Genomic DNA, 51592 nt, shown 5'->3' with positions numbered 1-51592 from the left:
ATGGACGAAGGTCTACGTTTCGCGATCCGTGAAGGTGGCCGTACAGTAGGTGCTGGTGTTGTTGCTAAGATCTTCGATTAATTCATAACGAATTAAACGAAATCTTGCACTGTTCTTCTTTTTGAAGAAAGCGCACCGAAAAGGGAAGCTTAGGCTTCCCTTTTTCATTTCTAGATTACATTTAGTTATAAGTGTTGAAATAAAAGACGTCACTTTTTCGATTTAAAAACAGAGTTTTACCGGCTTTGTTTCTTAACGCTTTTACTCACCCCTCTTAACCCTTTGATCTTTTCCTGCAGCGGTAAAATCGTTATAACCAAATATTCTGAGCGGACACCATAATGCGACTGGTAACAAGAACTATTCTTGTTTATATTGTTTGTCACAGATTAGTTTTATAGGTTTTTTGAGTATGTACGTTTGTCTTTGCCATGGTGTCTCCGACAAAAAAATTAGGAAGTTGGCGATAGATGAAGGCGTAACAGATATTAAAGGAATCAAAAAGTGCACGGCATTGGGCAGCCAATGTGGTAAGTGCATCAGACAGGCCAAGGAAATTTTAGCGGAAACTAGTTACACGGAATTTAAACAAGCCAGCTAATTGCTGTAAGTATGCAGTAATTATTTGCCTTACATTTTGACACCTTCTCATTTGCTTCTACATTTAAATGAAGCCAAAGAGGAGGGTTTTGTCATGAAAGGCGATCCAATCATCATTCAACATCTCAATAAAGTGCTCGGTAACGAGCTCGTCGCTATTAATCAGTATTTTCTTCACGCCCGAATGTATAAAGACTGGGGCTTAAAGCACCTAGCAGACAAGGAATATCACGAATCTATCGATGAGATGAAGCATGCCGATCATCTAATTGAGCGTATTTTGTTCCTTGAAGGCCTACCGAACCTACAAGATTTAGGTAAGTTGATGATTGGTGAAGATACCAAGGAAATGCTCGAGTGTGACTTAAAGCTTGAAATGGCGGCTATTCCAGATTTAAAAGATGCGATTGCCTACGCTGAAGACATTCGAGATTATGTGTCTCGAGATCTCTTCCAAGATATTCTTGAAGATGAAGAAGAACATGTTGATTGGCTAGAGACGCAACTTGGCTTGATTGAAATGTCTGGTATTGAGAATTATCTCCAAGCGCAATACGTGGACGAAGAGTAACGATACTTTCTAAGTTTGCATACTCCAATAATAGTAATAAGAAAGAGCACCTGACTCGAAAATCGGGTGCTTAACCCCGTTATCTGGTCTAATCTCTTTTATTATCGGCTTTTTAAGGATATTGCTCGCAATCTTGCCTATGAAGTTTGATTTCTATCCGATAGAATTTATGCCCCCTTACCTAAAAATAAAAAAGAGAAACGTCCATGTCTGAAGACAACCACCAAGCAGCCACTCAAGAAGAAGAACATCGCCAAAAAGCATTGGATTACCATGCTTATCCAACTCCAGGAAAGATTGCTGTCGAACTGACAAAGCCTGCGGAAACGGCGGGTGATCTTGCCCTTGCTTACAGCCCTGGTGTTGCAGAGCCAGTGCGTGAAATCGCACAAAACCCGGATAACGTGTACAAGTACACTGCAAAAGGGAACATGGTTGCTGTTATTTCTAACGGTACCGCTATTCTAGGTCTAGGTAACCTAGGTCCACTTGCATCTAAGCCAGTGATGGAAGGTAAAGCGTTACTGTTTAAGCGTTTTGCAGGTCTTGACTCTATTGATATTGAAGTTAAGCACCGCACGATCGATGAATTTGTTGATACTGTTGCGAGCATTGCAGACACTTTTGGCGGTATCAACCTTGAAGATATTAAAGCACCAGACTGTTTTGAGATTGAAAAGCGTCTGATTGAACGTTGTGATGTACCAGTATTCCACGATGATCAACATGGTACTGCTATTGTAACGGCAGCGGGTATGCTGAATGCAATCGAACTTCAAGGTAAGAAACTTGAAGATTCAACAATTGTTTGTCTTGGCGCTGGCGCTGCCGCTGTAGCGTGTATGGAGCTTCTGATCAAATGCGGCGCAATGCGCGAAAAAATCTACATGCTAGATCGCAAAGGTGTGATTCACACTCGTCGTGATGATCTTAATGAATATAAGCAGCTATTTGCGAACAATACAGATAAGCGCACACTAGAAGACGTGATTGAAGGTGCAGATCTGTTCCTAGGTGTATCTGGTCCAAACCTATTGCCAGCGGAAGCGTTGAAGTTGATGGCAGATAAGCCAATCGTATTCGCATGTTCTAACCCGGATCCTGAAATCAAGCCGGAACTTGCTCACGCAGTTCGTGATGACTTGATCATGGGTACTGGCCGTAGTGATTATCCTAACCAAGTTAACAACGTATTGTGTTTCCCATTCATTTTCCGCGGTGCTCTTGATGTGCGTGCAAGTGAAATCAATGATGAAATGAAACTTGCAGCCGTTGAGGCGATTCGTGAGCTAGCAAAAGAGCCTGTACCTGAAGCCGTATTGAAGGCTGCAGGTGTTGATAAGCTAGAGTTTGGTGCGGACTATATTATTCCAAAACCAATGGATTCACGTTTGCTACCACGTGTTGCAAAAGCGGTTGCTCAGGCGGCGGTTAATTCAGGTGTAGCTCGTATCGAGATGCCTGAAAACTACATGGCAGAGTAATATATCTTTCAGATGTGATACACAAAAATGGGACGCTATTGCGTCCCATTTTTTATGTCATTCATTTGGCTCGAGGCAAGAGTTATTACCTGAAACCTCTTATCAGGCTTTTTTATTCTTCGTCGAATGACTCAAATTCGATGCCCATTTCCGTCATCAGCGCTTTTACTTCTGTTGGAATATCATCAGGACGGTCTTTACGAAGGTCTTCATCTGTCGGAAGTGGCTGACCTGTGTACGCGTGCAAAAATGCCTCGCATAGCAATTCGCTATTGGTTGCATGGCGTAAGTTATTGATCTGACGGCGAGTACGCTCATCAGTTAGCACCTTTAAAACTTTTAGCGGGATAGAGACGGTAATTTTTTTTACTTGTTCGCTTTTTTTGCCGTGCTCTGCATATGGGCTAATGTATTCGCCATTCCAGTCAGCCATTGCACACCTTCATTTATGTAATCGGTTAAAAATAATTTAGGTGCTGATTTTAGCTGCATTTACCGCCATAAGCAAAGACATATAGACGTCTAGAAGTGTTGACGTCTCATTTTTTGACGAGTAAAGTGAACATAACAGCAAAGGAAGCGTGTTGATCACTTTATGTTGCTCATTAGATATAGCGCATTCCTATTTAGAAGTCATTACCCGTGAAAGGATACACCCATGAGCACTCGCAAACCTGCGACCATTGCAGTACGCACTGGTATTGAATCAGACAGCCAATATCATGCTGTCGTTCCACCTATTTATCTTTCCACTAACTATGGTTTTCCTGCTTTTGGTGAAGTGCCCAAGTATGATTACACACGATCTGGTAATCCAAATCGCGGACTGTTGGAAAGTGCGCTATCTGAACTCGAGTCTGGAAAAGGAGCGGTTGTTACTAACTGCGGTACGTCGGCATTAAATTTATGGGTTTCCGCTTTTCTCGGCCCAGATGATCTCATTATTGCTCCTCACGATTGTTATGGTGGTACCTATCGTCTTTTTAATACCCGAGCTAACAAAGGCGATTTTAAGGTTCAGTTTGTCGATCAATCAGACGAACAGGCTTTAGATGCTGCATTGGCACAAAAACCAAAACTCATTTTGCTAGAAACTCCGTCAAATCCTCTGGTTCGCGTAGTGGATATTGCAGCTACTTGTGAAAAAGCGAAACAAGTCGGCGCGTTAGTTGCGGTGGACAATACCTTTTTGACACCCGTGTACCAAAAACCTTTAGAGCTAGGTGCGGATTTTGTTATCCACTCCACAACAAAGTACATCAACGGTCATTCGGACGTAATTGGTGGGGTAATCATCACCAACACAGAAGCGCATGCAGAAGAGCTTGCATGGTGGGGCAATTGTATTGGTGCAACGGGCACACCATTCGATAGTTACATGACACTGCGAGGTATTCGTACGCTTGGTGCTCGTATGAGAGTACATGAAGAGAGCTCACAGCAGGTACTGGCTTACCTACAGAAACAAGCGTTAGTTAAAACTATCTATCATCCAAGCCTGCCGGAACATCCAGGTCATGACATCGCTAAAAAGCAGCAAACGGGCTTTGGCTCTATGTTGAGTTTTGAGTTTTCTGGTTCGTTTGAACAGTTAAAGGTGTTTGTGAAAGAGCTCCAACTGTTTTCATTAGCAGAGTCATTAGGTGGTGTAGAAAGTTTGATTTGCCACCCAGCATCCATGACGCACCGTGCAATGGGTGAGGAGGCGCTGGCGGAGGCTGGGGTCTCTCATCAACTATTGCGTTTGTCTGTCGGTTTGGAAGATGCACAAGACCTCATCACAGATTTAGAACAAGCGTTCGCTAAAGCTACCCAGTAATAGGAGACGATAACAATGACTGTACAACGTCAGCTGCATAAGTTTGGTGGCAGTAGCTTAGCAAACCCAGAATGCTACTTACGCGTTGTGGGTATTCTCAAGGAGTATTCGACAGAAAATGATCTTGTGGTCGTCTCTGCTGCAGGAAAAACCACTAATCGCTTGATTGAGTTTTTGGAAGGGTTAAATAAAGATGGCCGAATTGCGCATGAAGCGCTTCAAAGCTTAAGACAGTTTCAAACTGAGCTAATAGAAAGCTTGTTGGAGAGTGAAGCAAAAGAAGAGCTGTTAGCTTTATTACATGATGAGTTCAGTACTCTCTCGGAGCTGACTGCACCACTCACTAATGCGCAAAAAGCTGCGGTACTGGGACACGGAGAAGTATGGTCTGCTCGCCTATTGGCCGCGTTATTATCTCAACGTTCTATCCCTGCGGTTGCACAAGATGCACGAGCGTTTTTACGTGCAGAAGCGGGAACTCAACCAGAGGTTGATCGCGCTCGTTCATACCCTTTAATTAAAGAGATCCTCGCGCAGCATAACCATAAACGTGTGGTAATTACTGGCTTTATGGCTCAGAACGAGGCAGGAGAAACCATTCTACTTGGTCGTAACGGCTCTGACTATTCTGCAACGGTCATAGGCGCGCTTGCTGAAGTCAGTACTGTCACGATTTGGAGTGATGTTGCTGGTGTCTATAGTGCCGATCCACGTTTGGTGTCTGACGCTTGTTTATTACCGTTACTTCGATTGGATGAAGCCAGTGAACTTGCTCGCTTAGCTGCCCCAGTGCTACACAGTCGTACGCTTCAGCCTGTGGCGCAAAGTACCATGGACCTTAATCTCAAGTGTAGCTATCTGCCAGAGTCGGGTTCTACTCGTATTGAGCGTGTATTGGCATCTGGTCGTGGCGCTAAAATTATTACTTCACTGGATGATGTTTTATTGGTGCAGTTGTCTTTCATGCATGGGCACGACTTCGAAAAAACACAGAGTGATGTATTACAAGCGTTGCAGCGCGCGCAATTAGAGCCACTGGCATTTGAAGCTCAATCCGATCAGCACACGCTACGCTTGGCTTACACCGCAGAAATCGCCGGTGGTGCATTGAAACACTTGCAAGAGCTTGCGGTAGAGGCAGAAATTAAGCTAAAAGAAGGTTACTCGCTCTTAGCTGCGGTAGGTGCAGGCGTTACGAAAAACGCCAATCATTGCTTTGGCTTTTATCAGAAGCTAAAGCACTCTCCGGTAGAATTTATCTCTGAAACAGACTCAGGACTGAGCCTAGTCGCTGTTTTGCGCCGTACTGATACCGAGGCGTTGGTTCAAACGATTCATAGCCAGTTGTTCCAAGCGCAAAAACGCGTGGCAGTGGCTTTATGTGGCAAGGGTAATATTGGTTCTAGTTGGTTAAATTTATTTGCGACGCAAAAAAGTGAGCTCGAAAAACGTCATGGTATGAGCTTTGATCTTGTCGCGGTTGTGGATAGCCAAACCTATTGGTTCGATGAGCAAGGTATTGAGGCGGCGAGTGTTGCTGAACGATTTGATGATGAAAGCATAGCAAACAATGGGGATTGGCTGGCACGTTTGGGAGCACTTAAAAGCTATGATGAAGCCGTCGTGCTAGATGTTACCGCGAGTAAAGAGTTAGCTCAGCGCTACGTAGAAATCGCACAGCAAGGCATTCATTTGATTTCCGCTAACAAAGTGGCCGGTTCCGCAGATAGTCAGTACTACCATCAGGTTCAAGATGCATTCGCTAAAGTTGGTCGTCATTGGCTATACAACGCAACGGTTGGTGCTGGGTTACCGATAAACCATACCGTGCGAGATCTTCGTGAAAGTGGGGATGAAATCGTCGCTCTATCGGGGATTTTCTCGGGGACGTTATCATGGCTGTTCCAACAGTTTGATGGTTCTGTACCATTTAATGATTTAGTCGATCTTGCTTGGCAGCAAGGGTTAACCGAACCTGACCCTCGTTCTGATTTAGATGGCTCCGATGTAATGCGTAAGTTAGTCATCTTGGCTCGAGAATCGGGCCTAGATATAGAACCAGACAGCGTTAAAGTTGAGTCTTTAGTGCCAGAAGAATTAAGAGAACTGAGCTTAGATGATTTCTTCGATAATGGAGCGTTGTTGAGTGAAATACTTCAAGAGCGTCTGACAAAAGCACAGAGAAACGATCAAGTGCTTCGCTATGTGGCGCGTTTAGAAAAAAATGGTAAAGCAACGGTGGGAGTCGAAGCGTTGTCTCGTGAGCACGCGCTCGCCAACTTATTGCCATGCGATAACATTTTTGCCATAGAGAGCAAGTGGTACAAAGATAACCCTCTGGTCATTCGAGGACCAGGCGCAGGCAGAGAAGTGACAGCCGGCGCTATTCAATCCGACCTCAACCGATTGGCTGGTTTATTTTAAAGTTGCGATTGACCTAAAAACCCTGGAATTAATCCAGGGTTTTTTATTCCCCTATCAGTGCCATACTGAAGTCATAACCCGTGCAAAATGGCGAGATGATGCTCAAGTAGAAACTTGAACTATCTTCATTATTAACTTGAGAAAAATTCATAATTACAAGGTTGACATTAAATCGTATTCAATACATTCTGTAGACATATAGACGTCTAAACGTCGATTTTAAGGATTTGTTTTCGTGGCGGAGTGCCGCAGGGAGAGTAAGATGGGATATACGCACGCAGGCCATATCGACGCCTTGAACCAGAATATTGCTGAGTTATCAGATAACATCAATGTATCGTTTGAGTTTTTTCCGCCAAGCAGCGCTAAGATGGAAGAAACACTTTGGAATTCAGTGCACCGTCTTAAAACGCTTCAACCTAAATTTGTTTCTGTGACTTACGGTGCGAACTCCGGCGAGCGTGACAGAACACACTCCATCATTAAAGAAATTAAAGCAACAACCGGATTGGTTGCCGCTCCCCATCTCACTTGTATTGATGCGACTCGTGAAGAGTTGATTAATATTGCCGATGATTATTGGAACAATGGTATTGAAAATATCGTCGCTCTGCGTGGTGATATTCCTCCAGGTGGCGGTGCGCCTGATATGTATGCCTCGGATTTGGTTGAGCTGCTGAAATCACGCCACGATTTCGATATCTCCGTTGCTGCATTCCCTGAGGTTCACCCTGAAGCTAAAAGCGCTCAGTCTGACTTATTGAACCTAAAACGTAAGGTAGATGCAGGTGCAAACCGTGCTATTACTCAGTTCTTTTTTGACGTTGAGTCTTACCTGCGATTCCGTGACCGTTGTGTCGCAGCAGGAATTGACGTAGAAATTGTGCCAGGAATTTTGCCTGTATCGAACTTTAAGCAAGCGTCTCGCTTTGCGGCACAGAACAATGTGAAAGTACCAGGATGGATGAGCAAACAATTCGATGGCTTGGATGATGATCCGGTGACTCGCCAGCTTGTAGGAGCTAGCCAAGCTATTGATATGGTGCGTGTACTGAGTCGTGAAGGGGTTAAGGACTTTCACTTCTACACACTAAACCGTGCAGAGATGACTTACGCGTTATGTCATACGTTGGGTGTTCGTCCTCGCGCAGTAGTCGGTGCGTAAATCTGGTTTCAAAAGGATAAAAGGCTTGCCAAGTGGCAAGCCTTTTTCGTTTTATCAAAGCAAAAGGAGTTTAACCAATCACTTCAAGTTCAGTTAGAACTTCTTCTGCCCAAGTGATCCAAGTTTCACGTAACAGAAGGTTACGGCGAAGCGTTAGACGTTCTAGGCGAGCTTGTTTATCTAAAGTTGACGGCGTTGCGTAGTAAGCAGCTTCAATTTCTTTGTAGTGAGAAACCAGTTTGCGAGACTCTTCAACTAGCTCGGCGAGTTGGTCACGGAATGGAGCTGCAGGTTGAACGGCACATGCCATCAATTTCGCTGAAAACTCATCACGAACTGTTGGGTGTGCAGTTGGTTGATCAAACCACTCTCCTAAAGCGCTGCGACCAGCGTCTGTAATGGAGTAAACCTTGCGGTCTGGTTTGCCTTCTTGGGGTTCTAATACGCAAGTAACCAGTTCTTTCTCAGCCATTTTGTTGAGTTCACGGTACACCTGTTGGTGGCTTGCTTTCCAGAAGTAACCGATGCTAGCAGAGAATTCTTTAGTGATGTCGTAACCGGTTGCGTCGCGAGTGCTAAGAACAGTTAAGATTACGTGTGGTAATGACATGTCTTCAATCCAAATGGTCAATAAACTTGTAAACAAGCTACTTATACTTTCAGCTGCGCTCTTACTGGCACTTGAGTTTTTTAATGTATAAGTAGCACCAACAATGTTGGTCCTGTCACCTTAAAGCCGTTTATCACCTAGAGAGATGGGGAGTCCCATCAAGGCTGGAGCAGGTATGATTGGATTTATGAGCTCTCAGCAGGCAAGTAGTATATAAATAATAAGCATGAAGTGGAATAGTAGGACAAAATTACCCTAAAAAACTAACATAATAATCAATAGTGTTAACTTGTGGTTTTTTGTTCTTTTATTTTGGTATTTTTTGGGTCTCTAGTAGTTTATTAAACTGCTTTTGTTTTGGTGCGATTATCCTGTGATAAAAAAAGCTGAGCATTTGCCCAGCTTTTTATTAAAAATGAAACGATTAGCCTGTGTTGCGCATACCAGCAGCAATACCAGCAATCGTCACCATCAACGCTTCTTCCAAGTTTGCAGAGGCTTCTTCGGTTTGACGCGTGCGGTATAGCAGCTCTGCTTGTAGCATATTCAATGGCTCAACGTAGATATTGCGTAAGCGAATCGACTCGAGTCCCCAAGGGTCATGCTGCATCAAGTTTTCATTGTTCTCTACATTCAGTACCGCTTTGATGTCTTCTTGAAGCTGAGCACGAAGTTTTTCACCGAGTGGACGGAGCGACTCATCCACCAATCGCTCATCGTAGTAGCGAGAGATATCAATATTACACTTCGAGTACACCATCTCTAGCATGCCGAGACGAGTAGAGAAAAACGGCCATTCGCGGCACATCTCTTCGAGCAATGCTTGGTGGCCTTTATCGATCGAGTATTGAATCGCTTCACCTGCGCCTAGCCATGCAGGAAGTACCAAACGGTTTTGACTCCATGAGAAGATCCACGGGATTGCACGTAAGCTTTCTACTCCGCCCTTAGGGTTGCGTTTTGCAGGACGAGAACCAAGTGGCAACTTGCCGAGTTCGAGTTCTGGTGTTGCTTGGCGGAAGTAAGGCACGAAATCTGGCTCGCCACGAACCACATTTCGGTAAGACTCACAGCTTACTTCTGATAGCACTTCCATCAAGTCGCGCCATTCTTGTTTTGGCTCTGGTGGCGGTAACAAGTTGGCTTCCAGAATCGCACTTGCGTATAGGTTAAAGCTGTTTACTGCGACATCTGGGAGTCCCAGTTTAAAGCGGATCATCTCGCCTTGCTCTGTTACACGTAAACCGCCTTTCAAGCTTTTTGGTGGTTGCGACAAAAGCGCAGCATGCGCAGGTGCGCCACCGCGACCGACTGTACCCCCACGACCATGGAATAAAGTTAGCTCAACGCCTTCTTCTTCAGCTACTTTAACTAACGATTCCATCGCATGATACTGAGCCCAACCTGCAGACATAACACCTGCATCTTTCGCTGAGTCAGAGTAACCAATCATGACCATCTGGTGGTTTTGGATAAAACCACGGTAAAGGTCAATCCCCATAAGCTGCTTGATGACCGATTCTGCGTTGTTCAAATCGTCTAGCGTTTCGAACAGAGGACACACATCCATGCGGTAAGGGCAACCAGCTTCTTGTAGCAGTAGATGAACGGCTAGTACGTCAGAGGCGGTACGTGCCATTGAAATAACGTAAGCGCCAAACGCTTCACGCGGTTGTGCTGCAACAATCTTACAGGTATCCAAAACCTCTTTGACGGGTTCAGACGGTTCCCAATCACGAGGGAGAAGCGGACGTTTAGATGCCAGCTCGTTAGTTAGAAAAGCAATCTTATCTTGCTCACTCCATTGTTCGTAATCACCAATACCTAAGTAGCGAGTTAGTTCAGACAAGACGTCTGAGTGACGCGTGCTCTCTTGGCGGATATCAAGACGTACAAGATGGATACCAAATGCTTTTACGCGGCGTAGTGTATCCAGTAGTGAGCCGTTGGCTATTACACCCATGCCACATTCGTTTAGTGACTGGTAGCAGGCATACAGCGGTTCCCAAAGTTGCTCGACTTTTTGCAGTGGTGCTTTAACGGCCAGTTTTTGACCGTGGATCTTAGCATCGAGAATATCTTTGGTTTCATTGAGCAGAGTGCGTAATTGCTTCAGGATCGCACGGTATGGTTCGTGCTGATCTTCGCCAGCAAGTTCACGGACTTGATCGTTTGAAACTGTCATAGACAGCTCGCTGATCAACTCGTTGATGTCATTGAGATAAAGATCGGCGGCTTTCCAACGAGACAATAGTAAGACTTCACGCGTAACGTTGTGAGTAACAAACGGGTTACCGTCACGGTCACCGCCCATCCAAGAGGAGAAGTGCACTGGGCGAGCATCAATGGGTAAACCTTCTCCAAGGTAAGATTTTAGACGGTCATTCATCTCACGTAGGAAGTCCGGTACTGCTTCCCATAGAGAGTTTTCAACGACCGCAAAGCCCCACTTTGCTTCATCCAACGGAGTAGGGCGTTGTTGTCGAATCACGTCTGAATGCCAGCCTTGGGCAATCAGTTGCTCTAGGCGGCGTTCGGTTTTTCTGCGCTCTTTAGAAGAAAGATCGCTTAGCTCCAACTTTGATAAGCACTCGTTTATCTTGACCAGTTTGTTGATCATCGTACGGCGCGTAATTTCTGTTGGGTGAGCCGTCAATACCAATTCAATATTCAGATCACGAACCGCTTGGGCAGTGTCCAGTTTGCTCACATCGTTTTGTACCAGTTTAGAAAACAGCGAGTTAATCGCGTCTGGTTCACAAATGTGCTCTTCACAATGGCGTGAAATCGTGTGGTATTGCTCAGCGATATTGGTGAGGTTTAGAAATTGGTTAAACGCGCGAGTAACGGGCGTTAGCTGCTCATCAGGTAGATGTTTGATTTCTTCGATCAAGCTGTCCCTGTCTGCTTGATTCCCTGCTTGAGCTGATTTGGATAATTTACGAATGGTTTCCACTTTCTCGAAGATTTCTTCGCCATGGGCATCGCGAATGGTGTTACCCAATAAGTGGCCTAACATGCGCACATTACTTTTGAGTGCGGCGTATTTCTCGTTCATTGTCGTCCTGCCTCGTAAAAAAACTACATCCATTGTCCTTGTTAAGACTCCAATCTAGCGAAAAGCACCAGTTATAGTCAAATAAAGCAGACTAAGTTTGCAATTATTCCGCTGTCTCCTGATTTAGAGCAAATTTACGGCAGCCATAGAGTAAGAAGTGAAAATTAATTACAAAATAACAAGTTAAATAAGTGTTAAGACTAGCGCTAAATTGTGAAGATAAAAAGATGCAGCTCAATCGAGCTGCACAGACTTTCGAGCTTAAACGCGTATTAACAGCAGTACTTGACCATCGCCTTTGAAAGCACATCAATTGTGGGGTCGATAAAGTCGAAGGATAGAAACTCATCCGGTTGATGGGCTTGGTCGATTGACCCAGGGCCGAGCACCAAGGTTGGACACAACTGCTGTAGAAATGGTGCTTCAGTACAGTAGTTCACGGTTTCTGAACTAGTTTGGCAAATCTCTTCAACACCACCAATAAATGGGTGGTCATGTTGGCATTCGTAACCCGGAATAGGCTCATGCAATGGAATAATATCCAGTCTCCCTGGCCATTTCGCTTCGACTTCTTTTAATGCTCCGCGCAACATGTTCTCTAAACCATCAAGGCTAATGCCAGGAAGAGGACGCACGTCGTAATGCAGCTCACAGCAACCACAAATACGGTTAGCGCTGTCACCACCGTGAATGTGTCCAAGGTTTAGGGTAGGGCTTGGAATGGCAAAACCCGGATGGTGATATTCTTTAATCAATTTGTCACGCAGTTGCATCATGGCGAACATGACTTCATGCATGATCTCAATAGCGTTAACGCCAAGCGCTGGGTCCGATGAATGACCGGACTTGCCTGTTACGCGAATGGCATTTGCCACATGCCCTTTATGACCTCGAATTGGCACAAGGCTGGTGGGTTCACCAATGATGCAGTAATCCGGCTTAAATGGGGCGTTTGCTGTGAAATGTCGCGCGCCCAACATGGTGGTCTCTTCGTCACAAGTGGCTAATACGTAAAGTGGTTTGCTCTGCTTGCTCCAATCGACTTTCTTCACTGCTTCATAAATAAAGGCGAAAAAGCCTTTCATGTCTGCTGTGCCTAAACCGTAGAAGCGGTTGTCTTTTTCCGTCAGTTTATGCGGATCAAAATTCCATCGCCCTTGATCGAATGGCACGGTATCACTATGGCCAGCAAGTAAAAGGCCACCTTCTCCCTCTCCCATACGTGCGATCATATTGTGCTTGCCTGGCTCGACTTCGATCACTTCAACGCTAAAACCCAGATCTTTAAACCAAGATGCGAGTTTTTCGATGACTTTTGCATTGCCCTGATCCCAGCTCGGATCCGTGGAGCTGATAGAAGAGGTGCTGATGAGTCCTTCATAGACCTCTAGAAAAGTTGGTAATTGCATGGATTCTTCAAATCTCCTGTTGACAGACAGACCACAAAAATGTAAAACACATATTAAATCATATTTAATGAATAAAAAATCAAAATAAAGCAAAAATTAAATATGAATAGTCATTTGAGCCTTTAAGTATATGGATGTTACACAATGCTAAAAACCACGATTATTGGAGCCAGCGGTTACACCGGCGCAGAGTTAGCGTTAATGGTTAATAAACACCCACAACTCACGCTATCAGGTTTATACGTTTCCGCCAACAGTGTTGATGCGGGAAAGAGCATCGCGCAGCTGCACGGTAAGCTAGCGGGCATCATTGATATGCCAGTTTTACCACTAACGGATCCACTGCAAATCGCTCAAGAATCGGACGTGGTGTTTTTGGCAACGGCTCACGAAGTCAGCCATGATTTAGCCCCAACTTTCTTGGAGGCAGGCTGTCAGGTATTCGATTTATCGGGTGCATTCCGTGTGAAAAGTGAAGGCTTTTACGACACTTTTTATGGCTTCGAACATCAACATAACAACTGGCTAGATAAAGCAGCATACGGCTTAGCAGAGTGGAACCAAGAATCAATAAAAACCACTCCTTTGATTGCAGTAGCAGGTTGCTACCCAACCGCTTCACAGCTTGCAATCAAACCTTTATTAGAACATGCGTTGCTCGATACCAACCAATGGCCAGTGATCAACGCAACCAGTGGTGTATCAGGTGCAGGGCGTAAAGCCTCCATGGTTAACAGCTTCTGTGAAGTGAGCTTGCAACCTTATGGTGTATTTAACCATCGTCACCAGCCAGAGATTGCTCAGCACTTGGGTTGCGATGTGATTTTTACTCCGCACCTCGGCAACTTTAAACGCGGCATTCTTGCCACTATCACCATGAAGCTTGCGCAAGGTGTGACAGAAGCACAAGTGGCACAGGCGTTTGAACAAGCTTATCAAGGCAAGCCTGCGGTGCGTCTTAAAGGCGACGGTATTCCACGTATTCAGGATGTCGAAAATACCCCTTTCTGTGATATCGGCTGGAAGGTACAAGGCGAACACATCATTGTGATTTCAGCTATCGACAACCTACTTAAAGGTGCATCGAGTCAAGCGATGCAATGTCTCAATATTCATTACGGTTACCCAGAACTGACAGCGTTGCTGTAGTCGTTGAAAGAGGGAAATGCGATGACGCAAACCAATCAAGCTCCTTTAGTCATTAAGCTAGGTGGTGCAGCTCTATCATGCACTCAAACCTTAAGCCAACTTTTTGGTGCCATTGCGGCTTACCAAAAATCGGCACAGCGACAAATCGCCATCGTTCATGGCGGTGGCTACCTAGTTGATGAGTTGATGGCAAAGCTTCAGCTTGAAACCGTTAAGAAAAACGGTTTACGCGTAACGCCTTACGATCAAATTCCTGTGATTGCAGGCGCGCTTGCAGGCACTGCGAATAAGTTACTTCAAGGTCAAGCGATTGCGGACGGTCTTAACGCTGTGGGCCTTAGCCTTGCGGATGGTGGTTTGTGTCTTGTTGAAGAACTTGACCCAGAACTCGGCGCGGTAGGCAAAGCATCACCGGGTGACTCAGCACTATTACAAGCGGTGCTAAACACAGGTGCACTGCCGATCATCAGTTCAATTGGTTTAACCAAAGATGGCCAGATGATGAATGTGAATGCTGATCAAGCAGCAGTCGCGGTTGCGGGCGCATTAGATGCGGAGTTAGTCCTGTTATCAGACGTGAGTGGTGTATTAGATGGAAAAGGCCATTTGATCAAAACCCTGTCAGAGCAGCAAGCTAACTCGTTGATCGATGGACATGTGATCACCGATGGCATGATCGTCAAAGTTAAAGCCGCTTTGGAGGCCGCCAATGATCTTGGCCGTCCAATTGAAGTCGCGACCTGGCGTTACCCAGAAAAATTAGCACAGTTATTCGCTGGTGAAAGTATTGGTACTCAATTCTTGCCTCAATAAGCATCAGCAAAAGAATTCAATATTAGGAAGTCGTAGTTGGCACTGACCGCCGAGCGCAGCGCCAGTTAAGTTTGGAGAAAAAACATGAGCAAAGTGAACGTAAATAAAGTGGTAGTCGCATACTCAGGCGGTCTAGATACTTCAGTAATTATCCCGTGGCTAAAAGAGAACTACGACTGTGAAGTAGTGGCTTTCGTTGCCGATGTTGGTCAAGGTGCCGAAGAGCTAGAAGGCATTGAAGCGAAAGCAAAAGCCTCTGGTGCTTCTGAGTGCTACATCGCTGACTTGAAAGAAGAAATGGTCGCAGACTACATTTACCCAACGCTAAAAACCGGCGCGTACTACGAAGGTAAGTACCTGCTAGGTACATCAATGGCGCGTCCAATCATTGCTAAAGCGCAGGTTGAAGTGGCACGTAAAGTGGGCGCGGACGCACTGTGTCACGGCTGTACAGGTAAAGGTAACGACCAAGTGCGTTTCGAAGGTGCATTCGCAGCATTAGCACCGGACTTACAAGTGATTGCACCTTGGCGTGAGTGGGACCTAGTGAGCCGTGAAGAGTGTTTGGATTACCTCGCTGAGCGTAATATTCCTTGCTCTGCGTCTCTTACTAAGATCTATTCACGTGATGCAAACGCATGGCACATTTCGACGGAAGGCGGCGTTTTAGAAGATACGTGGAACGCACCAAACGAAGACTGCTGGGTGTGGACTGTCGACCCAGAGCAAGCGCCAAATGAAGCGGAATACGTCACGCTGAAAGTAGAAAAAGGTGAAGTGGTCGAAGTTGATGGTGAAGCGATGACACCATACAACGCATTGGTTTACCTAAACGAGAAGGGCGCTAAGCACGGTGTTGGCCGTATCGATATCGTGGAAAACCGTCTTGTTGGAATGAAGTCTCGTGGTTGTTATGAAACACCGGGAGGCACCATCATGATGGAAGCGCTGCGTGCTGTAGAGCAGCTTGTGCTAGACAAATCATCATTCGAATTCCGTGAGGAGCTAGGTCTAAAAGCGTCTCACCTTGTATACGATGGCCGTTGGTTTACGCCACTATGTAAATCGATCCTTGCTGCTTCAGAAGAGCTAGCGCAAGACGTTAACGGTGAAGTGGTTGTTAAGCTCTACAAAGGTCAAGCGACAGTGACGCAAAAACGTTCTGACAACAGCTTGTATTCAGAAGAGTTCGCGACTTTTGGTGAAGATGAAGTATACGACCAAAGCCATGCAGGTGGGTTCATCCGTCTTTACTCGCTATCAAGCCGTATTCGTGCATTGAACAGCCAGAAGAAATAATCCCTTAACATCCATCTTGGATTGAATAAAGACCCGCCATTTATAGGCGGGTCTTTTGGTTTCTAAAAGCGGGTATCTAAAGTTTATTTGAATATATATGTAAAAATATTGAATTTATACTTTATTTTTTATCGAAATTGCCGTAACGTTGACCCATAAGAAAAAGTGAGCAAATGACCATCAAATTGGTTACTACTCATTCGAGAACGTTAGAGTAAGCAATAGTCATCAGGAGAGACGCAATGGCATTATGGGGCGGAAGATTTACCCAAGCGGCAGACACCAGATTTAAAGAGTTCAATGATTCGTTGCGTTTTGACTACCGATTGGCTGAGCAAGACATCGTAGGTTCAATCGCATGGTCTAAAGCTCTGTTTTCTGTTGATGTGCTATCGGCAGAAGAACAGCAAAAACTGGAACTTGCTTTAAATGAGCTGAAGTTAGAAGTGATGGAAGACCCTCACCAAATTCTTCGCTCTGATGCAGAAGATATCCACTCTTGGGTTGAACAGCAGCTAATCAGTAAAGTGGGAGATTTAGGTAAAAAACTCCACACTGGGCGTTCTCGTAATGACCAAGTCGCCACAGACTTGAAACTTTGGTGTCGTCAGCAGGGTCAGCAATTGTTGATTGCTTTAGATCGCCTACAAGCACAAATGGTCCATGTTGCTAAACAGCACCAAGGCACCGTATTGCCAGGCTATACTCATCTTCAGCGTGCTCAACCTGTAACCTTTGCTCACTGGTGCTTGGCTTATGTTGAAATGTTCGAGCGTGACTACTCTCGTCTGAATGATGCCTTACAGCGTCTCGACACTTGTCCACTTGGCTCGGGTGCTTTAGCGGGAACGGCTTATCCGATTGATCGCGAACAATTAGCACATAATCTCGGTTTCCACCGTGCTACGCGTAATTCACTCGATTCGGTTTCAGATCGTGATCATGTGATGGAACTGATGTCGGTGGCGTCGATTTCTATGCTTCACCTTTCTCGTCTTGCAGAAGATATGATCTTCTACAATTCAGGCGAGTCAAACTTCATTGAGTTAGCGGATACGGTGACATCTGGTTCGTCATTAATGCCACAGAAGAAAAACCCAGATGCACTTGAGTTGATCCGTGGTAAGACAGGGCGTGTCTATGGCGCATTATCGAGCATGATGATGACAGTTAAAGCTTTGCCATTGGCGTACAACAAAGACATGCAGGAAGATAAAGAAGGGTTGTTTGACGCTTTAGATACATGGAACGACTGCATGGAAATGGCAGCTCTGTGTTTTGACGGTATTAAAGTGAATGGCGAGCGCACACTAGAAGCGGCGAAACAAGGTTACGCAAACTCGACGGAGTTAGCTGATTACCTAGTGGCGAAAGGCATCCCATTCCGTGAAGCTCACCACATCGTCGGTGTCGCGGTCGTTGGTGCTATTGCTAAAGGTTGTGCGCTAGAAGAGCTGTCTATCGAAGAGTTAAAAGCCTTCTCAGAAGTCATTGAAGCGGATGTGTATGACATCCTGACTATCGATTCGTGTTTGGAAAAGCGTTGTGCTTTGGGTGGTGTTTCGCCTCATCAGGTCGCTTACGCGGTAGAACAAGCGGATAAGCGCCTGAGCCAGCGTGACAGCTCGGCGGTGAAAGTGCGTCCTGCACGTTTGACGGACATTGAAACGTTGGAAGGTATGGTTGCTTACTGGGCGAACCTTGGTGAGAATCTTCCGCGCTCTCGTAATGAGCTCGTGAGAGATATTGGCTCTTTCGCGGTGGCTGAGCATCATGGTGAAGTGACGGGTTGCGCTTCTCTATATGTGTATGACTCAGGGTTGGCAGAAATACGCTCTCTTGGTATCGAAGCGGGCTGGCAAGGCCAAGGGCAGGGCAGTGCGATTGTGAACTATTTGGTTGAGAAAGCGCGCCAGATGGCGATCAAGAAAGTCTTTGTTCTAACGCGAACGCCTGAGTTCTTTATGAAGCAAAGCTTTTTACCGACATCGAAGTCATTACTGCCGGAGAAAGTTCTGAAAGATTGCGATCAGTGCCCACGTCAACATGCATGTGATGAGGTAGCGCTTGAGATCAATTTAATGGAGCAAGTGATCCAAAAAACGCATGTGGCATGAACTGAAGTTGTGGAGTGATTTTATTAGCATTCAATGACATAGTCATTTTCCTGTTTACTTACATCAGTATTCGCTAAAAAAATCGAAAAAATTTGGAACCTTTGAGAGGAAGCCCGGTCTATTAAAGTACCACTGCTTTTTCTTAGAAGAATCTAAGAGAGCCCCAGAACTGACATTGGTTTTGGGGCTTTTTTCTATCTGTCACTTTTCTCTTTTTTATTGGCCTTTTTTTGTCCCTTTCGACGTTGCCAAGGCAAGATGACAAAACGCATCCATAAGTGTAGAAACAACAAAACGTTGAAAGCGAAGCCGGCAAAGATCAAAGCGATCGACTCGATGCTTTGTGGATCATCTTTGAGCGTAAACCACCACACAATCCAACACAGTACAGAAAGTACCGTCAATTGATCCAAGCATCGTTGGCAACGTCCAAGTTTTTTCCAAAACCAATGTTCCTCGCAGCGGCGACAAGTCATAGTGTTTTCCAAACCATTAGTGTTGCTTCAGATTATATATCTAACTAAATGGTGGAAAGCGTTTCTTACACGGGCTTAGAGCGCCATGACACAACCAAAAATGGAAAGTTAGCTTTGTAAAAGCTTTGTGGCACGTAATTGATGTATGGTGCGCTGTCAGTCTTTAACAGGAAATATAATGATGTCGACAGAGTTGAAACTTGCGCTGAGTATCGCTGGTGGGTTCTTTATGATCGGTGTTGTCGCGATTTGTATGGTCAGTCGCTATGCAATGATGGCAGCGTAAGAGAGATTTCATTGCGCCAAAGTAGTAAAGCAAAGCCTCGTTGATGACGAGGCTTTGCTTTATATTTAGATAGAAGCCTGAAAGCGTTAGCAGCCTGGGCCGCAGTCAAGACAATGTTTCACCATTTCTGGCCCTAAGTGTAGTTTTGCATTCAAATCACGTAGAGCGGTGCGGACGCCTTCTTCAATCACTGGGTGATAGAAGGGCATATCTAACATCTCAGAAATCGTCATCCTATTTTGGTGCGCCCACGCTAAAAGGTGCGCAAGATGCTCTGCATTCGGGCCCATCATTTCTGCACCTAAAAAACGTCCAGTGCCTTGCTCTCCGTAGACATGCAGAATACCTTTATTACGAAGCATGACGCGCGAACGTCCTTGATTTTCAAACGAGACTTCACCGGTTGCGAAACATCCACATGTGCCTAGACGTGTTTCTAGTTGTTTATATGTTTCGCCAACCATAGCAATTTGAGGGTCGGAGAACACGGCTGAAATTGGTGAGCGACGCAGACCCGCACGAATATCTGGGAAACGGCCTGCGTTGTCTCCAGCAATACGGCCTTGGTCAGCGGCTTCGTGCAGCAGTGGAATTTGGTTACTTGCATCACCTGCGATGAAGATGCTCTCTACCGAAGTTTGCAATGTATAGTGATCCGCCGTTGGTACGCCACGTTCATCGAGCGCCACATTGGTGTTCTCGATCGTCAGCTTATCGACGTTTGGACGACGACCCGTTGCGGCCAATACGTAATCGACAACGAAAGTTTCTAATTCGCCATCATGGTTGATGAATTGGATTTCGACCTTGTCTTCGCCGTCATTGTCTGACGAAGCAATGCGTTTCATGCTTTCGACTTTTACATCTGCATCAAGGTAGAACTCTTCCTTAAAGGCTTTATCTGCATACGCCATCACCTCTGGGTCTGTCAGTGGGCCCACTTGTCCTCCAAGGCCAAAGAGCTTCACGTTCACCCCTAGACGGTGTAAAGCCTGACCCAATTCAAGACCGATGACTCCTGGGCCAAATACTGCCACGGACTCTGGTAAGTCATCCCAGTCAAATACATCATCGTTAATCACTAGGCGATCACCCAGTTCATTCCAAGCTGCCGGATATGCTGGACGAGATCCTGTCGCAATAACAATGCGCTGTGCGGTGACCTGAGTATGATCATCTATGATGAGAGTGTGGTCATCGGCAAACTTCGCGTAGCCCGATAGTTTGTCTTCAGCGGGAATATCATCGACACTTTCAAGCACAAAGCCAACAAAACGATCGCGTTCGCGCTTTACACGATCCATAACTTCTCGTCCGTTAATTAGTACTTCACCTTGCGGGTGTATCCCAAATCCAGGTGCTTTTTCGATTTGATGAACACTTTCTGCTGCCGCAATTAACAGCTTAGACGGCATGCATCCGACACGAGCACAGGTTGTTCCGTAGGGACCGCCCTCAATCATTACCACGCTGTTGGTATGAGCTTTTGCTGCTCGATAAGCACCAAGACCAGCCGTCCCGCCACCAATAATCGCTACGTCGACATTAACTTGTTTCATCGTGAACTCTCGCTTTTGTTTTAAGCCAAGCTAGCTACATTGAGCTTGGAGAGTGAATTGGATAGTTGAATCTGGATAAGTAGTCACCTTATTGGCAGATGACTACTTATCTAGACTAGTAGAAGAAGTGGTTTAGGGTTGGCCTCCGAGCCAAAGGCACCGGAGACCGAGGGTGTAGGCTATGGACAGCTTAGCCTAGATACGCTTCTAGCTCTTCGCTACCACCGATGTGCTTGCCACCGATAAAGACTTGTGGAACAGTCGTGCGACCAGATATAGCTCGTAGACTAACTGTTGTTGCGTCTTTACCCAGAATCACTTCTTCATATTGAAGACCGTGGTCAATTAGATTTTGTTTCGCTTTCATACAGAAAGGGCAGCCTGGTTTAGTGAACACCGTGATGGATTCTTGCGTTTTGTAGTCAGGCGCTATGTAGTTCAGCATCGTATCTGCGTCTGACACCTTGAATGGGTCGCCTGGTTCGTTTGGCTCAATGAACATTTTTTCCACTACGCCATCTTTTACTAGCATGCTGTAACGCCATGAACGTTTGCCAAAGCCGATGTCATTTTTATCCACTAACATACCCATGCCATCGGTGAATTCACCATTACCATCCGGGATGAAGGTAATGTTTTCTGCTTCTTGGTCTTGTTTCCATGCATTCATCACGAACGTATCATTGACCGAGACACAAATAATCTCATCCACTCCGTGCTCTTTAAATACAGGGAACAATTCGTTGTAACGAGGTAGATGGCTTGATGAACAGGTTGGAGTAAATGCACCCGGTAAGCTAAATACGATGACGGTCTTACCTTTAAATAGCTCATCGGTCGTTACATTCACCCAAGCGTCACCTTGACGAACTGGAAAAGTAACTTGAGGGACTTGTTGACCTTCTTTAGATACAAACATAATGATTTCCTTTAACTATTTTAAATTATGCGTATAGAGCTTAGCGTTTTTCGTCGCTCTGTTTCGTTTTGTTGAGCCCATTATTGTAAAAATCCTTTGATAGCTCTAATCGTTTGGTGTTATGGTTTTGATAGGTATTAGCTATTGTTATAGAAGCGAAGCGTGAATTATGAATATTCGAGATTTTGAGTACTTAGTTGCACTTGCGGAACATAAGCACTTTCGCAAAGCGGCAGAGGCATGTTTTGTTAGTCAGCCAACACTGAGTGGGCAAATTCGTAAACTAGAGGATGAACTCGGGACCACGCTTTTAGAGCGAAGCAGCCGACGTGTTTTGTTTACCGATTCAGGGTTACAGCTGGTGGAGCAGGCTAAACGCATCTTAAGTGAAGTGAAAACCTTCAGAGATATGGCAAGCGGTCAAAGCGGAGCCATGACTGGACCGATGCATATTGGTTTCATCCCGACGGTTGGGCCTTATCTATTACCCAAAATTCTGCCGCAGATAAAAGAAGCATTTCCTGAGCTGGAGCTATTTCTGCACGAAGCTCAGACACATCAATTAGTGCGTCAATTGGAAGAAGGCAAACTAGATTGCTTAGTTTTAGCTTCGGTTGATGAAACTGCGCCATTTAAAGAGATCGAAGTGTATCAAGAGCCATTAAGTGTCGCAGTGCCATGTGACCACGAGTGGGCCTCTCTCGACCATGTTGATATGTTGGAGCTGAATGGTAAAACCGTTTTAGCGTTGGGAGACGGCCACTGTCTGCGAGATCAAGCGTTAGGTTTTTGTTTTGCCGCTGGTGCAAAAGACGATGAGCGTTTTAAAGCCACCAGCTTGGAGACGTTACGCAACATGGTTGCTGCCGGTGCGGGGATTACGTTATTGCCTCAGCTTTCTATCCCTAATGAGAAGCAAAAAGATGGCGTATGCTACGTACCAGCTGTTAACCCAACCCCCTCGCGTAATATCGTTCTCGTATACCGTCCGGGCTCACCATTACGAGCTAGGTTTGAAGCTTTAGCAGCGAAGATTAAAGAGGTGTTGGCTTCTTATCCATCATTGAATGCTGCAGCATAAGAAGCAGACATAAAAAAGGGAGAGCTTGATGCTCTCCCTTGTGCTTTTGTGATTTAGAACAGTTCTTCTGCGCCAGAGCCTGAAGAATAAATACTATCTTCTAAACGGTCGCCAGCGTATTCGGTAGGCTCCGTGCCTTTTTCAAAGTATTCGAACATTGATGTGCTATCTACCTTGTGCGTTAGCATACCGCTGTTGCGATCAATACGAACTCGAATAATATCCTCTGGAATATTTTTACCTTGCTCCGGCGTCCCTTCTAGCGCAACACGCATGAAGTCAATCCAAGCAGGCTCTGCGGTTTTCGCACCCGACTCGGCACCAGAAATTTGGCCTTGCCCTAGGTTGCTGTTAACAGTGGTGCGGCCAAGTGCACGTGAGTGATCATCAAAGCCAACCCAAGCTATCGCAACGACACCAGGTCCATAGCCATTGTACCAAGCATCCTTGGAATCATTCGTTGTACCCGTTTTACCCCCGATATCACGACGACCAAGTTTTTGCGCGCGCCAGCCTGTACCATTCCAACCTGTGCCTTCACGCCAGTTACCGCCACCCCAAATGTTGCTGTACATCATCTCACGCATTAAGAATGCATTCTGTTCAGAGATAACTTGCGGTGCATATTGAGGTTCATCATTTTCAAGGGCATTGTCTGTTGCTAGGCCATCAATTGCGACGTCTTGTTCGCCAAATTCATCAGCGTAGCGATTTTCTGGCTGCTCGCTCATTTGCGGGCAATCCTTATGACAAACACTCTTTGGATTGGCTTTAAACAGTACTTCACCGAATGCATCTTCCACGCGTTCTACATAGAATGGTTCAACGTAATAACCACCGTTCGCAAACACAGAGTAACCTTGTGCCACTTTCATTGGTGTTAAGCTGCCAGCTCCGAGTGCGATGGTCTCAGAGCGTGGTACTTGGTTAATATCAAAACCGAAACGAGTAAGGTACTGACGTGTCTCCTCGAGGCCAACTTCACGGAGTGTACGCACTGCCATGACGTTTTTTGATTGAGCTAAGCCGAGGCGAAGACGCGTTGGACCACCATAAGTCGGTGGTGAGTTTTTTGGTCGCCAAGCTGAACCAGAACCTGCATCCCACTTGTTAATCGGCGCATCGTTAATCAAAGTGGCTAGAGTCAGCCCTTTGTCAATTGCTGCCGAGTAGATGAAAGGCTTGATACTTGAACCAACCTGACGCACTGACATGGTTGCACGGTTAAACTTGCTGTGAACAAAGTTGAAACCACCAACCAGCGACAATATCGCGCCATTTTCTGGGTTCATCGCAACAAACGCGGTGTTTGCTGTCGGCACTTGGCTCAGTTTCCAGCTCAGTGTTGTGTTGTCATCTTCATCGGTTTCACTTACTTCGCGAACCCAAACTTGTTGACCTGTCGCTAGCACATCATGCGCTGACTTTGGTGTTGAGCCTTGGCGGTTATCAGTAATGTACTTACGCGCCCAGTGCATTCCAGTCCAAGGGATGGTTTGCTCTTCATGGTTCTTAACCCATACTTGTGCCGTCTTATCATCGACTTTCGTCACAACCGCAGGGTAAAGGTCACCATAAGTTGGCTGTTTCTTCAGGTGCTTTTCTATTTGCTCATTGTCCCAGGCCGCTTCCCCTTCTTTCCAAAGCACACTTTCTGCACCACGGTAGCCATGACGTTCATCGTATGACAAGAGGTTATTTACCGCAGACGTATTTGCAGCATCTTGCAGTTTAGAATCCACAGTCATGTAGATATTCAAGCCAGAGGTATAAGCTTCTTCTTCACCGTATTCTTTTACTGCCCATGCACGAGCCAACTCTGCTACGTAAGGTGCGGAAAGCTCAATCTCAGCGCTATGATAACGCGCCACAATAGGCTCATTGCGTGCTTCGTCATACTGCTCTTGTGTAATGTATTTCTCATCAAGCATTCGCATTAATACAACGTTACGGCGTTTTGTTGCGCGCTCAAGAGAGTAAATTGGGTTCATGGTTGATGGCGCTTTTGGCATACCAGCGAGTGTTGCAATCTCACTTAACGTCAATTCATCAAGGCTCTTACCAAAATACACTTGAGCGGCAGCACCAAAGCCATATGAGCGGTAACCAAGGAAGATTTTATTGACATAAAGCTCCATGATTTCTTGCTTACTTAAAAGCTGCTCAATATGGATAGCAATAAAAATCTCTTTAATCTTACGCATGATCTTCTTCTCATTAGATAAGAAGAAGTTACGAGCTAGCTGTTGCGTAATCGTACTTGCACCCTGTTTAGCCGAGCCTGAAACCGCAACAACAACCGCTGCACGAGTGATGCCGATAGGGTCGATACCAGGATGCTCATAGAAACGACTATCTTCGGTTGCGATGAGCGCGTGAATTAAGTCTTGAGGAATTTCGTCATAAGTAACAGGAATACGACGCTTTTCACCGAACTGTGCGATCAGCTTCCCGTCTTGACTAAACACCTTCATAGGTGTTTGTAATTCAACGTCTTTTAGAGTTGCAACATCTGGCAATTCAGGCTTCACGTACTGATAGAAGCCAAATATTGTGGTGACTCCAAGAATTATGCAAATCAATGTTAAAAATAATAAACGCTTTATGAACTTCACCGGAGAATCCCTGATTGGTTGAGGCTGTGTAACGGCAAACCCTTGTACTCTTAGGTCAAAAATTTAGCACATAAGAGATATTAACTCTTATTTGGATGCTAATAACAACCTTTGCACGAAGAAATTTCGGAGCGAGAGTAAGAGATGGATAAGCTAATCGTTACCGGCATCGATATAGGCCATAACAGCCTCAAAGCCGTAGTACTTAAACCCACAGGCAACAATTACGCTCTGTTGGGTTACAAAGAAATATTACTAAAGGAAGGTATTGTCGCTGAAAATAACACCATAAATCATCAAGAAATTGTAAAGACCCTCAAGCAGATAAAAAAAGAACTGCCTTTTGGTGCTAAAAAAGTTGCGATCTCAGTTCCTGATAACTCGGTAATTAGCAAGAAACTGCAAATAGAACAAAATCTTGAAGAGAGTGAAGTTGAGTTTGCAGTGATACAAGCCTTTTCTCATCAATCGCCATTCCCTGTCGAAGAGCTGAGTTTAGACTTCGTTCGTCTTCGCGCTGAGGGCGGGCAGAGTGGCAGTGATAGCTATCAAGTGTTTGCGACAAGAAAAGATGTGGTAGAAGGCCGAGTCGATGCATTACAAAAGTCCGGACTAAAACCTGTTTTAGTGGACGTGCATTCGCAAAGCCTTGGTCATATCTGGAAGCTCACCGCCGATCGCTTTCCTGACAAAAACAAATACTGCTTACTCGATATTGGCACCTTATCGAGCTCCTTCACCATGTTTACCGAACAAGGTGAACTGTTTCACAAAGAGTTTGCTTACGGCACACGCGGAGCAAACAGCGCTTCTCCAGTCGATTTTCTGTCCGATGATGCTCAGGAGAAAACAGAGCTGTTTAACCGTCAAATCGTAGAGCGAGTAAAGCGCCAGATGCAGCTCTATACCTCAATCAATGGCTCACAAAACATCAAGGGTATCTGGTTATCAGGGGAGGGGGCCTCCACTCCCATGCTCGTAGAAGAGTTGTCTCAACAATTGTCGTTAGAGTGTGAATTGCTAAATCCGCTAGGGCTATTTGAGATGAAGGTGTCTAAGCGTAAGCGTCGTGCTGTGGATTGGCAGCATTTCTCAACAGCAGCCGGACTGGCCGTTCGTGGCATTCATTGGCTAGGAGGCGCCCGTGCTTTATCGCATTAATTTACTTCCTTGGCGAGAGAATCAAAGAGAAGAGCACCGACGTCGCTTCATCAGTTTGGTCGCATTAGGCATGTTGGTCGCTGTTGGCATCCAGTGGGGTATTGGAAAGTTTTTTGAGTACCAACAAGATCAACAACAGGAGCGGCTCGATTACCTCACTCACTACATTGCCGAACTCGACCAGCGTATTGAAGCAATGAAAATTGCAGAGCAAGAGCACAGCAAAATCCTCGAACGTCTAAAGGTCGTTGAAGGTTTACAAAACGGACGAAACAAAACGACCGAGTTCATGAACTTAATGCCTGCCGTTATCCCTGAAGGTGTATATGTCGACAAGATCAAAATGAATGATCTGGAAATTGAGATCTCTGGGATCTCAGATAGCACTCCAAAACTTGCCACGATGCTGGACAACATGGAGCGCTCGGCCAAGTTGAACGACGTAGAAATGCATTCCATCGTTCACGGCAAAGCCCGTTTTGGGAAAGAGTTTCAAACATTCAAAGTGTCTTTCATGTTCAAAGTAACGGAGAAGAAATTGGAGGCTCAACGTGGTTGATTGGCAGGATCTCGAAATAGATGAAATGGCCGAGTGGCCATTGTTGCCCCAGATTGTAGTAATCGCGCTTCTGATCATGGCGATTCAAGGCTTAGGTTATTGGTTTTACCTTAAACCGAAAGAAGAACAGTTGAATCACTTGATCCAGCAGGAGCAGACACTCAAGGTGGCATTGAAGATCAAAGCGAACAAAGTGGCAGCGTTGCCTCAGCTTCAATCTCAATTGGATGAACTTACCACTCGTTACGAGTTATTACTGCAACAACTGCCTGCGCAAAAAGAGCTGGCTACAATGCTCGCTTCAGTGAATGAGCTTGGCATCGACAATAAGCTGACTTTCACCCGAATCGACTGGGGCGAAAAACAATCAGAGCACTTCCTTTATCGTCTTCCTTTAAACATAGAGTTAACGGGCGACTTTCATGACATCGGCCATTTTTCTCAGGCAATAGCGACGCTACCTCGAATCATCACGTTTAAAGATGTGACTTGGCAACGTGTCAGCCAAGAGAGCGAAACCCTGCACTTTCGGGTGCGCGCTAACACCTATCAGTTTAAGCCGGAGGAGACGAAAAATGACAAGTAAGTCTTTGTTGTTGGTATTGATGGGTTCTCTATTGATGGGCTGCCAGGCGAATGATGAATCATTGACGGATTTTATTCGAGGAGTGGAAACACAGGCGCGTCGAGAGGTCGAGAAGCTTAAGCCCGCAGACAAGTATGTTGCAGTCACGTACGCACCGGAAGTACAGCGTGCACCCTTTGAATTACCCAAAGAAGCCATCATCGCGACTCAGCCAGTTGCAAGAAAAGATTGTTGGCAACCGCCCTCAAGAAGGCGAACTGGAAAATTAGAAAAATTCCCATTAAGCCAATTACGTTTGAAAGGGGTCATGGGCATGGATAACACGGTTTCTGGCCTCGTTCAGGCTCCCAATGGCACCGTCTATAAAGTTAAGCCGGGTCAATACCTCGGACGCAATAATGGCAAAGTGACCCATGTCAGCCACTCCTATTTGTTGATTAATGAAACGTTGCCCGACGGCTTAGGATGTTGGCAAAAACGTAAAGTTAAGTTGGCTTTGAGATAGCCCCATTTATTTTTGATATTGAGTAATGAAAATGAGACAAGGATTAACACGTACACCAAGGATACTTACTGGGCTCTTCTCCTTATGGTTGTTTGTATTTTTAGCCCCTTTAGCGGCAGCTGAAGAAGTTTCGTCCAATGCCCTAAAAAGTATCGACTTTCGAACTAATAAAGATAAAGACGCCGTGATTGTTGTCGAATTAGCGTCACCGGCTGCGATTGTAGATATCAAGCGTGTACAGGAAGGGTTAAGTATCGATTTGCTTAACACTTCAGTAAAAGACGAGCAATTGTATCTCCTAGACGTGAAAGACTTTTCGACTGTGGTTGAGAGCGTAGAAGTGTTTCGCGACACCTCGACGACGCGCTTGGTTGCGCACATCAATGAAGAATACATGCATGATTACCGTTTAACGGGGCGTTTTTTGGAAATCAAAGTAGCGAAGATCAAACCCAATGAGAAAGCCCCAGATAAAAGCATTTTAGAAAGAGAAGGTAAGCTTATTTCGATTAACTTCCAAGATATTCCTGTGCGAAACGTCTTGCAGCTTATTGCTGATTACAACCAATTCAATTTGGTTGTCTCCGACTCTGTAGAAGGCAACCTCACGCTTCGTCTTGATGGTGTCCCTTGGCAGCAAGTGCTGGATATTATTTTGCAAGTTAAGGGGTTAGATAAGCGTGTTGATGGCAACGTGATTTTAGTTGCTCCGACTGATGAGCTGGACTTGCGTGAGAAGCAGCAGTTAGAAAAACAAAAACTGACGGAAGAAATGGGAGAGCTTTCATCTGAAATCATCAAAGTTAATTTTGCTAAAGCATCAGACATTGCGGAGATGATCAATGGTGAAGGAAATATCAGCATGCTGTCAGAGCGCGGCAGTATGACCATTGATGAGCGAACTAACTCGTTATTGATTAGAGAGTTACCTGAAAACATCGAGGTGATTCGAGAAATTATTGAATCTTTGGATATTCCAGTTAAACAGGTTCAAATTGAGGCGCGTATTGTGACCATCAATGAAGGTAACATGGACGAGTTAGGGATTCGTTGGGGTTTTACGTCTATTAATGGCAGTAATACAGTGGGCGGTTCTATTGAGAACAACCTCGCCACGATCGGTCTCTATAATGGAGAAGGGGGTGATGACGGTGGTGACGGTGATGGAGTAGGGATCGATGACTTCCTAAATGTAAACTTAGCTGCAACCAGCCCGAATGCGACCAGCATTGCTTTTCAGGTCGCAAAGTTAGGTTCAGACACCTTGTTGGATCTTGAGCTTTCTGCTCTGCAACAAGAGTCTAAAGCTGAGATTATCTCGAGCCCACGTTTGATCACTACCAATAAGAAGCCTGCCTATATTGAACAAGGTACAGAGATTCCTTATCTTGAGTCATCATCAAGTGGTGCAACGACGGTGACGTTCAAAAAGGCGGTATTAAGTTTGAAAGTGACCCCGCAAATCACACCGGATAACCGCTTAGTGTTGGATTTAAGTGTCACGCAAGATAGACCTGGACAAGTCGTGAAGACAGGCACTGGTGAAGCTGTTGCGATTGATACTCAACGTATCGGGACGCAAGTGTTAGTGAATAACGGTGAAACGGTCGTTCTTGGTGGTATTTTTCAGCACAGCATTACTAACTCGGTGGACAAAGTACCTTTGTTGGGCGACCTGCCGCTATTAGGTGCTCTTTTTCGTCGAAGTTATGAGAATGTTGGCAAAAGTGAGCTGTTAATTTTCGTCACGCCTAAGGTGGTGATTCAGTAGTTCTGTCTCGGGAAAAACTGATTAAATCAAAAATAAAGTTGCAATAGTGGCACCATGCTTGGATAATTTCGGGTCTTATCACGAATTATCTGTGAGGAACTGGTGCCACAAGCCTTGTAGAACAGCAGTTTAGCTGTGTTTTCTTGTGGCGATCTTATTGAATCAATGTTGTAAATTACTGCTAAACATGGCTGAGAAACGTAATATTTTCCTTGTTGGCCCAATGGGCGCCGGCAAAAGTACAATTGGTAGACATCTAGCACAGCAACTGCATATGGAGTTTGTTGACTCCGATACAGTGATCGAAGAACGCACTGGTGCAGACATCTCTTGGGTTTTTGATGTAGAAGGTGAAGAAGGCTTCCGCAAGCGTGAAGAAGCGGTACTTGAAGACCTAACACAAGAGCAAGGCATCGTGCTTGCGACTGGCGGTGGCTCTGTTAAGAGCAAAGAAAACCGCAATCGTCTTTCGGCACGTGGTGTTGTTGTTTACTTAGAAACGACGATTGAAAAGCAACTTGCGCGTACAAACCGCGACAAGAAGCGTCCTTTACTTCAAACGGATAACCCTCGCGAAGTATTGGAGCAATTAGCTGAAGAACGTAATCCTTTATATGAAGAAGTAGCGGATTACACTGTTCGCACTGACGATCAAAGTGCAAAAGTGGTAGCCAACCAGATCGTAAAAATGCTAGAAGAGAGATAAGTCTTTATCTTTTTTTAATTGGAGCAAACCGATGGAACGGATTACGGTCAACCTAGCTGAGCGTAGCTACCCAATCTCTATTGGCGCCGGGTTATTTGAGGACCCGGCGTACCTCTCTCAAGTTCTCTCAAACAAAAATGCAAAACAAAAAGTTGTTGTGATCAGTAATGTCACAGTGGCACCTTTGTATGCAGACAAAATTTTAAAGCAACTCGAGCAGCTCGGTTGTAGTGCATCCTTGTTAGAATTGCCTGACGGTGAACAGTACAAAAACTTGGATGTATTTAATCAAGTAATGAACTTCTTACTGGAAGGGAGTTATGCTCGTGATGTTGTGATCATCGCGTTAGGTGGTGGTGTTATTGGCGACCTTGTGGGTTTTGCGTCTGCCTGTTACCAGCGTGGGGTCGACTTTATTCAAATACCGACCACATTACTATCCCAAGTGGACTCTTCGGTTGGTGGAAAAACCGCGGTGAACCATCCGTTGGGTAAGAACATGATAGGTGCGTTTTACCAACCTAAAGCCGTGATCATTGACACCAACTGCCTGTCGACGTTGCCTGAACGTGAGTTCGCTGCGGGTATCGCCGAAGTCATTAAGTACGGCATTATTTACGATGCGGATTTTTTTGTATGGTTAGAAGACAATCTTGAGCGCTTGTATGCGTTGGATGAAGAAGCACTAACTTATGCGATCGCACGTTGCTGTGAAATAAAAGCGGAAGTGGTGGCTCAGGATGAGAAAGAGTCGGGCATCCGTGCTTTGCTTAACTTAGGTCACACCTTTGGTCATGCGATTGAAGCGGAACTTGGCTATGGCAATTGGCTGCATGGTGAAGCGGTATCTTCCGGCACTGTTATGGCGGCTAAAACGTCGCATCTACGCGGTCTGATCTCGGAAGAGCAATTTGAGCGTATTGTTGCGATTTTGCGTCGTGCAAAACTGCCTGTGCATACTCCAGACAGTATGAATTTCGATGACTTCATCAAGCACATGATGCGAGATAAGAAAGTCCTCTCTGGTCAATTACGATTGGTTTTGCCTACAGGCATTGGCACTGCCGAGGTAATTGCTGATACGACGCAAGACGTACTCAAACAGGCGATAGACTTCGGTCGCGATATTTAACCTTGTAATGGCGCCTTTGGGCGTCATTCTTGTAGTGTATTAAGGTTATTAGATGAGTGTTGCTCACGTACTGGAATTAGATTCTCAAATCGAGTTGCTTGATAGATTAGGTCTACTGACTAACTTTGGTTCCAATCTCATTGCGATTAATGGTCATGATGGGTACGGGAAATCTTGGCTAGCGCAGCGATACCTTGAAGTGGGTGCCAGTAACAAGAACCAATGTTTGTTACTTTGTCATTCTAATCAAGACGATGTGCAGCATCGCGTCCTTATTTTGAGTCAACTGGTTTCAGACGCATTGTTTAATCAGCAAGAGCCTTTACTTGATAGCCTTGAAAGGCTTTTAGGTGATGAGCCGTGTGACATTGCAATTGTTGTAGATGATGCGCATTTATTGAGTGAGACACTTATCTCTGAGCTTTGGATGCTGGTCTTAGAGGCGCACCATAAGCCAAATTGGACCATCAATATCCTACTGTTTACACAGTCTGGACGTTTAGAAGGTTTGCTAGCACGTCTCAGTTATGGACAAGAGATAAAGCCTGTTGAGCTTGATATTGATATGTTGTCCGAAGTGGAAGCTCGTCGTTTCTTTGAGTCACTTGTTGCGCGCTACGTCGATGATGAGTCTGAGAAACGGGTTAGAGATGCATTTAAAAAAGTCGACCCAGTACCGGGTGACATCATGGCGTTAGGAGAGATGAAAGTGGAAAAAAGGATCATTATCCGCTCGATTGTCGGTTCACCCCTGAATATTGCGTTGGTGGTATTAGTATTACTGTTGCTTGCTGCGGGTGGCTATTGGTGGATGCTTAGTCAACCAAGTCCTGATGATAAAGCGCAGCAAATTGCTGGCGGTTTAGAGCAAACGGCTATTCCAACTTTTGAAGAGTCAGTAATCAGTGCAGCGCAATCTTCACTGCAACCTGTAACCGATGGCTCTAGCAGTCTTGATAACTCTGGTGCGGTTGATGATTCTGATTCATTACCGCCAGCAGTGACAGAAGAAGTAGCGAGCGTAGGCAGTGATGACAATCAACAAAGAGTGGTGATTGAGTCGAATGTGGTCGATGCATTGCTTGAAGGTAAAACTGATTCAGCAGACACAAAAGCGATTGATGACGTCGTAGGTACTGAGAAAACAGAAACCGCCGATGAAACTAGCTCTCCTTTGATTAAAGTCGTAAAACCGAATCAAGATATGGCGCAAGCACCTGCTCAGTCAGAAGAGGGTGAGGCAAACCAACCTGTTGTGAAGTTTTCATTTGCTCGTGAAGAACTAAAAGCGCTATCGCCAAGAGCTTATACTTTACAACTCGCAGCTATGACCTCAATGGAAGATGTACAATCCTTTCTCAATGAGCATAAACTGAATAATCAAGTGCGAATTTATCCTACCGTTCGTAATGACACCGAGTGGTATATCATCACATATCAAGATTATCCGACAATTCAAATGGCTCGTGATGCCGTCGCAAGCTTGCCAGATTCGGTTAAGTCGGTGAGTCCTTGGGCAAAATCACTCCGTCAGGTTCACCGTGAAATTGAACGAGTGAAATAAACCTGAGCTTCCCTGAAAAATATGTTACATTCCGCAGCCTTAATTTTTGGTCGATAGATAGAGCAGTAGATGAAAAAGCAACGAGCCTTTCTTAAATGGGCAGGAGGAAAATACGGACTGGTTGAAGACATCCAACGTCATTTGCCGCCGGCTCGAAAGCTAGTTGAACCTTTTGTTGGTGCGGGCTCAGTGTTTCTGAATACCGATTATGACCATTATCTACTTGCAGATATCAATCCAGATTTGATCAATCTGTACAACCTGCTGAAAGAACGCCCTGAAGAGTATATCTCTGAAGCGAAGCGTTGGTTTGTCGCTGAGAACAACCGCAAAGAAGCCTACCTACACATTCGCGCTGAATTTAATAAAACCGATGACGTGATGTACCGCTCTTTAGCGTTTTTGTACATGAACCGCTTTGGTTTTAATGGCCTATGCCGTTACAACAAAAAAGGTGGCTTCAATGTACCGTTTGGCTCTTACAAAAAGCCGTATTTCCCTGAGGCGGAATTGGAGTTTTTTGCAGAAAAAGCCAAAAAAGCTACGTTCGTTTGTGAAGGTTATCCTGAAACATTTCGTCGTGCGCGCAAAGGTAGCGTCGTGTATTGCGATCCACCTTATGCGCCGCTTTCAAATACGGCAAATTTCACCTCATACGCAGGTAATGGTTTCACGTTGGACGACCAAGCTGCATTAGCCGACATTGCTGAAAGAACAGCGACTGAACGTGGCATTCCTGTGTTGATTTCTAACCACGACACTACCTTGACACGTCGGTTGTATCACGGTGCGGATCTTAATGTGGTAAAAGTAAAGCGTACCATTAGCCGTAATGGTAACGGTCGTAATAAAGTTGATGAGCTACTTGCGCTTTTTCATGCCCCAGACATGGATAAATCAAGCTCTTAATTCTCACACTATTATATCTAAATAGTGGATCTCCCCACTGGCTTCGGTAGAATTGCGCGCAGATTGTTTGCTCATTACTACTGAGGTCAGGTATGAAAGATTTTCTTATTGCTCCATCCATTTTATCGGCAGATTTTGCTCGTCTCGGTGAAGATGTAGAAAAAGTACTCGCAGCGGGTGCGGATGTGGTGCATTTCGACGTTATGGATAACCACTATGTACCAAACCTGACTTTTGGTGCGCCTGTGTGTAAAGCACTACGCGATTATGGCATCACAGCGCCAATCGATGTTCACCTAATGGTGAAACCCGTTGACCGTATTATTCCTGATTTCGCAAAAGCGGGTGCGTCGATGATTACGTTCCATGTAGAAGCTTCTGATCATGTAGACCGTACACTGCAGTTAATTAAAGAGCACGGCTGTCAGGCTGGTGTGGTACTAAACCCAGCAACGCCACTTGCAAGTCTTGAATTTATTATGGATAAAGTCGACATGATTCTACTGATGTCGGTAAACCCTGGTTTTGGTGGCCAATCATTCATTCCTCATACACTAGATAAACTGCGTGCCGTTCGTAAGATGATTGACGAGTCTGGTCGTGATATCCGCTTAGAAATCGATGGCGGTGTGAAGGTTGACAACATTCGTGAAATTGCAGAAGCGGGCGCAGACATGTTTGTCGCAGGCTCGGCGATTTTCGGTGAGCCAGATTACAAACAAGTGATCGATCAAATGCGCGCTGAACTGGCTGAAGTTAAATAAGCACCGATAAGCCAGCGCAATAACACACTGATTTTAAAGGCTGCCATGTTGTTGGCAGCCTTTGTGTTTTCTAGTATTAGAAGAAATTAAATATCCGCTGCGATGAGCAAATAATCACTTGCCTATTTTACGCCCTTTCTGTACTATTCGTGCTCCTTAAACTCAGTCAATTATCTTTAGTTCCTTGCTTCCTCTGGACGACTGAGCCATTTGTGGAAGCTGAATAATCCGTAAGGAGCAACCAATGCGTCATTACGAAATCGTATTCATGGTGCACCCAGATCAAAGCGAGCAAGTTGCTGGCATGATCGAGCGTTACACTGGTTCAATCACTGAAGCTGGCGGTAAAATCCACCGTCTAGAAGACTGGGGCCGTCGTCAACTGGCTTACCCAATCAACAAGCTTCACAAAGCTCACTACGTTCTTATGAACGTTGAAGCTGACCAAGCTGTAATTGATGAGCTAGAAACTGCTTTCCGTTTCAACGATGCAGTTCTACGTAACATGATCATGCGTACTAAAGCAGCGATCACTGAGCAATCTATCATGCTTAAGCAAAAAGAAGAGCGTGCTCCACGTCGTGAAGAGCGTTCTGAAGCTAAGCCTGAAGCTAAGTCAGAAGCTGCTGAGTAAGTTTTCTTATGGCCAATCGAATGGAGCTGAGCGGCACCATTGCCAAACCGCCCATTCGTAGTAAAAGCCCTGGTGGCATTGAACACTGTCGGTTTTGGCTGGAGCATCGCTCTACTATTATCGAAGCTGACTTACCTCGACAAGTTTATTGTCGTATGCCGGTAGTCGTCAGCGGGCTTGGGTCACAAGCACTAACTCAGAATTTAGTTCAAGGCAGTAACATTAAGGTAAGTGGTTTTGTCACTTATCAAACCGGCCGAAATGGCGTGGGAAAATTAGTGTTACACGCCGACAACATTACTCAAATTTAAGATCAGGAGATAGCCCATGGCTCGTTTCTTCCGTCGTCGTAAATTCTGCCGTTTCACTGCAGAAGGCGTACAAGAGATTGATTACAAAGACGTAGCAACTCTTAAAAACTACATCACTGAAGCTGGTAAAATCGTACCTAGCCGTATCACTGGTACAAGCGCTAAGTACCAGCGTCAACTAGCACGTGCTATCAAGCGTTCACGCTACCTAGCTCTACTACCGTACACTGACAAGCATCAGTAATCGGTTCATTTTATTAAGAAAGAGGATTAAGCAATGCAAGTTATTCTACTTGATAAAATTGGTAACCTAGGTGGTCTTGGCGATACTGCAAACGTTAAATCTGGCTACGCTCGTAACTTCCTTATCCCACAAGGTAAAGCAGTTATGGCAACTAAAGCTAACGTTGAAATGTTTGAAGCTCGTCGTGCTGAACTAGAAGCTAAAGTTGCTGAGCAACTAGCTGCTGCAGAAGCTCGCGCAGAGAAAGTTAACGCTCTAGAAGCGGTAGTTATCGCTTCTAAAGCTGGTGACGAAGGCAAACTATTCGGTTCTATCGGTACTCGTGACATCGCTGACGCTATCACAGCTGCAGGCGTTGAAGTTGCTAAGAGCGAAGTTCGCCTTCCTGAAGGTGCTCTACGTAACACTGGTGAGTTCGAGATCAGCGTTCAACTTCACTCTGAAGTTTTCGCGACAGTTAACCTACAAGTTGTTGCTGCTGAGTAATTCAGTATCAAGACGAAATACTAAAAAGCACCTCCTCGGAGGTGCTTTTTTTATTTCTAAAACTGAGAGAAAAAGGGTTAAAAAGCGAAAAGTAAATTAACGGAAAATACGCTGTCCGCTTTGCTTAAGCCTTCAGGCACTTTATCGTGATACTGACGAGAGTGCGCCAGTTTCAGTGCGATATCTTCAGTAATATCATTGGTTACACTGAGTTCACTATCAGTACGTGTGTTACTTCTACCTGTTACCAACGTAATATCAGCTGCGAAACTTAAATTATCCAACGCATGCCAAGTTGTGTTGATATTTCCTCGAAAAATGCCTTCTCTAACGATATCGGGAAAGACAATATCGTCATCATCTATTTCGTCTAAGTTTGGCTCTTGATAGCGAAAACCAGGGCCTACTTCTACCTCTAAAATGAAGTTCTCAGTGTAGGAGAACTGGTAACCCAAACCACCTGACAACGTATAGTCTTTAAAATAAGCACTGTAGCGAGAATCCACTCCTTTAAAGCTGCCATACAAATACGTCTTAGGGCCTAACTTGTAGTCACTCTGTAGGGAATAGGTGGATGAGCGTTTGTCTTCTTCACCGTCTTTGTACAAGTTGTAGTACTTCCATTCACCATTAGAACGGTGTCGACCTGACGTATATTCAGCACTCAAACGAGCATTCAGGGAACGAGAGTCCGTGTTACCTGTGTGAGCTTGATAGCCGAACTCCACCTCGGTTTTTAGTGGGTCGGGTACATCAATATTTTGCTCTGGCTGTACTGATTCGTCAGCATACGATGCACTAGCGCACAGTAGGCTAAAGCTAAGTAACCAGTATCGGGACACATCAACCTCGAACGTAATCAAAAAGGAGGGGCATGATACTGATACAGATATTTGGTTGGGTCAATGGTAGGTTAATTTTTATTAGAGCTAGGCGGAAGAACCAGGCTATTACCCGGGTGGTTCACATGATGATTTCTTAACAAGTAATTGTCGCTTCGGGGAAGCATCTCAGCTAGGTTAAGGTTATAATCGTGGGTCAATAGTAGTTATCGAGCAAAGTCATGGCGGAAAACAGAAATCGCAAACCTTCAGACAGTCAGGTCGACGCAATCAAAGTGCCACCTCACTCACTAGAAGCCGAGCAATCAGTAATTGGTGGTCTTTTACTGGATAATGAACGTTGGGACACCGTTGCCGAACGTGTTGTGAGCAGTGATTTCTATAGTCGTCCACACCGCCTGATTTTTGAAGGTGTAAAAACCATTCTTGAAGCGGGTAAACCTCTCGATCTTATTACTTTATCGGAATATCTAGAGCGTCACGAGTTGTTAGAAGATGTAGGCGGTTTTGCTTACCTCGCTGACTTGGCGAAGAATACGCCAAGTGCAGCTAACATCAATGCGTATGCTGATATTGTCGCTGAGCGTGCGATTGTTCGTGGTCTTATTGGTGTCGCGAATGAAATTGCGGACGCGGGCTATGACCCTCAAGGTCGCAGTTCTGAAGATTTAATAGATATGGCGGAGAGTAAAGTTTTTGCTATCGCCGAGTCTCGAACTAGTGAAAACGAAGGACCACAAAACGTCGACAACATCCTTGAAAAGACGTTAGAACGTATCGAGTTGTTGTATAAAACGCCACAAGATGGTGTTACCGGGGTCGATACCGGTTTCACAGACCTCAATAAGAAAACCGCAGGTTTGCAAGGCTCTGATTTGGTGATTGTCGCAGCGCGTCCATCGATGGGTAAAACGACCTTTGCGATGAACTTGTGTGAAAATGCGGCCATGCAACAAGAAAAGCCCGTACTTATTTTCTCGTTAGAGATGCCAGCTGAACAGTTGATGATGCGTATGTTGGCCTCTTTGTCTCGTGTTGACCAAACCAAGATCCGTACGGGTCAGCTAGATGACGAAGATTGGGCGCGTATTTCTTCTACTATGGGTATCCTGATGCAGAAGAAGAATATGTACATTGATGATAGCTCTGGTCTAACTCCGACCGAAGTGCGTTCGCGCGCTCGCCGTATCGCTCGTGAACATGGCGGTCTATCTATGATCATGGTCGACTACCTTCAGTTGATGCGCGTGCCTTCGTTAACCGATAACCGTACTCTTGAGATTGCTGAGATCTCTCGCTCTCTTAAGGCGCTGGCAAAAGAGCTAAATGTGCCTGTTGTGGCACTGTCGCAGCTAAACCGTTCCCTAGAGCAACGTGCGGATAAACGACCAGTAAACTCGGACTTGCGTGAATCCGGTTCCATCGAGCAGGATGCCGACTTGATCATGTTCATCTACCGTGATGAGGTTTATCACCCAGATAGTCCGTACAAAGGTACGGCCGAAATCATTATTGGTAAACAGCGTAACGGTCCTATCGGCTCTGTTCGCCTCACTTTCCAAGGTCAACATTCGCGTTTCGACAACTACGCGGGTCCTGCATTCGATATTGATGATGAGTAATTCCATGAGCTATATGAAAGCGGCCAAGGCGTGCATTGATTTGTCTGCGTTGCAGCACAACTTACAGCGCGTAAAAGCTCAAGCGCCACAAAGTAAAGTGATGGCTGTCGTCAAGGCCAATGGTTATGGTCACGGATTACGTCATGTCGCAAAACATGCTAACCATGCGGATGCGTTTGGCGTGGCTCGCATTGAAGAAGCATTGCAACTGCGCGCTTGTGGAGTAGTAAAGCCGATTCTATTGCTAGAAGGTTTTTACTCTCCTGGTGATTTACCTGTTCTTGTGACGAACAACATCCAAACCGTGGTGCACTGTGAAGAGCAGCTTATCGCCTTGGAGCAAGCAGACCTTGAAACTCCGGTTGTCGTGTGGCTGAAGATTGACAGTGGCATGCACCGCCTTGGGGTTCGTCCTGAACAATATGACGACTTTGTAACGCGGCTGAAGGAGTGTCCAAATGTAGCGAAACCGTTGCGTTACATGAGCCACTTTGGCTGTGCAGATGAGCTGGATAGCGATATTACCCCACAACAGATTGAGCTGTTTAAATCGTTGACTTCTGGTTGCCAAGGGGAACGTTCACTGGCGGCATCTGCGGGGTTATTGGCATGGCCTCAAAGCCATTTAGATTGGGTTCGTCCGGGTATTATCATGTATGGTGTGTCGCCATTCGATGACAAAACGGCGCAAGATCTTGGGTATCAGCCTGTCATGACACTTAAATCCCACCTTATTGCGGTACGTGAAGTGAAGAAGGGCGAAAGTGTTGGCTATGGTGGTATTTGGACCAGTGAGCGAGATACAAAAGTTGGTGTCATTGCTGTAGGGTATGGCGACGGTTACCCAAGAAGTGCTCCAAACGGTACGCCGGTGTGGGTTAATGGCCGTAAAGTACCTATTGCAGGTCGAGTTTCCATGGATATGCTGACGGTCGATTTGGGACCAGACGCAACGGATAAAGTCAGCGACGAAGCGATTCTTTGGGGGAAAGAGCTCCCAGTAGAAGAAGTGGCGGGTCACATTGGTACGATTGCGTATGAACTCGTGACTAAGCTAACGCCTCGCGTCGAGATGGAATACTCCAAATAAACAACGAAAGGCTAACCCAAGGTTAGCCTTTGTTTTATCTACTCACCGTTAATCGTAGCAATAACGCGGCGGCCGCCACCAAAGTCTCGATGCTCACCCAAGTAAATACCTTGCCATGTTCCTAAAGCTAATCGACCATTTTGGATTGGTACCGTCACACTACTGCCAAGCAGTGATGCTTTAATATGTGCCGGCATGTCGTCGTCACCTTCATAGGTGTGCTGATAATAAGGAGCACGCTCTGGCACAAACTTATTGAAGTGCGCTTCCATGTCCATACGCACGGTTGGATCAGCATTCTCATTTAAGGTCAAACTGGCGGAGGTGTGCTGAATAAATAAGTGTAATAAACCTACTGAAAGTTCGTTTATTTGTGGTAATTGTTGTTCAATTTCATCAGTTATCAGGTGAAAACCGCGGCTTCTCGCTTTTAATTGCAGTGTTTTTTGTGCCCACATACGTGTTCCTTTGGAAATTTATAAATTGGCGTCTATCCTATTCCAATTAGAGCCTGTCATTAGTAAATGATATGATTCTTGTCATCGTAAATGAATTGTTCAATTTCAGGGCAGGGAACGTGACCTAACTCAATGTGAGTGTAAAAGCTCTCGGTCATAATTGGCGCCTGAAAAAAAATTACAAAGACTTGTTTTGTGGCAATTTGCCCAAACATCTAATTTATATTCTATTTGCTAAATCGGGGATTCCACAGTTTTCGCTAGACTGTAAGGAATGGAACCTACTGTAACATCGGGATAAAGACCATGTTGAAAAATATCAATCCAACGCAAACACAAGCTTGGAAAGCGCTAACGGCGCATTTCGAATCTGCACAAGATATGGATCTTAAAGAGCTGTTTGCTCAAGACGCAGCGCGTTTCGACAAATACTCTGCACGTTTCGGCTCAGACATCCTAGTCGATTACTCAAAGAACCTCATCAATGAGGAAACTCTGAAGCACCTGTTTGCTCTTGCGAAAGAGACCGAGCTGAAATCTGCAATTGAAGCGATGTTCAGTGGTGAAGCGATCAACCAAACAGAAGGTCGCGCTGTTCTTCACACTGCACTACGTAACCGCGCTAATACTCCAGTTATGGTAGATGGCGAAGACGTAATGCCAGCAGTGAACGCGGTTCTAGAAAAAATGAAATCATTCACTGAGCGCGTTATCGGCGGTGAATGGAAAGGTTACACAGGCAAAGCAATTACCGATATTGTGAACATCGGTATCGGCGGTTCTGACCTTGGCCCTTACATGGTGACGGAAGCTCTAGCGCCATACAAAAATCATCTAAACCTTCACTTCGTATCTAACGTTGATGGTACACACATCGTTGAAACGTTGAAGAAAGTTAACCCAGAAACGACGTTATTCTTGATCGCGTCTAAGACGTTTACAACACAAGAAACCATGACTAACGCGCACACTGCTCGTGATTGGTTCCTAGAATCGGCGGGTGATCAGGCTCATGTGGCTAAGCACTTTGCTGCGCTTTCAACAAACGCGACAGCCGTGTCTGAATTTGGTATCGATACAGCGAACATGTTTGAATTCTGGGACTGGGTTGGTGGCCGTTACTCACTATGGTCTGCGATCGGTCTATCAATTGCACTAGCAGTAGGTTTCGACAACTTTGTTGAGTTGCTTGATGGTGCTCACGAGATGGACAAGCACTTCGTATCAACAGATCTAGAAAGCAATATTCCAGTGATTCTTGCTTTGATTGGTATTTGGTACAACAACTTCCACGGTGCGGAGTCAGAAGCTATCCTACCTTACGATCAATACATGCACCGTTTTGCAGCATATTTCCAGCAAGGCAACATGGAATCAAACGGTAAATACGTTGATCGTGACGGCAATGCTGTAACTTACCAAACTGGCCCAATCATTTGGGGTGAACCAGGTACCAACGGTCAGCACGCGTTCTACCAGCTAATTCACCAAGGTACTAAGCTTATCCCATGTGACTTCATTGCACCTGCAATTAGCCACAACCCAGCTAGCGATCATCACCAAAAACTGATGTCTAACTTCTTCGCGCAAACTGAAGCTCTAGCGTTTGGTAAAAATGAAGAAACCGTGAAAGAAGAGTTGGTGAAAGTAGGTAAGAATGCTGAAGAAGTGGCAGCGATTGCGCCATTCAAAGTGTTTGAAGGTAACCGTCCAACAAACTCTATTCTAGTGAAGCAAATCACGCCTCGTACGCTAGGTAACTTGATCGCAATGTACGAACACAAAATTTTCGTACAAGGTGTTATCTGGAATATCTTCAGCTTTGACCAGTGGGGCGTGGAGCTAGGTAAACAACTGGCTAACCAAATCCTACCTGAGCTTGCAGACGAGTCTCAAATCAGCTCGCATGACAGCTCAACAAACGGTCTAATCAACGCATTTAAAGCGTTCAAAGCTTAATGTTTGAATAGATAAAGAAAAGGTCAGCAAATGCTGACCTTTTTATTGCCTGAGGCAAAAACAAAATAGGTTGGCCAGTGCCAACCTATTTTTTCTCTTTTATTCGAAGCAAATTTCGATAAAGGCATTTCCCCATTGGGAAGAGAAAGGCATGATAATAATTGAGCCTTCACACTTGTGGCGAATTGTATGACCTCGGCCCGAAACCACAACCGGTGTTGCCATATCAAAGTCAAAACCACTTTCCGCCAGAATGCGTTTCGCACCACCAGTAACCATGTTGGTGATCTCACCCACCATATCGGTCACTTCTTCATTGAGCCCATTTGGACGTTCACCAAGCATGTTCTGCATGATTTCTAGGGCGAGTGCTTCATCAAAGGTGATCGACATTGAACCACGAGTTTGTGGGCCTACCATACCAATCAGACCAGAAACGTCACCTCGTGCGATCTCATCTTTTTTGATTCGCGGTTTTTGTGGCTTCAGCTCAAGAGAAGCCATAGTTTTTAGCACGTTCATTAAAGAAGCTAAAAACGGGTTTACAAATTCAGCGCGCATAACGTTCTTCTATACTTTTTCTTTCGTCTCGGAGGAACAGGCCTGGCATTCACCATGAGTTTCAATAACTTGGTTGGTCAGTTTGAATCCATGCTTCTCGGCGTTTTCGGCTAACAAGGATATCAGCGTCTCATCTTCGAGTTCAACGACATCACCACATTTATCGCAAATTAGTAATTGGAAAAAGTGCTGCTGAGTATTGAAAGAACAACAAGTAATAAAGCTATTTGTCGATTCCACTCGGTGGATGAAGCCTTGCTCTAGGAGAAAATCTAATGCTCGATAAACAGTGGGCGGCTTAGCCTGAGGCTCACTCTCTTTTAGTTGCTCCAATAGCTCATACGCACTTGAGGCGCGGCGATTAGAACAAATGAGTTCAAATACGCGTCGGCGTTGCGGAGTCAGTCGTACTCCACGCTCTGCGCAGATACTTTCAATTTGTTCAATGATTGTTGGGTTCAAACCTTTCACCATAACTATCGGACGTGCTCTATGATAAATCATTTCTATACGAAGTTCGTTTAGAAATGCTTCATTTTACCCACTATCAGAACGAAAATCATGAATTAAAGCAAGTCGGTGGTGGTGTGAAGGCGGAATAATCATCACAGAATGAATCAACGAATGACAGATTCGTATTACTTCTGCGTATTCCTAAGCACTTGGCTAGCCAGCCAACCAAATCATTCTCGCTGAAACTAGCACCCAGAGGTGCTTGGGTATACAATACCCGACTTATTTTTTGAGCGTACTGCTGCGCTCGACCTTGGCAACATAAAAACGGGTGTTTATATCATGACTCATTCTTGCAGGCTCTCTGTAGCACCAATGTTAGATTGGACTGATCGTCATTGTCGCTACTTCCATCGCTTAATGACCAAAGAAACCCTGCTGTACACTGAAATGGTGACGACAGGTGCGATCATTCATGGAAAAGGAGATTTCCTGGCTTATAACGAAGAAGAGCATCCGTTAGCCCTTCAACTTGGTGGTTCAAACCCAGCAGATTTGGCTACGTGTGCTAAGCTAGCGCAAGAGCGTGGCTACGATGAGATTAACCTAAATGTGGGGTGTCCATCTGACCGCGTACAAAACGGTCGATTTGGTGCTTGCCTAATGGCTGAACCGCAGTTAGTTGCGGATTGTGTCGCAGCAATGAAAGACGTGGTCGATATCCCTGTAACAGTCAAGACTCGCATTGGTATTGATGATCAAGACTCTTACGAGTTCTTAACGGATTTCGTTTCTATTGTTTCAGAAAAGGGTGGCTGTGAGCAGTTCACTATCCATGCTCGTAAAGCTTGGTTAAGTGGTTTAAGCCCAAAAGAAAACCGTGAGATCCCACCATTGGATTACCCACGCGCTTACCAATTGAAGCAAGACTTCTCACACCTAACGGTTGCGATTAACGGTGGCGTGAAGTCATTAGAAGAAGCAAAAGCACATCTTCAGCATCTTGACGGTGTGATGATTGGTCGTGAAGCATACCAAAGCCCATATCTACTGGCATCGGTAGACCAAGAGTTGTTTGGCTCTAACGCTCCAGTGAAGAAACGCAGCGAAATTGTTGAAGAGATGTACCCATACATTGAAGCGCAATTAGCGAAAGGTGCGTACCTTGGTCACATTACCCGTCACATGTTAGGTTTGTTCCAAAGCATGCCCGGTGCTCGTCAATGGCGTCGTCATATCAGTGAAAATGCGCACAAATCAGGTTCTGGTCTAGAAGTATTGCAAGACGCGCTAGCTAAGATTCCAAAAGAATTGAATGTGTAAAATTCGCCAGTGAATGGCTAAAATTACCAACTAAAGAATGATAAAGCCAGAGTGCAGAAATGCCTCTGGTTTTGTTTTTTTATTAAAAATCATAATCTTAAATTCTTCTCTATAAGTTGGTATGGAAACTGCTCTGTTTATTGAAAACAAATGGAGAAGTGATTATGTTGGAGCTAATCTTTATTTTAGTCTTTGCGGCGACCTTGTTGGTTACGGGTATCACAATGATGACCGTATTCGCAGCAACTGGTATTGCGTTAGTTGTGATGTTTTTACTGGGAATGGTTGGAGCGGTACTCAAACTATTACCATGGTTAATCGTGATTGCATTGGGTATTTGGTTCTTCAAGAATTACGTCGCTCAGCCCCGCTATAAATAATGAGTAACATCATTTAGTTGATGGAGAGGCGTGAGAATATGGTATATTTCCTCCCACGTCCTCTACGTGAATATCAGCTATCTCGGAGTAAATACTACATGACAAATAAAGCGAACATCGCTTTAACGGCATTATCGTTGGCAGTATCTTTTCCTGTTTTTGCAGAGTACTCTGTATCGACAAAAGTCGGCGCAGAGGTATGGGCTGCCGACACTAAAGTTAATGAAGTGAGACGAGATAGCAGTACCGCAGGCACTTTTTACGCGGCGATTGAACATGATGTTAAATATGTCCCTAATGCGCGCCTTCGTTACTCAAGTGTTGATGCGGATTACATGGGGTTCGATAAGCTCGATTTAACCTTGTATTACCACGTTCTAGAGCATGATTTATTGCACTTTGATGCGGGTCTCACGTTCAGTAATTTAAGTGACACTAAATACATTGATGCTGGCTCAAGCAGGCGTGTAGAAGAATTTGATGAGCTGATTTGGGCTTGGTATGGTTACGCAGAAATTCAAGTTCCGGATACAAACTTTGATGTGATTGGTGAGATAAACTTTGGTGACAACAAAGGTATCAAAAGCACCGATTTCATGGCAGGTGTTCAATACAATGTACCGCTCGAAAAAGCTCGACTGGCTTTTCGTGGAGGTTACCGTGTGATTGATTTAGAGTCCGATAAATTCATGTCGGATCTAGGGAAAGAGTTTATTTTTGCTAACGGCTTCTTTGTGAGTGCGGAATACGCGTTCTAAATTCAGCCATGTTAGATATTCGATTTACTTAAAACGTCGCTTTATAAGCGGCGTTTTTTTATATCACTTCATTATATCTAATCGAAATTTCTCCCTATTTGGCTGACTTAGACCATGCTTACCTAGGAGCAATGTGAAAGTTAAAGCAGGGATAGCGATGACAATAAATGAACTAAGACATCTATTCCGTGAAAATCAGCTTATCGAAGCGATTATTGAGCCTGCAATCCAAGAGGGTGGTTGGGTTGTAGAGTTCAGACATGCGCGCGGTGGTTTTGTTTTTCTAACGGACAGTCACGGCGAAGAATGTCTTTATGAAGATTTGGATACTGCGTCAAAATCGGCAATGGCAGTAGGCTTTCAACAAGTCCGCATTGAAGATCGATGAGCAAAAAGTAAGCCGTTCTTACTTCCAAAAAGTTATAAAACATTCACTTCTATTCTTTCTTGTTATTAAGGAGAGTGGGTACTCTATCGTCACGCAATGAATAGGGATGTCGTGATAATGTCTTTTCAAAAGAATGAGTATTCTCACAAGAATGTGTCTGAAGATAATAATGGGCAAGGAGGAAATCCTCCAATCGCAAGCCCTCTGAATGACCAACAAATTAGCTCACTCCAACAAACTGTCTCTGAGTTGTCTTCACAGCAACTTGCTTGGGTCAGTGGGTATTTTTGGGGATTAGCTCAAAATCAACCAAACACAGCGGTAACGCCAATTGCACAAGCAACGGCAGCCGTATCAGCGAAGCCAGCAGGTAAGTTGAGTATTATTTTTGCTTCCCAAACGGGCAATGCTAAAGGTGTTGCTGAAGCTCTGGAACAGGAAGCAAAAGCAGAAGGAATTGCAGTTGAACTTTTTGATGCAAGCGATTACAAAGGTAAAAACTTAGCCAAAGAAACGCATGTCATTATTGTGGCATCGACTAACGGCGAAGGCGAAGCGCCAGACAATGCCATTGAGCTACATGAGTTTTTGCAATCGAAGAAGGCTCCAAAGCTGCCAAACCTGCAATATGGTGTTATTGCATTGGGAGATTCTAGCTACGAGTTCTTCTGTCAGACCGGTAAAGACTTCGACACTTACCTATCAAAGCTAGGCGCGACTCCATTTATCGAGCGTCTTGATTGCGATGTGGATTATGAAGCCCCTGCAACTGAATGGCGTAAGAATGCGTTAGACAAGGTAAAAGATACACTGTCTTCTGGCTCTGAAGCGGATGTGGTTCAACTTCCTGTGGGTCAAGCTGCGACTGCGCACTCTCCTTACAATAAACAAAATCCGTACACTGCGACGTTACTGACCAGTCAAAAAATCACGGGCCGTGACTCTGGAAAAGACGTTCGCCATATAGAAATCGACTTAGAAGGCTCGGGTTTAACGTATCAGCCAGGTGATGCACTAGGTGTGTGGTTTGAAAATAGCTCGGAACTTGCAAATGCCATTCTTGGTAAGGTCGGTTTGTCTGGGGTTGAGACTGTTGACGTTGATGGTGAAAGCTTGTCAATCCACAGTGCTCTTGTGAGTAAATATGAAATCACAACATCTAACCCACAGCTCATCACAAAGTTTGCCGAGTTATCCGGTAGCAAGAAACTACAAAAGTTAGTTGAAGATAAAGATAAGCTTCGCGAGTACTCTGCAAATACTCAAATCGTTGATGTACTGGCAGAAAAGAAAACCAAGTTAACCGCAGATGAATTGATTGGTTTGCTTCGTCGTCTTACTCCACGCCTTTACTCTATTGCATCAAGCCAAGAAGAGGTCGATGAAGAAGTACACCTAACGGTTGCTTTGGTTGAGTACGAACAAAACGACGAAAAACGATATGGTGGAGCGTCTAGTTTCTTAGCACAGCGTCTCGAAGAGGGAGATGAAGTTAAAGTATTTGTTGAGCATAACAACAACTTTAAACTGCCGGAAGATGATAGCACTCCAATTATCATGGTTGGTCCTGGCACAGGGATCGCACCATTCCGAAGCTTTATTCAGGAACGTGAAAACCGTGATGCTGAAGGCAAAAACTGGTTGTTCTTTGGTGATCGCACGTTCACTCAAGACTTCTTATACCAAGTGGAATGGCAAAAGTATCTCAAGTCAGGAGTACTAAGCCGATTGGATGTTGCCTTTAGTCGTGACCAAGTAGAAAAGGTTTACGTACAACATCGCATCTTAGAAAACGCAGCTCAAGTGTGGCAGTGGATCCAAGAAGGCGCTTATATCTATGTCTGCGGTGATGCAACGCGTATGGCAAAAGATGTGCACGACGCATTGGTTATCGTTGCTGAACAAGAAGGCAAGATGCCGCGTGACGATGCAGAACAATTTATTAATGACCTACGTAAAGCGAAACGTTATCAGAGGGATGTGTACTAATGACTTTTTCTACGGACAATAATAAGCAGGTTGTATTAGGTGAAGAGTTAGGGCCGCTATCTGATAACGAGCGCCTGAAGCGAGAAAGCAACTTATTACGTGGCACCATTGAGCAAGATTTACAGGACCGTATTACTGGTGGCTTTACTGCCGACAACTTCCAGTTAATTCGTTTCCACGGTATGTATCAACAAGACGATCGTGATATCCGTAATGAACGCACAAAGCAAAAACTGGAACCATTACATAATGTGATGCTTCGTGCTCGTATGCCTGGAGGCATCATCACGCCAACGCAATGGTTAGCGATCGACAAGTTCGCAACGGAGCACTCTTTATATGGAAGTATTCGTCTGACGACTCGCCAAACGTTCCAGTTTCATGGGGTATTAAAACCGAATATTAAGTTGATGCATCAAACGCTCAACAGTATTGGTATTGATTCGATTGCAACCGCGGGTGATGTAAACCGTAACGTGTTGTGTACCACTAATCCAGTGGAGTCAGAGTTACACCAAGAAGCTTACGAATGGGCGAAGAGAATCAGTGAACACCTGCTTCCGAAAACACGCGCTTATGCAGAGATTTGGCTAGACGGTGAAAAAGTAGAAAGCACGGAAGAAGACGAACCGATTCTAGGCAAGAACTACTTACCACGTAAGTTTAAAACCACAGTGGTTATCCCACCGCAAAATGACGTAGATGTACACGCTAACGATCTCAACTTCGTAGCGATTGCAGATAACGGCAAGCTGGTTGGTTTTAACGTCCTGGTCGGCGGCGGCTTAGCGATGACGCATGGCGATACATCAACTTATCCGCGCCGCGCTGACGACTTTGGCTTTATTCCGCTGGACAAGACACTTGATGTTGCCGCAGCTGTAGTAACAACTCAGCGTGATTGGGGTAACCGTTCAAACCGCAAAAATGCGAAAACGAAGTACACGTTAGATCGTGTAGGTAGCGATGTGTTTAAAGCGGAAGTCGAGAAACGTGCTGGTGTTAAGTTTGAGCAAAGCCGTCCATATGAATTCACAGAACGTGGTGACCGTATTGGCTGGGTAGAAGGAATTGATGGTAAATATCATTTAGCGCTTTTCATCGAAAACGGTCGCTTATTAGACTTTCCAGGTAAACCACTTAAGACGGGTGTTGCTGAAATTGCCAAAATCCACAAAGGCGATTTCCGCATGACAGCAAACCAAAACCTAATTGTTGCGGGTGTACCTAAAAACGAAAAAGCGAAGATTGAAAAGATCGCTCGTGAACATGGCTTAATGGACGACGGCGTAAGTGAACAGCGTAAGAACTCAATGGCTTGTGTTGCTTTTCCAACTTGTCCGCTAGCGATGGCAGAAGCTGAACGTTTCCTTCCTCAGTTTGTTACTGATGTTGAGGGGATTCTGGAGAAGCACAACCTACCAGAAAATGACAACATCATTTTGCGTGTAACTGGGTGTCCAAATGGTTGTGGTCGCGCAATGTTGGCTGAAATTGGTCTAGTTGGCAAAGCGCCGGGTCGTTACAACTTGCACCTAGGTGGTAACCGTGCCGGTACTCGAGTACCAAAAATGTATAAAGAGAACATCACGGATAAGCAAATCTTAGAAGAGATTGATCTGCTGGTGGCCCGATGGTCGAAAGAGCGTGAAGAAGGCGAAGCCTTTGGCGATTTCACTATTCGTGCTGGCATTATCCAAGAAGTGCTCGTATCAAAGAGGGACTTTCATGCTTGATTCTGTAGCATCCAAGCTGGAGCTCACAGAGTTACTGACATTAACAAAGACGGAGCAAATCCTCCGTCTTGCTCAAATTAATGTCGAGCTCGAAAAGCTTTCAGCACAAGAGAGAGTAGCGTGGGCTTTAGATAATCTAGAAGGCGAGTTCGCGGTTTCTTCTAGTTTTGGTATTCAAGCCGCGGTTATGCTTCATTTAGTTACTCGCGCCAAAGCGGACATCCCCGTCATTCTAACCGATACTGGTTACCTGTTTGCTGAGACGTACCGATTTATCGATGAGCTGACAGATGCTCTCAACCTAAATTTAAAAGTTTATCGAGCCAAGGAAAGTGCGAATTGGCAAGAAGCTCGATATGGAAAATTATGGGAGCAAGGCGTAGAGGGAATTGAAAAATACAACAAGCTCAATAAAGTTGAGCCGATGCGTCGAGCGTTAAAAGAGCTTAATGTTGGAACGTGGTTCTCTGGACTGCGTCGAGAGCAAAGTAAATCTCGTGCAGGTTTACCGATTCTATCAATTCAGAACGGTGTGTTTAAATTTCTACCAGTAATTGATTGGACTAATAAAGACGTTCATTACTACTTAGAACAACACGGCCTTAAATACCACCCATTGTGGGATGAAGGTTACCTTTCAGTTGGTGATACACATACTACTCGTAAATGGGAGCCGGGAATGTCAGAGGAAGAAACTCGATTCTTTGGCTTAAAGCGAGAATGTGGCCTACACGAAGATGATGGCTCTGAACAAGATGGGTCTGGCATATAGCCATAATGCTCTTTAAATAGAGTTTAGGTTAAGTTTAATAAAGATAGCTGCAATAAAGCAGCTTTCTTTATTTATGGTACTTGAAAAACACGTCTCAAAGAACAACTCTGTGGATAAGTTGTGTGATAGTTTGGGGTAAAGTTGAATAAATAAAGGTTTGATCGAAAACTCATCGTTTAACCACTGTTTTTGCAATTTTTGAAAAATAACACTTGCCAATGTGAGCGCGATCTCTATAATGCCTCCTCGTCGACAGGGCAAGGCCTCACAAGGGTTTAAGCGAAGTTGATAAGGCTGAAAAGAAAAACGAAATAATTTGAAGAAAGTGTTTGACACAATAAATTATCTCGCTAGAATGGCCGCCTCTTCCGAAGTGATGTCAATCACAAAGAAGAGTTGCTCTTTAACAATATAGACCTATCAATCTGTGTGGGCACTCGTTGATGATAATCCAATTCGATACTTCGGTATCAAA

The 51592-nt window shown here is 45.0% G+C and carries 47 protein-coding genes and 1 pseudogene; 36 read left to right on the top strand and 12 right to left on the bottom strand.

Translation table 11 applies throughout. The features are described 5' to 3' along the window. The 4 genes and pseudogenes from R7Z47_RS22415 to R7Z47_RS22400 form a co-directional block, all read left to right on the top strand. A pseudogene (locus R7Z47_RS22415) lies at positions 1 to 81 on the top strand (elongation factor Tu); the annotation flags it as partial. A 331-nt stretch (positions 82 to 412) separates the two neighbouring features. Next, positions 413 to 601, top strand: a complete 189-nt coding sequence (locus tag R7Z47_RS22410) for a (2Fe-2S)-binding protein (protein WP_005381360.1) — start codon at positions 413 to 415, stop codon at positions 599 to 601. A 93-nt stretch (positions 602 to 694) separates the two neighbouring features. After that, on the top strand, positions 695 to 1171 hold the full coding sequence (gene bfr, locus R7Z47_RS22405) for a bacterioferritin (RefSeq protein ID WP_005381359.1): 477 nt from the start codon (positions 695 to 697) through the stop codon (positions 1169 to 1171). Positions 1172 to 1377: 206 nt separating this feature from the next. Continuing rightward, positions 1378 to 2655: a malic enzyme-like NAD(P)-binding protein gene (locus R7Z47_RS22400; protein ID WP_262607113.1), complete on the top strand. Its 1278-nt coding sequence runs from the start codon at positions 1378 to 1380 to the stop codon at positions 2653 to 2655. Positions 2656 to 2767: 112 nt separating this feature from the next. On the opposite strand, the gene metJ is transcribed toward R7Z47_RS22400, so the two are convergent. Then, positions 2768 to 3088, bottom strand: coding sequence for a met regulon transcriptional regulator MetJ (gene metJ, locus R7Z47_RS22395; RefSeq protein WP_005381353.1), 321 nt, complete (start codon positions 3086 to 3088; stop codon positions 2768 to 2770). 225 nt (positions 3089 to 3313) lie between these two features. Here metJ and R7Z47_RS22390 point away from each other — a divergent pair, with 225 nt between their 5' ends. The 3 genes from R7Z47_RS22390 (at position 3314) to metF (ending at position 8063) form a co-directional block, all read left to right on the top strand. Next, positions 3314 to 4474 (top strand): O-succinylhomoserine (thiol)-lyase, encoded by a 1161-nt coding sequence (locus R7Z47_RS22390; protein ID WP_158174194.1) that lies wholly within the window; start codon positions 3314 to 3316, stop codon positions 4472 to 4474. A 15-nt stretch (positions 4475 to 4489) separates the two neighbouring features. Beyond that, entirely contained in the window at positions 4490 to 6898 is a 2409-nt protein-coding gene (locus R7Z47_RS22385) for a bifunctional aspartate kinase/homoserine dehydrogenase II (RefSeq protein ID WP_222712628.1), read from the top strand. Between the two features lie 262 nt (positions 6899 to 7160). Next, positions 7161 to 8063 (top strand): methylenetetrahydrofolate reductase, encoded by a 903-nt coding sequence (gene metF, locus R7Z47_RS22380; RefSeq protein WP_005381345.1) that lies wholly within the window; start codon positions 7161 to 7163, stop codon positions 8061 to 8063. Between the two features lie 70 nt (positions 8064 to 8133). Here the strand turns inward: metF and R7Z47_RS22375 are convergent, their stop codons facing one another. The 3 genes from R7Z47_RS22375 to argE all read right to left on the bottom strand — a co-directional run bounded on the left by R7Z47_RS22375 (position 8134) and on the right by argE (position 13140). Continuing rightward, positions 8134 to 8673: a PadR family transcriptional regulator gene (locus R7Z47_RS22375; protein ID WP_005382791.1), complete on the bottom strand. Its 540-nt coding sequence runs from the start codon at positions 8671 to 8673 to the stop codon at positions 8134 to 8136. 424 nt (positions 8674 to 9097) lie between these two features. Beyond that, a complete protein-coding gene (gene ppc, locus R7Z47_RS22370; RefSeq protein WP_005381336.1) occupies positions 9098 to 11731 on the bottom strand; it encodes a phosphoenolpyruvate carboxylase in 2634 nt (877 codons plus the stop codon). A 272-nt stretch (positions 11732 to 12003) separates the two neighbouring features. Next, positions 12004 to 13140 (bottom strand): acetylornithine deacetylase, encoded by a 1137-nt coding sequence (gene argE / locus R7Z47_RS22365; RefSeq protein ID WP_262607114.1) that lies wholly within the window; start codon positions 13138 to 13140, stop codon positions 12004 to 12006. 144 nt (positions 13141 to 13284) lie between these two features. On the opposite strand from argE, the gene argC reads away from it, so the two are divergent. The 4 genes from argC to argH all read left to right on the top strand — a co-directional run bounded on the left by argC (position 13285) and on the right by argH (position 18518). Further along, on the top strand, positions 13285 to 14289 hold the full coding sequence (gene argC / locus R7Z47_RS22360; RefSeq protein WP_005382790.1) for an N-acetyl-gamma-glutamyl-phosphate reductase: 1005 nt from the start codon (positions 13285 to 13287) through the stop codon (positions 14287 to 14289). A gap of 21 nt (positions 14290 to 14310) precedes the next feature. Continuing rightward, a complete protein-coding gene (argB, locus tag R7Z47_RS22355) occupies positions 14311 to 15102 on the top strand; it encodes an acetylglutamate kinase (RefSeq protein ID WP_005381333.1) in 792 nt (263 codons plus the stop codon). Between the two features lie 84 nt (positions 15103 to 15186). Continuing rightward, positions 15187 to 16401 (top strand): argininosuccinate synthase, encoded by a 1215-nt coding sequence (locus R7Z47_RS22350; protein WP_017821738.1) that lies wholly within the window; start codon positions 15187 to 15189, stop codon positions 16399 to 16401. 242 nt (positions 16402 to 16643) lie between these two features. Continuing rightward, positions 16644 to 18518, top strand: coding sequence for an argininosuccinate lyase (gene argH, locus R7Z47_RS22345; RefSeq protein WP_262607115.1), 1875 nt, complete (start codon positions 16644 to 16646; stop codon positions 18516 to 18518). 194 nt (positions 18519 to 18712) lie between these two features. On the opposite strand, the gene R7Z47_RS22340 is transcribed toward argH, so the two are convergent. From R7Z47_RS22340 to R7Z47_RS22330, 3 genes are all read right to left on the bottom strand, one after another. Further along, a complete protein-coding gene (locus R7Z47_RS22340) occupies positions 18713 to 18994 on the bottom strand; it encodes a DUF3624 domain-containing protein (RefSeq protein WP_025768083.1) in 282 nt (93 codons plus the stop codon). A 372-nt stretch (positions 18995 to 19366) separates the two neighbouring features. Then, positions 19367 to 20839 carry a dihydrolipoyl dehydrogenase gene (locus R7Z47_RS22335; protein WP_256896294.1) on the bottom strand — a complete coding sequence of 491 codons (1473 nt, stop codon included), beginning with the start codon at positions 20837 to 20839 and terminating at the stop codon, positions 19367 to 19369. Positions 20840 to 21029: 190 nt separating this feature from the next. Beyond that, a complete protein-coding gene (locus R7Z47_RS22330; protein ID WP_053350732.1) occupies positions 21030 to 21758 on the bottom strand; it encodes a redoxin family protein in 729 nt (242 codons plus the stop codon). Between the two features lie 169 nt (positions 21759 to 21927). Between R7Z47_RS22330 and oxyR the strand changes: the two genes are divergently transcribed. Then, the gene (oxyR, locus tag R7Z47_RS22325; protein WP_005381326.1) at positions 21928 to 22839 is read left to right on the top strand and encodes a DNA-binding transcriptional regulator OxyR; all 912 of its coding nucleotides are present in this window, start codon (positions 21928 to 21930) and stop codon (positions 22837 to 22839) included. 53 nt (positions 22840 to 22892) lie between these two features. Here the strand turns inward: oxyR and R7Z47_RS22320 are convergent, their stop codons facing one another. Continuing rightward, positions 22893 to 25454 carry a penicillin-binding protein 1A gene (locus tag R7Z47_RS22320; RefSeq protein WP_005381325.1) on the bottom strand — a complete coding sequence of 854 codons (2562 nt, stop codon included), beginning with the start codon at positions 25452 to 25454 and terminating at the stop codon, positions 22893 to 22895. Between the two features lie 144 nt (positions 25455 to 25598). Here R7Z47_RS22320 and pilM point away from each other — a divergent pair, with 144 nt between their 5' ends. The 14 genes from pilM to rplI all read left to right on the top strand — a co-directional run bounded on the left by pilM (position 25599) and on the right by rplI (position 36786). Beyond that, positions 25599 to 26615, top strand: coding sequence for a type IV pilus biogenesis protein PilM (gene pilM / locus R7Z47_RS22315; RefSeq protein ID WP_017633531.1), 1017 nt, complete (start codon positions 25599 to 25601; stop codon positions 26613 to 26615). Continuing rightward, positions 26599 to 27174: a PilN domain-containing protein gene (locus tag R7Z47_RS22310; protein ID WP_005381323.1), complete on the top strand. Its 576-nt coding sequence runs from the start codon at positions 26599 to 26601 to the stop codon at positions 27172 to 27174. Before pilM ends, R7Z47_RS22310 begins: the two co-directional genes overlap by 17 nt. Beyond that, positions 27167 to 27760: a type 4a pilus biogenesis protein PilO gene (locus R7Z47_RS22305; RefSeq protein ID WP_033907305.1), complete on the top strand. Its 594-nt coding sequence runs from the start codon at positions 27167 to 27169 to the stop codon at positions 27758 to 27760. The genes R7Z47_RS22310 and R7Z47_RS22305 overlap by 8 nt, the downstream gene beginning before the upstream one ends. Further along, positions 27750 to 28265, top strand: coding sequence for a pilus assembly protein PilP (locus tag R7Z47_RS22300; protein ID WP_206954854.1), 516 nt, complete (start codon positions 27750 to 27752; stop codon positions 28263 to 28265). Before R7Z47_RS22305 ends, R7Z47_RS22300 begins: the two co-directional genes overlap by 11 nt. 25 nt (positions 28266 to 28290) lie before the next feature. Then, the gene (locus R7Z47_RS22295) at positions 28291 to 30036 is read left to right on the top strand and encodes a type IV pilus secretin PilQ (RefSeq protein ID WP_005382765.1); all 1746 of its coding nucleotides are present in this window, start codon (positions 28291 to 28293) and stop codon (positions 30034 to 30036) included. Positions 30037 to 30223: 187 nt separating this feature from the next. Further along, positions 30224 to 30742, top strand: a complete 519-nt coding sequence (gene aroK, locus R7Z47_RS22290) for a shikimate kinase AroK (protein ID WP_005381319.1) — start codon at positions 30224 to 30226, stop codon at positions 30740 to 30742. Between the two features lie 31 nt (positions 30743 to 30773). Then, positions 30774 to 31874, top strand: a complete 1101-nt coding sequence (gene aroB, locus R7Z47_RS22285) for a 3-dehydroquinate synthase (protein WP_005381318.1) — start codon at positions 30774 to 30776, stop codon at positions 31872 to 31874. 52 nt (positions 31875 to 31926) lie between these two features. After that, on the top strand, positions 31927 to 33438 hold the full coding sequence (locus R7Z47_RS22280; RefSeq protein ID WP_206954853.1) for an SPOR domain-containing protein: 1512 nt from the start codon (positions 31927 to 31929) through the stop codon (positions 33436 to 33438). 69 nt (positions 33439 to 33507) lie between these two features. Beyond that, complete coding sequence (locus R7Z47_RS22275) at positions 33508 to 34347, top strand: Dam family site-specific DNA-(adenine-N6)-methyltransferase (protein ID WP_005382762.1); 840 nt, start codon at positions 33508 to 33510, stop codon at positions 34345 to 34347. A gap of 92 nt (positions 34348 to 34439) precedes the next feature. Beyond that, positions 34440 to 35111, top strand: coding sequence for a ribulose-phosphate 3-epimerase (gene rpe, locus R7Z47_RS22270; RefSeq protein ID WP_005381300.1), 672 nt, complete (start codon positions 34440 to 34442; stop codon positions 35109 to 35111). Between the two features lie 244 nt (positions 35112 to 35355). Next, positions 35356 to 35745: a 30S ribosomal protein S6 gene (gene rpsF, locus R7Z47_RS22265; protein WP_005381299.1), complete on the top strand. Its 390-nt coding sequence runs from the start codon at positions 35356 to 35358 to the stop codon at positions 35743 to 35745. Between the two features lie 8 nt (positions 35746 to 35753). Continuing rightward, a complete protein-coding gene (gene priB / locus R7Z47_RS22260; RefSeq protein WP_005381298.1) occupies positions 35754 to 36056 on the top strand; it encodes a primosomal replication protein N in 303 nt (100 codons plus the stop codon). A gap of 16 nt (positions 36057 to 36072) precedes the next feature. After that, positions 36073 to 36300, top strand: coding sequence for a 30S ribosomal protein S18 (gene rpsR, locus R7Z47_RS22255; RefSeq protein ID WP_000090472.1), 228 nt, complete (start codon positions 36073 to 36075; stop codon positions 36298 to 36300). A gap of 33 nt (positions 36301 to 36333) precedes the next feature. Then, positions 36334 to 36786 (top strand): 50S ribosomal protein L9, encoded by a 453-nt coding sequence (rplI, locus tag R7Z47_RS22250; protein WP_005382760.1) that lies wholly within the window; start codon positions 36334 to 36336, stop codon positions 36784 to 36786. Between the two features lie 77 nt (positions 36787 to 36863). Here rplI and R7Z47_RS22245 read toward each other — a convergent pair whose 3' ends face one another. After that, complete coding sequence (locus R7Z47_RS22245) at positions 36864 to 37628, bottom strand: DUF481 domain-containing protein (RefSeq protein WP_005381276.1); 765 nt, start codon at positions 37626 to 37628, stop codon at positions 36864 to 36866. Between the two features lie 221 nt (positions 37629 to 37849). Here R7Z47_RS22245 and R7Z47_RS22240 point away from each other — a divergent pair, with 221 nt between their 5' ends. Beyond that, positions 37850 to 39250, top strand: coding sequence for a replicative DNA helicase (locus R7Z47_RS22240; protein ID WP_005382759.1), 1401 nt, complete (start codon positions 37850 to 37852; stop codon positions 39248 to 39250). Positions 39251 to 39263: 13 nt separating this feature from the next. After that, positions 39264 to 40340 carry an alanine racemase gene (gene alr, locus R7Z47_RS22235; RefSeq protein ID WP_005381272.1) on the top strand — a complete coding sequence of 359 codons (1077 nt, stop codon included), beginning with the start codon at positions 39264 to 39266 and terminating at the stop codon, positions 40338 to 40340. Between the two features lie 38 nt (positions 40341 to 40378). Here alr and R7Z47_RS22230 read toward each other — a convergent pair whose 3' ends face one another. Beyond that, complete coding sequence (locus tag R7Z47_RS22230) at positions 40379 to 40798, bottom strand: secondary thiamine-phosphate synthase enzyme YjbQ (RefSeq protein WP_005381271.1); 420 nt, start codon at positions 40796 to 40798, stop codon at positions 40379 to 40381. 306 nt (positions 40799 to 41104) lie between these two features. Here R7Z47_RS22230 and pgi point away from each other — a divergent pair, with 306 nt between their 5' ends. Continuing rightward, positions 41105 to 42757 carry a glucose-6-phosphate isomerase gene (gene pgi / locus R7Z47_RS22225; protein ID WP_005381270.1) on the top strand — a complete coding sequence of 551 codons (1653 nt, stop codon included), beginning with the start codon at positions 41105 to 41107 and terminating at the stop codon, positions 42755 to 42757. Positions 42758 to 42856: 99 nt separating this feature from the next. Here the strand turns inward: pgi and R7Z47_RS22220 are convergent, their stop codons facing one another. Beyond that, a complete protein-coding gene (locus R7Z47_RS22220) occupies positions 42857 to 43318 on the bottom strand; it encodes a chemotaxis protein CheX (RefSeq protein ID WP_005381269.1) in 462 nt (153 codons plus the stop codon). 9 nt (positions 43319 to 43327) lie between these two features. Then, on the bottom strand, positions 43328 to 43792 hold the full coding sequence (gene zur / locus R7Z47_RS22215; protein ID WP_005381268.1) for a zinc uptake transcriptional repressor Zur: 465 nt from the start codon (positions 43790 to 43792) through the stop codon (positions 43328 to 43330). A 321-nt stretch (positions 43793 to 44113) separates the two neighbouring features. On the opposite strand from zur, the gene dusA reads away from it, so the two are divergent. The 7 genes from dusA (at position 44114) to R7Z47_RS22180 (ending at position 51117) form a co-directional block, all read left to right on the top strand. Continuing rightward, on the top strand, positions 44114 to 45094 hold the full coding sequence (gene dusA, locus R7Z47_RS22210; protein ID WP_318130629.1) for a tRNA dihydrouridine(20/20a) synthase DusA: 981 nt from the start codon (positions 44114 to 44116) through the stop codon (positions 45092 to 45094). A gap of 164 nt (positions 45095 to 45258) precedes the next feature. After that, complete coding sequence (gene pspG / locus R7Z47_RS22205; protein WP_005381266.1) at positions 45259 to 45474, top strand: envelope stress response protein PspG; 216 nt, start codon at positions 45259 to 45261, stop codon at positions 45472 to 45474. Positions 45475 to 45572: 98 nt separating this feature from the next. Beyond that, positions 45573 to 46232, top strand: a complete 660-nt coding sequence (locus R7Z47_RS22200; protein WP_005381265.1) for a TIGR04219 family outer membrane beta-barrel protein — start codon at positions 45573 to 45575, stop codon at positions 46230 to 46232. A 157-nt stretch (positions 46233 to 46389) separates the two neighbouring features. Continuing rightward, positions 46390 to 46620 (top strand): hypothetical protein, encoded by a 231-nt coding sequence (locus tag R7Z47_RS22195; protein WP_005381264.1) that lies wholly within the window; start codon positions 46390 to 46392, stop codon positions 46618 to 46620. Positions 46621 to 46737: 117 nt separating this feature from the next. Further along, the gene (locus tag R7Z47_RS22190; RefSeq protein ID WP_005381262.1) at positions 46738 to 48609 is read left to right on the top strand and encodes an assimilatory sulfite reductase (NADPH) flavoprotein subunit; all 1872 of its coding nucleotides are present in this window, start codon (positions 46738 to 46740) and stop codon (positions 48607 to 48609) included. Next, positions 48609 to 50345, top strand: a complete 1737-nt coding sequence (cysI, locus tag R7Z47_RS22185; protein WP_017821724.1) for an assimilatory sulfite reductase (NADPH) hemoprotein subunit — start codon at positions 48609 to 48611, stop codon at positions 50343 to 50345. The genes R7Z47_RS22190 and cysI overlap by 1 nt, the downstream gene beginning before the upstream one ends. Then, positions 50338 to 51117 (top strand): phosphoadenylyl-sulfate reductase, encoded by a 780-nt coding sequence (locus tag R7Z47_RS22180; protein ID WP_005382748.1) that lies wholly within the window; start codon positions 50338 to 50340, stop codon positions 51115 to 51117. Before cysI ends, R7Z47_RS22180 begins: the two co-directional genes overlap by 8 nt. Positions 51118 to 51592: the final 475 nt, after the last annotated feature.

The sequence above is a fragment of the Vibrio sp. 1641 genome (assembly GCF_033339995.1).
Taxonomy (GTDB): Bacteria; Pseudomonadota; Gammaproteobacteria; order Enterobacterales; family Vibrionaceae; genus Vibrio; species Vibrio alginolyticus.
The sequence above is the reverse complement of the archived record's forward strand: the minus strand, read 5'-3'. Positions and strand labels throughout refer to the sequence as shown.

Excerpts from the sequence above, each read along its gene's own strand:
- R7Z47_RS22410 (WP_005381360.1), top strand. The coding sequence starts at position 413 with ATGTACGTTTGTCTTTGCCATGGTGTCTCCGACAAAAAAATTAGGAAG.
- bfr (WP_005381359.1), top strand. The coding sequence starts at position 695 with ATGAAAGGCGATCCAATCATCATTCAACATCTCAATAAAGTGCTCGGT.
- R7Z47_RS22400 (WP_262607113.1), top strand. The coding sequence starts at position 1,378 with ATGTCTGAAGACAACCACCAAGCAGCCACTCAAGAAGAAGAACATCGC.
- metJ (WP_005381353.1), bottom strand. The coding sequence starts at position 3,088 with ATGGCTGACTGGAATGGCGAATACATTAGCCCATATGCAGAGCACGGC.
- R7Z47_RS22390 (WP_158174194.1), top strand. The coding sequence starts at position 3,314 with ATGAGCACTCGCAAACCTGCGACCATTGCAGTACGCACTGGTATTGAA.
- R7Z47_RS22385 (WP_222712628.1), top strand. The coding sequence starts at position 4,490 with ATGACTGTACAACGTCAGCTGCATAAGTTTGGTGGCAGTAGCTTAGCA.
- metF (WP_005381345.1), top strand. The coding sequence starts at position 7,161 with ATGGGATATACGCACGCAGGCCATATCGACGCCTTGAACCAGAATATT.
- R7Z47_RS22375 (WP_005382791.1), bottom strand. The coding sequence starts at position 8,673 with ATGTCATTACCACACGTAATCTTAACTGTTCTTAGCACTCGCGACGCA.
- ppc (WP_005381336.1), bottom strand. The coding sequence starts at position 11,731 with ATGAACGAGAAATACGCCGCACTCAAAAGTAATGTGCGCATGTTAGGC.
- argE (WP_262607114.1), bottom strand. The coding sequence starts at position 13,140 with ATGCAATTACCAACTTTTCTAGAGGTCTATGAAGGACTCATCAGCACC.
- argC (WP_005382790.1), top strand. The coding sequence starts at position 13,285 with ATGCTAAAAACCACGATTATTGGAGCCAGCGGTTACACCGGCGCAGAG.
- argB (WP_005381333.1), top strand. The coding sequence starts at position 14,311 with ATGACGCAAACCAATCAAGCTCCTTTAGTCATTAAGCTAGGTGGTGCA.
- R7Z47_RS22350 (WP_017821738.1), top strand. The coding sequence starts at position 15,187 with ATGAGCAAAGTGAACGTAAATAAAGTGGTAGTCGCATACTCAGGCGGT.
- argH (WP_262607115.1), top strand. The coding sequence starts at position 16,644 with ATGGCATTATGGGGCGGAAGATTTACCCAAGCGGCAGACACCAGATTT.
- R7Z47_RS22340 (WP_025768083.1), bottom strand. The coding sequence starts at position 18,994 with ATGACTTGTCGCCGCTGCGAGGAACATTGGTTTTGGAAAAAACTTGGA.
- R7Z47_RS22335 (WP_256896294.1), bottom strand. The coding sequence starts at position 20,839 with ATGAAACAAGTTAATGTCGACGTAGCGATTATTGGTGGCGGGACGGCT.
- R7Z47_RS22330 (WP_053350732.1), bottom strand. The coding sequence starts at position 21,758 with ATGTTTGTATCTAAAGAAGGTCAACAAGTCCCTCAAGTTACTTTTCCA.
- oxyR (WP_005381326.1), top strand. The coding sequence starts at position 21,928 with ATGAATATTCGAGATTTTGAGTACTTAGTTGCACTTGCGGAACATAAG.
- pilM (WP_017633531.1), top strand. The coding sequence starts at position 25,599 with ATGGATAAGCTAATCGTTACCGGCATCGATATAGGCCATAACAGCCTC.
- R7Z47_RS22300 (WP_206954854.1), top strand. The coding sequence starts at position 27,750 with ATGACAAGTAAGTCTTTGTTGTTGGTATTGATGGGTTCTCTATTGATG.
- R7Z47_RS22295 (WP_005382765.1), top strand. The coding sequence starts at position 28,291 with ATGAAAATGAGACAAGGATTAACACGTACACCAAGGATACTTACTGGG.
- aroK (WP_005381319.1), top strand. The coding sequence starts at position 30,224 with ATGGCTGAGAAACGTAATATTTTCCTTGTTGGCCCAATGGGCGCCGGC.
- aroB (WP_005381318.1), top strand. The coding sequence starts at position 30,774 with ATGGAACGGATTACGGTCAACCTAGCTGAGCGTAGCTACCCAATCTCT.
- R7Z47_RS22280 (WP_206954853.1), top strand. The coding sequence starts at position 31,927 with ATGAGTGTTGCTCACGTACTGGAATTAGATTCTCAAATCGAGTTGCTT.
- R7Z47_RS22275 (WP_005382762.1), top strand. The coding sequence starts at position 33,508 with ATGAAAAAGCAACGAGCCTTTCTTAAATGGGCAGGAGGAAAATACGGA.
- rpe (WP_005381300.1), top strand. The coding sequence starts at position 34,440 with ATGAAAGATTTTCTTATTGCTCCATCCATTTTATCGGCAGATTTTGCT.
- rpsF (WP_005381299.1), top strand. The coding sequence starts at position 35,356 with ATGCGTCATTACGAAATCGTATTCATGGTGCACCCAGATCAAAGCGAG.
- priB (WP_005381298.1), top strand. The coding sequence starts at position 35,754 with ATGGCCAATCGAATGGAGCTGAGCGGCACCATTGCCAAACCGCCCATT.
- rpsR (WP_000090472.1), top strand. The coding sequence starts at position 36,073 with ATGGCTCGTTTCTTCCGTCGTCGTAAATTCTGCCGTTTCACTGCAGAA.
- rplI (WP_005382760.1), top strand. The coding sequence starts at position 36,334 with ATGCAAGTTATTCTACTTGATAAAATTGGTAACCTAGGTGGTCTTGGC.
- R7Z47_RS22240 (WP_005382759.1), top strand. The coding sequence starts at position 37,850 with ATGGCGGAAAACAGAAATCGCAAACCTTCAGACAGTCAGGTCGACGCA.
- alr (WP_005381272.1), top strand. The coding sequence starts at position 39,264 with ATGAAAGCGGCCAAGGCGTGCATTGATTTGTCTGCGTTGCAGCACAAC.
- R7Z47_RS22230 (WP_005381271.1), bottom strand. The coding sequence starts at position 40,798 with ATGTGGGCACAAAAAACACTGCAATTAAAAGCGAGAAGCCGCGGTTTT.
- pgi (WP_005381270.1), top strand. The coding sequence starts at position 41,105 with ATGTTGAAAAATATCAATCCAACGCAAACACAAGCTTGGAAAGCGCTA.
- R7Z47_RS22220 (WP_005381269.1), bottom strand. The coding sequence starts at position 43,318 with ATGCGCGCTGAATTTGTAAACCCGTTTTTAGCTTCTTTAATGAACGTG.
- zur (WP_005381268.1), bottom strand. The coding sequence starts at position 43,792 with ATGGTGAAAGGTTTGAACCCAACAATCATTGAACAAATTGAAAGTATC.
- dusA (WP_318130629.1), top strand. The coding sequence starts at position 44,114 with ATGACTCATTCTTGCAGGCTCTCTGTAGCACCAATGTTAGATTGGACT.
- pspG (WP_005381266.1), top strand. The coding sequence starts at position 45,259 with ATGTTGGAGCTAATCTTTATTTTAGTCTTTGCGGCGACCTTGTTGGTT.
- R7Z47_RS22200 (WP_005381265.1), top strand. The coding sequence starts at position 45,573 with ATGACAAATAAAGCGAACATCGCTTTAACGGCATTATCGTTGGCAGTA.
- R7Z47_RS22195 (WP_005381264.1), top strand. The coding sequence starts at position 46,390 with ATGACAATAAATGAACTAAGACATCTATTCCGTGAAAATCAGCTTATC.
- R7Z47_RS22190 (WP_005381262.1), top strand. The coding sequence starts at position 46,738 with ATGTCTTTTCAAAAGAATGAGTATTCTCACAAGAATGTGTCTGAAGAT.
- cysI (WP_017821724.1), top strand. The coding sequence starts at position 48,609 with ATGACTTTTTCTACGGACAATAATAAGCAGGTTGTATTAGGTGAAGAG.
- R7Z47_RS22180 (WP_005382748.1), top strand. The coding sequence starts at position 50,338 with ATGCTTGATTCTGTAGCATCCAAGCTGGAGCTCACAGAGTTACTGACA.